Genomic DNA, 57,671 nt, shown 5'->3' on the forward strand with positions numbered 1-57,671 from the left:
GCGTTCGTGTAAAATAAAGCGGAGTCATGCTCCACATAATGCTGACCGAGGCCGGCTTCCTTTAATTGCTCTGGCGTCGCATCCTTTGTTAGCTTATAAATCATCGTAGCAATCATTTCTAAATGAGACAGCTCTTCTGTTGCAATATCTGTTAATAGGCCGACTACCTTATCCGGAATAGTATATCGTTGATTCATATATCTAAGAGCAGCAGCTAATTCGCCATCCGCTCCCCCGTACTGTTCGACTAAATATCTTGCTAACATTGGATTGCATTCGCTTACCTTTACTGGGTACTGAAGCTTTTTTTCGTAATACCACAAAGTCGACATTCCTCCTTAAAGTTGATCATCACACTTGCCATGGCCAAGGTGTATCATTCCAATTCCAAGGATAATTAGAGAAGCTACGTCCAAAATTCATTAGTGGTCCGAATTGCTGCTCGAAGGCATTTTTTAGTTCCATGCTTTTTTGGGCGGTTTCATTGAATTGCTTAATTGTTTCAAAATCATTTGGGTGTGTATCTAAATAAAGGTTTAACTCTACTAAAACAAAATCAATGGCCTGGATTTCTTCAAGAAGGGTGTAAAATTCAGGTGGCAATGTATTAGTCAGTGGTGTCCCCTCCTTTTTGTGGATTCGGATAAGGGCTATACAATTGAGGCCAAAGTGTACCGTGCTTTAGGGCTTCCTTTGGTGAGAATTGAGAGAGTCCAGTAGGCTGAAAAGGAATATAAAGCTGAGGGGGAGTTGAAAAACTTTTTACTCGGATAGGCTCACATGGATCAAATGGGCTAATGTAAGGCTTCCAATATTTATATTGAGTAAACAAAAAATCCTCCTTTCCTTTTGTGCATCAACAGCATTATATGAAGGGGATTTTATTTTATGCAAATATAATTGGAGTCTAGCTAGCATTAACTCCAAATAGGATGAATACTATTCTACTAATAAATCTTTTCTAAAGATCATCTACAAGGTGGTGTGAAAGTGCAAAGCTATTTTTTAATTCTATTAAGCGCTGTCTATTTCGTGTTAGCGTATGCAGCCGGAGCATCTGCTGGGAGAACAATTTATTTGCTTTTTGCAATTGGTATTTTTATTTGGGGGTTCCAAGGGTATTCACGCCAAAAGTTAAAATCCCAAAAAGCTATTCAGGAAAAAAAACGTAACAGTGAGGCCGCGTATAAAGCCATTCCACACACGCACTACATATTAACGGATGACTATTTATCAGCCTTACTAATTAACGAGGAAACGAATCTGCTGTATATTGCCAGTAAAGAAGAATTGGACGAAGAAATGAAGCTGAAACAATATAGTTTTAACCAAATTATCGAGGTGGCTATAGTTGAGGACAAAAGGGTTTTATCTCATATTACTAAAAATGGTGGTCTTAGTGGCTCATTGCTAAAAGGGAAAGAGGATAAAGCAAAAGATGGTGATGAACAGGACACCGTTACACAGCTCAGTATAAAGATGGTTGTTGATGATTTTTCAAAGCCAGTTGTTGAATTTGTATTTATGGAAAACAGTAAACCTATGTCCAAGGAGAATGAAGATTATAAGGATGTATTAAAGCTATGCGAGCAATGGCATCAAATGATCAGTGTGATTATAAAGCGTCATGAAAAGGAAAGAGTGCTTGTGAGAAATTGGGACTAGAAGATTTTAGGGCGTTTGCATTAATAAAATCTTTTGTAGGAATTGTCGTCTTATGTAGTCGGATTACGTATCATAATCCTTTTCCCTTCATACTATGTTATAAACCACGCCCTGAATGGAGGGAAAACAATCGACATTTTAAATAAGGTGAAAAGTTACCGAGAAGAAGAGAACAGACTGAAGTGGGTAGGTACGTTTGCGGATTATTTAAGAATTGTGAAGGAAAGACCAGAAGTTGCTCAAACAGCCCATTCTCGCGTGTATAGCATGATTAAAAGCTCAGGTGTGGAAGAGCGAAATGGGCAGAAAATGTATCAATTTTTTGGTCACGAAATTTTTGGACTTGAAGCAGCGCTTGAAAGGTTAGTGGAGGAATATTTCCATCCAGCTGCAAGAAGATTGGATGTACGAAAACGAATTTTATTATTAATGGGGCCTGTAAGTGGTGGTAAATCTACAATTGTAACGTTGTTAAAAAGAGGACTCGAAAAGTATTCTCGGACCGATGAGGGTGCGGTTTACGCGATTAAAGGCTGTCCAATGCATGAGGATCCACTTCATCTCATACCACATCATTTACGTGAAGATTTTTATGATGAATATGGGGTACGAATTGAAGGGAGCTTATCTCCATTAAATACGATGCGGCTTGAACAGGAATATGGTGGGCGCATAGAGGATGTACTTGTCGAGCGTATTTTCTTCTCCGAGGATAAACGTGTTGGAATTGGTACGTTTACACCTTCCGATCCAAAATCACAGGATATTGCAGATTTAACAGGTAGTATTGATTTTTCAACGATTGCAGAGTATGGTTCTGAATCGGATCCACGAGCATACCGATTTGATGGCGAATTAAATAAGGCAAATCGAGGGATGATGGAATTCCAAGAAATGCTCAAGCTTGATGAAAAGTTCCTATGGCATTTACTATCATTAACCCAAGAAGGAAATTTCAAGGCTGGACGCTTTGCATTAATTAGCGCGGATGAGCTGATCGTGGCTCACACGAACGAAACTGAATATCGGTCGTTTATTTCGAATAAAAAGAACGAGGCACTACACTCAAGGATTATTGTTATGCCGATTCCTTACAACTTAAAGGTTAGTGAGGAGGAGCATATTTACGAGAAAATGATACGAGAAAGCGATATGTCACACGTGCATATTGCCCCACATGCATTAAAGGTAGCGGCAATATTTTCTGTGCTAACAAGGCTTGAAATACCGAAAAAGCAGGGTGTCGATCTTGTCAAAAAAATGCGCCTATACGACGGTGAAAGTGTGGAGGGCTATAACTTAGTTGATGTGGCGGATTTAAAGAAGGAATACCCAAATGAAGGTATGAACGGAATTGACCCGCGTTATATCATTAATCGCATCTCTTCAGCCATTATTCGCAAGGAAGTTCCATCAATTAACGCCTTAGATGTATTACGTGCTCTAAAGGATGGACTTGACCAGCATGCCTCAATTTCACAGGAAGACCGCGAAAAGTATATGAATTATATTGCTGTTGCACGAAGAGAATATGATGAAATTGCGAAAAATGAAGTTCAAAAGGCATTCGTCTATTCTTATGAGGAATCAGCAAAAACATTAATGAATAACTATCTCGATAATGTTGAGGCATTTTGTAATAAAAATAAGCTGCGTGATCCGTTAACAGGCGAAGAAATGAACCCGGATGAAAAATTAATGCGCTCCATCGAAGAGCAAATTGGTATTTCTGAAAATGCGAAAAAGGCATTTCGTGAGGAAATTTTAATTCGTCTATCTGCTTTTGCACGAAAAGGTAAGCGATTTGAATACAATTCGCATGAACGATTAAAAGAAGCGATTCAAAAGAAACTTTTCGCCGATTTGAAGGATATTGTCAAAATCACAACATCCTCAAAAACACCGGATGAATCGCAGCTGAAAAAGATAAATGAAGTCATTGCAACACTTGTCGATGAGCATGGCTATAATACGACATCGGCCAATGAATTATTGCAATATGTAGGTAGTTTATTAAATCGATAGGGCAATTTAAGGGAGTGTCGCGAGGGATACTCCCTTTTTAATTTCCAAAAATCAGTGCAATATGTAAGGCTTAACCGCATATAGTACATAAATTAATAACTTTTTACTGAATTCGACTAATGACGAATGATATATCGAATCCTGTAAAAAGAAGGATGGGAGAGGAAGAAAATGAGTCAAAATCATAAAAGTCGTTTTGTTGTCTCTCAGGAAAACTGGTCTCTCCATCGTAAAGGTTATCAAGATCAGCAACGTCATATGGAGAAGGTTAAAGAGGCCATTCAAAATAATTTACCGGATTTAGTAAGTGAAGAAAGCATCATTCTTTCAAATGGTCGTGAAGTGATTAAAATACCAATCCGCTCATTAGATGAATATAAAATCCGCTATAACTATGATAAATCAAAGCATGTTGGGCAGGGTAAAGGCGATAGTAAAGTCGGAGATGTGGTGGCAAAAGGGCCTGGTGAAAAAGCGAAGGGGCAAGGGCAGGGTAAGGAAGCTGGAGATTCCCCTGGAGAGGATTATTACGAAGCAGAGGTCAGTATAGATGAGCTGCAAGCCGTTCTTTTCAATGAGTTAGAGCTACCGAACTTACAGGAAAAAGAACAGGAAAATATTATAATAGATAACATTGAATTCAATGATGTTCGGAAAAAAGGACTAATGGGTAATATCGATAAAAAACGCACGATATTAACAGCGATAAAACGTAATGCGATGGAAGGTAGAGCTGGTATTTCACCAATTCACAATGATGATCTACGATTTAAAACATGGAATGAAGTTGTGAAGCCAGAATCGAAGGCAGTAGTGCTTGCCATGATGGATACAAGTGGGTCGATGGGGAAATTTGAAAAGTATTGTGCGAGAACGTTCTTCTTCTGGATGACACGGTTCCTACGTTCAAAATATGAAACAGTAGAAATCGAATTTATTGCTCATCATACGGAAGCGAAAGTGGTTACTGAGGAGGAATTTTTTACGAGGGGAGAAAGTGGAGGGACGATATGCTCATCTGCTTATGTAAAGGCGCTAGATTTAATTAAGGAGAAGTATAGTCCATCTCGCTATAATATTTATCCTGTTCATTTTTCCGATGGCGAAAATATGTCAACAGACAATGAAAAATGCTTGAAATTAGTGCGGGAGCTAATGGAAGTATCGAGCATGTTTGGATATGGAGAGGTGAATGTGTATAACCGGTATTCGCCATTAATGAACACGTACAAAAATATTAAAAATCCAAAATTCCGTCATTATATTTTAAAGCAAAAAAAGGATGTCTATGAAGCATTAAAAAGTTTCTTCCAAAAGCAAGTGACGACAGTTTAGCATGAAGTCCACAAAATTTGGGGGGGTCAACGTGGAAAAAGAGCTTCATAAAGCGATTGAGGAAATTACAGAGGTTGCCTTAAGCTTTGGTCTTGATTTTTATCCGATGCGTTATGAAATTTGCCCGGCACATATTATTTATACGATTGGTGCATATGGGATGCCTACTCGTTTTACACATTGGAGCTTTGGTAAGCAGTTTCATAAAATGAAGCTGCAGTATGATTTAGGTTTGAGCCAAATCTACGAGCTAGTAATCAACTCCAATCCTTGCTATGCATTTTTACTGGATACGAATACGTTAACGCAAAATAAGCTTATTATCGCGCATGTTTTAGCCCATTGTGATTTCTTTAAAAACAATATTCGATTCTCCAACACTCGCCGAGATATGGTGGAGAGTATGACCGCAACGGCAGAACGGATTGCGGAGTATGAAAAACGTTACGGAAAAGATGAGGTAGAACAGTTTTTAGATGCCGTATTATCCATCCAAGAGCATATCGACCCCTCTATCTTACGCCCCAACTTGCTGAATTATGATTCTGAGGAGGATGACGAAGAGCAAATTGTATCGAAATCACCTTATGATGACCTCTGGGGCTTAGATAAGGGAGAGGAAGACGAAAAACCATTAAAAAGAGCAAGAAAGCCATTTCCCGCAAAGCCAGAAAAGGATTTACTGTTATTTATCGAGCAGCATAGTCGTGAGCTAGAGGAATGGCAGCGTGATGTGTTGACGATGATGCGTGAGGAGATGCAATATTTTTGGCCACAGCTAGAAACAAAAATTATGAATGAAGGCTGGGCCTCCTACTGGCATCAACGGATTATGCGAGAGCTCAATTTAACGACGGCCGAAACAATCGAATATGCCAAGCTAAACGCGGGGGTTGTGCAACCTTCAAAAACGACGATTAATCCTTATTATCTTGGATTGAAAATATTTGAGGATATTGAAAAACGGTATAATGAACCAACAGAAGAAATGAAAAAACTAGGTGTTCAGCCGAATTCGGGTCGCGAAAAAATTTATGAAGTGCGAGAAATTGAGTCTGATATTTCATTTATTCGCAACTATTTAACAAAGGATTTAGTAAAGCAGGAGGATTTATATTTATTTGAGAAGCAAGGAAATGATTATCGAGTTTCCGATAAGGACTATGAGCGTGTACGTGATCAGCTCGTGTCGATGCGGGTAAATGGAGGCTTCCCGTATATCGTGGTTGAAAATGGGGACTATTTAAGAAATGGTGAGTTATTTTTAAAGCATGGCTATGAAGGTATGGAGCTAGATCCACATTATTTAGAGCATGTTCTACCGAATATTTATAGGCTTTGGGGTAGACCCGTTCATATCCAAACAATAATTGAGGATAAACCAGCTGTTTATACGTATGATGGAAAAAAGAATTATCGTCGAATGATATAAAAACGAACCCGTGAATCGTAATATTCACGGGCGTTTTTTTGCAGAGAGGTATTTTGATTATCGAACAAAATACCTAGTTAACAGAAGATTCTTTGTCGATAATAGAAAGTTTAGGGAAGTTAATAGAAACTTTAAGCAAGATAATAGAAAGTTTCCCGTAATTAATCGAAAAGCTTAAATTTCTATAATGATCGGCAGGAGCATGGGCTTTCTTTTTGTTTGTAGGAATAAAAACTGCCCGATATTTTTCTTGATAGCCTGCTTCATCCCATATACATTGGCCTCATTAAAATTACTAATTGTAACAGCTACAAGATCATTTATATCTTTAATAAGTTTTTCGGCGTCCTTTGCATATACAAAGCCACGGGATATCGTATCAGGACTAGAAACTAGAGTGCCATCCGATTTATTGATCGTGACAACTATTACGAGCATACCATCCTCGGACAGCTGTTTTCGATCACGTAAAACAATAGCACCAACCTCTCCAATGCCGATACCATCCACGAATGTATCTCCGGCAGGCACACTTCTCGTTTGCCTTGCATCACCCTTTCCGAAATCCACAACATCCCCATTGTTTAAGATGAAAGTATGTCCCTTTTCGACACCTACTGCTTCAGCTAATTGTCGATGGATGTGAAGCATTCGATATTCACCATGAATCGGAATAAAATATTCTGGCTGCATTAATGTTAGCATCAGCTTTAAATCCTCTTGATAGCCATGTCCCGATACATGCATACCAGTAATTGAAGAGGAGCCGTAAATTACATGTGCACCTAATCTAAATAAATTGTCTACAACCCGAGATACATCCTTTTCATTGCCGGGTATCGGGGAAGCAGCGAGAATGACTGTATCTTCAGGGTGAATTTTTACATCTCGATTATTGCCGCTGGACAGACGAGACAATGCAGCTAGATGCTCTCCTTGACTGCCTGTACATAAAATAACAACCTTTTCAGGAGGGAATTGATTCACATCGCGCGCTTCAATAAGCATCCAGTTAGGAATTCTTAAATAGCCACGCTGGATAGCGACGGAAACAACATTAATCATGCTTCGACCGAGTAGGGCTAGTCGCCGATTCGTTCTTTGGGCAGCATCGACAATTTGTTGAACCCGATTAACATTAGAGGCAAATGTCGAGATAAAAATTTTTCGTTTTGCATTTTTAAACGCCTCATCTAAATGTCTGCCCACTAGCCCCTCTGATGGTGTAGAGCCAGAACGTTCTGCATTTGTACTTTCAGAAATAAGCAGTAAAACTCCTTCAGAACCGAGCTCTGCCATTTTATGAATATCTGAGGATTGGTCATTGACCGGTGTTAAATCGAATTTAAAATCCCCTGTATGAACAACCTTCCCTTCTGGTGTATGGAAGACGATGCCAAGACAATCCGGTATACTATGGCTCACTTTGAAAAAGCTAACATCGATTTTGCCAAGTTGTAGCTCTGATTCAGAATGGATCTCCACTAATGTGCTTTCTCTAAACAGCTTATGCTCCTTAAGCTTTAACTCAATCAATCCGAGCGTAAAACGAGAGGCGTAAATCGGGATATTAATTTTTTTTAGCAAATAAGGAATGCCACCAATATGATCCTCATGCCCATGTGTGACGATTAACGCACGGATTTTATCTTGGTTTTCCTGTAAATAAGCAATATCCGGAATAATTAAATCCACACCTAGTATATTTCCATCAGCAAATTTAGCGCCACAATCGATCACAACAATATCGTCTTCATATTGAATAACATACATATTTTTGCCGATTTCATTAATCCCACCTAAGGCAAAAACTGATAATTGATTGTCCAACCTCGTTCCTCCTATCCTATACGAATGTCTTTTATAAATACTTTTATTTATAACAAGATTTAGTATAGCTCTAAGCCGTTCAACCTATACGACTGAGTGAAGGATAAGTAAAAAAGAGATTCTTTAGGAGAGTCGCCTTCGTTACGCTTGATAGAATGTGACAGACATTTTCTCACTGTCATATAGACACCAGTCACGTGATTCGACGACGGCGCCAACGTTGATTGCATATGACCGGTCGCCAACGTAAATTTCTTCATTATAACGGATCGCAGTTCGGACACCGTCGATATAAATTGCTGCGCGATGACTATGCCCAAAAAATAATAGTGGCGTATGTACCTCAGGGAATGTAGGCTCGAAATGTTCATCCCATAGAAATTGATGTCCGTGCATAATTGTAGCTCCATCAATGACAATTTGACCTTCATAGTTTAAAAATTGCTGGAGTCCTGTCACCATTGCAATTCTCTCTTCTTGATTTCCGATAACAGAAGAGAATGTAAGTAGCTGTAGGAATTTGTCTGAAAGTTTTGCAGCCTCATGCAATTTAGCTCCTCGTATACTTTCTGCCTTTCGTTTCCCGATTATACATTCAAATAAATCGCCTAGCCCAATAATTTCTGCATTCGGATGGATCTCCTTAATATGCTGTAAAACGGCCTTCGTATTTTTATAGTGAGAATGTAAATCTCCTAGCAATGCATATTGCAAAATAATCACCTCTAAAAAATGTCATATAGTCATTTTAATATAAAAATATTCATATGAAATAAGTAGTTTGATTGTTATTCTTCATCATTTCGTAAAGGGGGATTTTCAATATGTTTATGACAAATATATTAGCTCAGCATGCACAAAATCAGCCAGATGATACTGCAATCGTTTTTGAAAATGGACAATGGACGTATCGTGAGCTATATGAGAATGCACTTAAAATAGCTAGCTATATTAGGAGTCGAGGCTACGAGAAAGGGGATATTATTGCACAATACATGTTAAATTCAGATGTATTTATGGCTGTATATTATGGCGTTCAATTAGCTGGTTGTACAGTGATGCCAATTAATACAAAGCTAGCAACACCCGAACTCGAATATTTATTTTCACACTCAGAAGCAAGGGCATTACTTTTCGATGATAGATTAGCCCCTAACCTTGAACAATCTAAATACTCTTTTGAGGAAGAGCTGAACATGCAAGATATACGGAAGATTTTAGCAGGGGATTCCTTTGAAGCACAGAGTTCCGTATCGTTACAGGAGGAGGATACAGCAGTTGTTATGTACACGTCAGGAACAACTGGTAAGCCTAAAGGAGTCATGCTATCGCATCGCAATATTTTTGAGACGGCAAGAATTTGGTCGGAATCAATGAATATGACTAATGAGGATAGGATGTATATTTGTACACCGTTGTTCCACTGTGCAGGCAGCCATGTATTTGCTGTACCGACCATGTATAAGGGGGGGACGGTTATTATCGAGGAAGCTTTTTCTCCTCATCGGACATTACGAAATTTAGTAGAAACCGAGGCAACGATTTTCTTTGGTGTACCTGCGATGTATACGATTCTTCTAACGAAGCCAGAGCTAAAAGAGTATAGCTTTGAGCACTTACGGCTACTTTGCTATGGGGCCGCACCAATGCCGTACGAGCTCGTAAAGCGCTTAAAGGATACATTCCCGAAAGTAAAGGTGCAAAATTTATACGGTCAAACAGAAAATACGCCAGCAGCGACAACTCTTTTAGATAGCGATGCCTTAACAAAAGTAGGCTCAGTCGGCAAACCATTACCCTGTACAGACGTGAGGCTAATTAATGCGGATGGTGAGGTTGTGCAGGAGGGTGAAGTTGGGGAGATTGTTGTTCGTGGTCCGCAAGTAATGAAGGGTTATCTACGCAATCCAGAGGAAACAGCGAGGGCTATAAGAGATGGCTGGCTACATTCTGGCGACTTAGGCCGCTTTGACGAAGAGGGGTTCCTTTATATCGTCGACCGAAAAAAGGATATGATTATTCGAGGCGGGGAAAATATTTATCCAATCGAGGTAGAGGAGGTATTGTACCAAATTCCGCAAGTGCTTGAGGCGGCAGTAGTCGGTATTCCTCACGAGGTTTATGGAGAAGTGCCAAAAGCCTTTGTTGTATTAAAGGAAGGCGAAACGGTAAGTGAAAGAGAAATTTTAAATTATGTAGCAGCAAGGCTAGCAAAATATAAAGTACCGTATGAGGTGGATTTAATTGATAGCCTGCCACGAAATGCATCTGGCAAAGTATTGAAGCATACACTGAGACCGAAACAAAATGTGTAGTGGGCATCGTTAGTAATCATTGCATCGTAAGTTTATAAGTAGATCCAAGCATTTAAAGGATGAACGAGCATCCTTTAAGTGCTTTTTCATTTTTCTTAAGAAATTCTTCATAAACCTCCTTTCCAAGTCTTCATAATTGCCATTTACACTAGTAGTAACAGTTTAATAAGTCAGTTTTGAAAGGACGGATAGTGTGATAGAAGTAAATTCATTACAGCATACATTTAGTATTGGGAAAAAGGGAAAGGAAAAGAAGGTGGATGTACTTAAAGGCATTCATTTTCAAGTAAGGGAGGGAGAAATTGTTTCGATTGTAGGGAAAAGTGGTTCAGGTAAGTCAACTTTGCTACAAGTTATTGCTGGATTTTTAAAGCCAGATACAGGCTCGATTGTTGTGAATGGTGTTGAAACAGCAGGGTTTAATGAAAAGCAGAGCGCGGCATTTCGTTTAGATAACTTCGGCTTTATTTTTCAAAACTTTCAGCTGCTACCGGGACAAAATGTCGTAGAAAATATTGAGCTACCGTTAAAGCTAAAAGGGGTAAACCCAGCCATTCGTAAAAAGAAGGTGCAGGAGATATTAAAGAAAGTCGGTTTAACAGAAGTAGCCGATCATTATCCAAACGAATTATCGGGTGGGCAGCAGCAGCGTGTTTCGATTGCGCGTGCGATGATTACGAATCCTCCGATTATTTTAGCGGATGAGCCTACAGGTAGCTTAGATATGCAAACGGAGCAAGAAATCTTACTGCTTATGCAGCAGCTAAATATTGAAAACAATTTAACATTCGTCATTATTACACACGATGAGGAAGTAGCGTCCATAGCGGATCGAACACTTCGCATGTCTGATGGCGTATTAGTGGAGGAAATACAACATGTTATTTAAAGATCAATTATTATTTGTCCTACAGCATATGCGTAAAAATAAGCTACGAGTGACTATGACGGTACTAGCGGCAATGATCGGCTGTGCATTTTTAATCGTACTAGCTTCAGTCGGCTTCGGAATACAGGAAACAATGCGTGGTGAAATGTTAAATCAAGAAGAAGTAACAGAAATTCAGCTATGGGGTGAGGAAAGCTTAACGGCTGAAGATGAAAAGTGGATCAATGATTTAGAGCATGTCAATGTCGTGTTAAATAAGCTACAACTTAATTCTTCTATAACATCGACATTCGAGGATCGTACAGGCTACTCTCAAGCATCAATTGTTGATATGGATGGACAGGCAAAATTACCATCAAAGTTAAGCGAGGGACGTTTACCAAAGGCAACTAATGAAATCGTTGTAGGCTATCATTATGCACAAAACTTACTAAATGAAGCGGATAGGGCTGAAATCGAGCGCAAGAATAAAGAGGCAGAACAAAACGGCACGTGGTATAACGGTGAGGAAGAAGGCTTTAAAGGGGATATTATCGGAAAGACAGTAACGATTGAGTTTGAAACAGGTGAAGAAGCAGGCTTTAAGAAATCCCAAGAGTTTAAGGTTGTCGGTGTATTAGAAAAGCCTTCCTATGATTGGTATATTGATTCTTCCGTTATGTTTGAACAAGGCTTGCATGAGCTATTCCCGACATTAGCAACATATCCAGAAACAAAGATTTATGTAGATTCAATTGAAAATGTCATGCCCGTGCTAGATAACTTAAAAGAGGAAGGGTATCAAGTATATTCAGTAGTAGAGCAATTAGAGCAGATGGATTTATTCTTCCTAATCTTTAAAATTGGTCTTGTGTTTATTGGAACAATCGCCATTTTAATTGCTTCTATCGGAATTTTTAATACGATGACAATGGCAGTGACAGAGCGTACACGTGAGATTGGCGTGCTAAAAGCAATTGGTGCATCTCCTGCATTAATTCAGCGATTATTTTTAATGGAGAGCGCATTTATCGGACTGTTAGGAACGGGCTTAGCAATCGTTATATCCTATGGTATTAGCTATGGAGTGAATGCGATATTACCACATGTTGTATCGTATGCATTATCTGATGAGGACTTAGCAAGCTACGATATTACCTTCTCGCTAATTCCAGTTAGTTTAGTAATTATTGCAGGGGGCATTAGCTTACTTGTCGCCATTTTATCAGGCTGGCGACCAGCACGAAAGGCTACAAAAATTGAAGTAATCAATGCTTTAAGACAGGAATTATAAGAAGTAAAAGGGGTTCATTTCGGTAAAGAAATGAACCCCTTTTAAAATGATCCTATGCAGGATTTCTTTTTAGTTCAAGGGGAGTTTTTCCGTTTTGTGGATAAAGGGATTGCAACAATTTCCCCATCCCCTTCGTTTAAAGTATGATACACTTACAATTAAATTGAACAGAAGCGAGTTGAATGGGCAATGGAAAAAGAGCAAGCTTTTTTACCAGTATTATTAGGTTCTGGCATGAATGCTTACGGGATGGCTCGTGCTTTTTTTGAAGCATATGGATTAAAGCCACTCGTTCTAGGAAATTCACAACTACCAGCTACACAGGATAGTCGTATACTAACCTTTTATAGAATCGATAAGTTAAATAGCCAAGAGGTCTTTTTACCTGAACTTGAAAAAGTGGCAGCGCAAATCCCTAACAGAAAGCTTTTACTTTTGGCATGTGGAGATGACTATGCTCAACTGATTATTCGGAATAAAGAAAAGCTAGAGAAGCACTTCACCGTTCCTTATATTTCGAAAGCATTAATGGAAGAGCTACTCTCGGTAGAAGGCTTCCAGCGCCACTGGGACAAATACAATTTTTCTTATCCAACTTCAACAACTGTGTCGATACATAATTTTGAACATTTTACACCACCATTCGATTATCCAATTATTATGAAGCCAGCAAACTTACTAACCTTTTGGGATTATGCATTTCCGGCAAGAAAAAAAGTTTTTATAGCACAGGACCATGCTGAGCAAACAGCGATACTAAAGGCCATTTATAGTTCAACATATCAAGATGAAATGATTGTACAGCAGTATATTCCTGGGGATGACACGAATTTACGTGTGCTAGATGCGTATGTTGATAAGAATGGAAAGGCAAAGCTACTCGCTCTTGGCAATCCTATGCTGCAGGAGCATTTACCTGAAGGGATTGGGAGCTATGGAGCCATTATAACAACATATGACCAAGAGCTAATGGATGGGGTACGTTATTTCCTTGAGGGCATTGGCTATACAGGGTTAGCAAGCTTTACGTTTAAATACGATTCCCGTGATGGGCAATATAAACTACTAAAAATGAGTATAAGAAATAGTCGGTCCAGCTATTTTGTAACAGCAAGTGGTCATAATCTTATGCAATACATAGCGGATGATCATATGCTACATATTCATCATAGCTTAACGTATGTGCAGGACAAGCATTTATGGATGATCCTTCCTAAGAATATATTGTTCAAATATGCCTCAAATGAAAAATTAAAAATAGAAGCAAAAAGCTTAATTCGTCAAGGTAAGTTCACTAATTCATTATTTTACGAGCAGGATATGAATCCAAAGCGTTGGACTAAATTAACGCTGAACCGATTAGGCTATTACAGAAGCTATAAGAAACACATTAATAATAAGGATTTGTCAGAGTAAAGATGGGTCGAGCATAAAACAATGTGTCGTCTCTGGATTCGCTTAAATAACAAATGTATTGAACCTGTCATTCGGCAGGTTTTTTTCTATTTTTAGTGGAGGTACATTCGTTTATAGATGAAAGAATATGGTACACTAAACGCAAGTATATAAAGGTGGTTATAAATATGTCTGTTATCCAATTATTAAATGAAACAATTCAAAATAAATGGTCGTTTGAGACAACGATGAAAATTCAGGAAGAAATGATTCCTGCAATGTTAGATGGAAAGGATATTGTAGCAGAATCGCCAACAGGTTCTGGTAAAACGCTAGCGTATGTATTACCGATTTTAAATAAAGTGAACGGTTCGAAAAAGCAAACACAAGCTTTAATTGTGGCACCATCACAGGAGCTAGCAATGCAAATTGTAGAGGTTATTCGTGAATGGACAGCGGGTACTGATATTTCCGTACAGCAGTTAATCGGTGGAGCAAACTCTGCACGACAAATTGAAAAGCTAAAGAAAAAGCCTACGATTGTAGTTGGTACACCAGGTCGCTTAAACGAATTAGCTCGTGCTGGTAAGCTGAAGCTGAAAGAAATTGAAACGGTTGTGCTAGATGAATGTGATCAGCTACTGAGCCGGGAATACCGAGTAGTCGTGAAATCATTTATTGATGGAGCAGCTTTCGGACGTCAAGTTGTTGTTGTATCGGCAACAATTACTGAGGAAATTGAGCTAGTAGCAGAGCGACTAATGTTTGAGCCAATCAATATTAAAATTAAGCCTGAAGATATGGTGAAGGTTGGTAAAGTAGTACATTCATTTGTAAAGGTAGATGAGCGAGATAAAACGGATATGCTTCGTCGCCTTTCTAATCTTGAAGGAGTACGAGGGTTGGCATTTGTTAATAATATCGATCAAGTATTAATGAAGGAAACAAAGCTAAAGTACAAGGAAGCACCAATCGTTACACTTCATTCGGATATGAAAAAGGAAGAGCGTAAAAAAGCGTTAGATGAATTCCGCAAAGGAACGGCACGTATTTTGATTGCCACAGATATTGCTGCACGTGGTTTAGATATTGCAGGATTAACACATGTTATTCACGTGGATGTACCGAGAACAATCGAGCAATACCTACATCGTTCAGGACGTACTGGACGCGCTGGTGCCGATGGCGAAGTATTAACGCTTCTTTCCTATAAGGACGAAAAAACCTATAAAAAATGGACACGAGAAATTCCAGGAAAGCCTGTACAGAAAATTTGGCATATGGGTGAGTTGATCGAAGGTAATTCAAAAACGATAGAGGAGGCAAAGGGGAAGAAAACAGCCAATCAAAGTGCTAAGTCAGCAACGAATGGTAAAAGCTATCCGAAGAAAACATTTAAAAAGGGGAAATAAGGGATGACATTTGAGGAGAAATTAGCGGAATTTGCAGAGTTAGCTGTAAAGGTTGGGGTCAACATTCAAAAGGGGCAAACCTTACTTATTAACACGTCGACAGATACGCTGGAATTTACACGCCTTGTTGTTAAAAAGGCGTACGAGGCTGGTGCAGGCCGTGTACAGGTCAATTTAACAGATGCAGTATTTGAGCGTGCCTTTTACGAAAATACAACGGTTGAAGAAATTGAAAAGTTCCCTAAATGGATTGCCTCACAGCGAGATGAGCTCATTGAGCGTGGCGGGGCATTGCTGTGGATTGATGCGGCAGATCCAGATTTACTTGCTGGTATTGATATTGAAAAAATCGCTACTCAGCAAAAGGTAGCTGGTAAAGCACTAGAAAACTATCGGAAAGCTGTTATGAACGATGATATCGCTTGGTCCATTATTGCAGTCCCTTCATCAAAGTGGGCAGCAAAGGTATTCCCGAATCTACCTGAGGAGGAGCAAGTGGATGCACTGTGGGATGCGATTTTTAATACAGTTCGTATAGGCGAAGGCAGCGCAGTAGAGAATTGGCATGCACATGTTGAAAGCTTAGAGGCACGTGCAGCACAGTTAAACGCGAAAAAATATAAGAAGCTTTATTATAAGGCACCAGGTACAGATTTAACGATCGAGCTGCCTGAAAAGCATTTATGGCTAACTGGAGGCAGTAAAACACCTGCTGGCACTACTTTTATTGCTAATATGCCAACAGAGGAAGTTTATACAATGCCAGCAAAATATGGCGTGAACGGTGTCGTACAAAATACGAAGCCGCTTGTCTTTAAAGGAAATGTTATTGATAGGTTCTCGTTAACCTTTGAAAAAGGAAAAATAATAAAGGCACATGCTGAAGTAGGAAATGAGCTCCTTCAGCAATTAATTAATGCTGACGAAGGCTCTAGCTATTTAGGTGAGGTGGCACTTGTACCACACGAATCACCAATTTCCGCTTCGAATATTTTATATTACAATACTCTTTTTGATGAAAATGCTTCGAATCATTTAGCAATTGGTGAGGCATACCCAACTTGTTATGAGGGTGGGCGAGAGCTTCAGCAAGGGCAGCTTGAGTCACTAGGCATTAACACATCGATTACACATGAGGATTTCATGATAGGTAGTGGCGAAATGGATATCGATGGCGAGCTAGCGGACGGCACAATCCAACCGATTTTCCGCAACGGTAGCTGGGCTTTTTAAACGGAGAGAATTCACATGAAAAGGATTAGTCTGTTACTCTTTGCTTTCCTATTGTTTACTTCGAGCACTTCTGCCAAAGAGGTGTATGTTGCGCTCGGAGATTCTTTGGCAGCCGGACAAACACCCTATTCAGAAATTGATTCTGGGTATGCCGATTTGATAGCCTTACAGCTAACAAAATATGGTCAGTTAACGGCTTATACGAAAGAACTTGCCTTTCCCGGTTATGCTGTAGACGATGTTTTAGAGCGTGTAAAATCAGAGCCAGCCCAGGCGGTACTTGCAAATGCAACGCTTATAACCGTCTCTGCTGGAGCCAACGATTTATTGCCACTCGTTTCCTACAATCCGAAAGCCGGCTCGCTAAGCTATTCACAAATGACGGCTAACTTTGCTTTAAATAAAGCGCGGCAGGATTTTACAGAGCTATTAAAGGTACTAAAGGAAAAGGCACCGAATGCCCAAATTTATGTTATGGGATATTATTTTCCATATATCCATGTTCACGAAACACAAAAAGCAGGGGTAGCCGATCAATTACAACTGTTAAATACTATACTAAAGTCAGTTGCAGTAGAGGCTGGTGCTCAATTTGTAGAGGTAGCCCAGGATTTTGACAAGAATTCTGTTAATTACCTACCAAATGCAACTGATATTCATCCGAATATGGCCGGCTATTTAGTCATGGCGAATGCTTTTTTGAACGAGTATGCTGGCTCAGCTACCTATCAAATGACTCTTGCAGAGCTACCAAAGCCAAATCCGAAATCTTTTGAAGAATTATTGGGTCTTCAATCTAGTAATGATTCTGGAGCGGAAGCTGAAGTCGTCGATGAAGTTGCGATAGCGAAGCCGCTCCAGGAGTATATTGGATTGTACGGCTATAAAAAATGGCATAATCTATTTGGAAAAAAGATTCTTTCTTAGTTTTAGGGAAGAATCTTTTTTTGATTTTGCGAAAATGATGATTTCATTTGCAGGATTTTTATTCGACCTAAAGGAGTGTCTATCAGATCTAAAATAGGTGTTATCCGCACAAAAGGGAGCCAACCGAACAATAGCCAGGTCTATCCGAACAAAAGAGTGGTCTATCCGCACAAAAGGGAGCCAACCGAACAATAGCCAGGTCCATCCGAACAAAAGCGGGTGCTATCCGCACAAAAGGAGTGTCCATCCGAACAAAAGCCGAGTCTATCCGCACAAAAGGGAGCCAACCGAACAAAAGGGGGTACTATCCGCACAAAAGGAGTGCCCATCCGAACAAAAGTCGAGCCTATCCGCACAAAAGGGAGCCAACCGAACAAAAGCGGGTGCTATCCGCACAAAAGCGGGTGCTATCCGCACAAAAGGAATGTCCAACCGAACAAAAGCAGAGTCTATCTGCACAAAAGCCGCCCCCCATCCTCACAACAACAATCCGCATCTCAAAACAGTATTTTTATCCCTACAAAATCATCATGTTTGATCCCTGACGTTCATAAAATATATGCATGTCCAGTTGCTGGGGGGATACGTATTTATTTTCTAAAGAAATCCATAGTTATCGTGATTGGTAGCATTTTTTTAGCGATCGGCATAAACCTCTTTCTAACGCCGTTCGAAATTTTGGACGGAGGAATCGTCGGACTAGCCTTAATTGCACATTATATTTTTAATATGAAAATTGGTCTCATGATCATTATTTTTAGCGCACCTATTTTTGTCCTCGCATGGTTTAAATACAGATTTTATTTTTATAACAGCTTACATGGCTTACTTATTTCTTCTGTCATGATCGACTTTTTCAAGCCTATACGTTCTCCCGTACATATTGATGGTGTTTTTAGCGCCATTTTAGGTGGGATTTTTATAGGAAATGGAATTGGTTTGATGCTTCGTTATAAAACAAGTACTGGTGGAACAGATTTATTGGCACAATTTATAAGTGATAAAACCGGAATTAATGTTGGTATTCTCATTTTTTTTATTGATTCAATCGTAATTGTTTTAGGTGGTCTTCTATTATCCTCGAGCACCCTTTTACTCTCAATTATTACAATACTAGTTGTAGGGATTACGACCAGCCTGATTACACGGAAAAGCTAATGCTTCATTTCTTGAACATAAAGCTACATTTTACGAATGTTTGTTCGTGAAATGTGGTCTTTTCTTTTTTTCTCGTGTTACAATAAAACAAAAACTAAGGAGGCGTTTCGGATGAAAATTTTTCATACAGGGGATTGGCATTTAGGAAAACTTGTTCAAGGTATATATATGACGCAGGATCAGCGGTATGTATTGCAACAGTTTATTAGAGCGATTGACGAGGAAAAACCGGATGCTATCATTATTGCGGGCGATTTATACGACCGCTCCATTCCTCCTGTTGAAGCAGTGGACCTTTTGGATGAAACATTAGCCCAAATTGTCTTGAAGCGAAATATTCCGGTTGTTGCTATCGCTGGTAACCATGATAGTCCGACACGTGTCGAGTTTGGTAGTAAGCTCATGAAGGAAACGGGGCTGCATATTGTTGGGGACATGAAGGAAAACTTACAGCCAGTCGTTTTACAGGACGAGCATGGAGAAGTTCATTTTCATTTAATTCCATTTGCAGAGCCTTCCATTGTCCGGAACGTACTTCAGGACGGGGAAATCGCTACTTACGATGATGCAATGAAAAAAATAATTGAGAGAATCCAACAAGGGATGAATTCAAATGCTCGACATATTGCAGTTGCCCATGCATTTGTTACACCATACGGAGAAAAAGGGGACAACACAAGTGACTCGGAACGGCCGCTTGCTATTGGCGGCTCGGAATGTGTACATGCACAGTATTTTGAGCCGTTTCACTATACGGCGCTTGGTCACCTCCATCGAGCCCATTTTGTTTTGCACGAAAACATTCGTTATGCAGGTTCACCGTTGAAGTATTCATCATCTGAAGCTACTCACGAGAAGGGGTTTCTTATTATTGATTTAGCCGCTGACGGTTCAGTACAGGTTGAAAAACGAAAGCTTACACCTTTACGTGATGTACGTATTATCGAGGGGACTCTACAGGAAATTTTACGTCATGAAGAAAGTGATGACTATGTTTTTGTGCGTTTAAATGATATTACGCCAATTGTCGGTGCAATGGAGCAAATTCGTACTGTTTATAAGAATGCAATGCACGTGGAGCGAAAAACGATGCATGTAGAGCGAGTGCATCAGGGAGAAATTGTAAAACGTAATGTGCTTGATGATGTCACGCTATTTAAAGGGTTTGTAACGGAAATGACAGGCAATCAGCCAAGTGATATAGCCCTAGAAATTTTTCAGGAGGCTCTAGATGAAATGCTAGCAGAAGAACGAGAAAGTCAGGAGGTCGGAATAAAATGAAGCCAATAAAACTTACGATGCGCGCTTTTGGTCCATATAAGGGTGTGGAAGTAATTGACTTTACCGAGCTGCAGGATAATCGCTTATTCGTAATTTCAGGAGCAACAGGCGCAGGAAAAACAACGATTTTTGATGGCATTACCTTTGCATTATATGGTGCTGGCAGTGGACAAGATCGAAAAGAAAACAAATCAATGCGCAGTGATTTTGCAGAGGATAGTATGCATACTGCTGTAGAGCTGATTTTTGAGGTGCAGGGTAAAACATACCGAGTATTGCGACAGCTTTCCCATGTGAAAAAAGGTCGTAAAACACCAACAGGAGAGGATTATGCCCTTGTAGAAATCGGTCCAGATGGTGAAGAAATAAAGGTAGTGGAACGACAGAGGGTAACGGACATTAATCAAAAGCTTGAGGAGATAATTGGCCTATCGTATGACCAGTTTAATCAAATCATCATGCTGCCGCAGGGGGAGTTCCGGAAGCTTCTCACTTCTCAATCTGAAAATAAAGAAGTGATCTTACGAAAAATTTTCAAAACGGAGCGCTATGGCAATATTTCGAAAAAGCTTGAGGAAAAAAAGCGCTTAGCCGAGCAGCAAGCAAGTACTGCTAGAGCAATGCGAGATAGCTATATAGACCAACTATCTGGTGCTTTACCCCTACGGCAATCTCTATTGTTCGAACGATTAGAGGGACAAGCAAATATTTATCAAATCCAAGAGGCACTAGACGAGGAAAGAAAATATTACGAGGATAAAGTGATGGTGGATGAAAAGCTATATAAGGAAAGCTTTAATGCTCATCACGAAAAGCAACAGCAATACATTGTAAGCGAAAAGTTAAATGAACGGATTACTAGCTTAATGCAGAAAAAAGAGCAGCTTTCGAATAAGGAGCAGGAGCTACCATTATTTGAAGCGAAAAAGGCGGAGATTGAGGCTGCAAATAAAGCCGCTAAGCTCCATCCAATATTCGAAGTATGTAAATTAACTGCGGCTGAACTACAGGAGAAAACAGAAGCTTGCTCCAATTTAGCCGAAACCCTGCACAGAGCACAGGAGAGGTTAAGTATCGTAGAAGCAACACTGTTAGCCGAAAGTAATCGGGAGGTAGAGCGAGATCATTTGACTCAGAAAATAACGGAGCTTGAAAAGATCAAACCCCTTTACGAAGAAATTGATAACCTTACAGGAGCTGTTACGACGTTGCAGGAACATACTGAGGTGTTGCATCGTGCAATCGTAACAAAGTCTGATGAATTGAAGCAAAAAAAGGATCAATTAGGAAAGAGAGCAACCCTTATCGAGGAAATGGAGCATAAAACAGCAAAGCTCCCAGAAGCGATGCAAAAGCAGCAGCGATTAAAAGAAATCATAGCTCTATTTGCCAAGCTTCAAAAAGCGGAAAATTCTGCACAACTTTTACAGAAAGAATATTCGGAGGCAGATTCGAAATACCAAACAATAAGGGTAGCCTACGACGCCGAAGAAAAAGAATGGTTAAATAATCAGGCCTATCATTTAGCCACTACGTTAGTACCGGGAGCTCCCTGTCCAGTTTGTGGTAGCAAGGAGCATGCATCCATCCATCAAGTTGTTCTTCAGGCAGTCGATGAAGTGGCGCTAAAGGGGCTTAAGAATACATTAGAGAAGGCTGAGCAACAAAAATATTCTCTACAAGGAAATGTTTCTGCCGCTTTAAATATAGTGGAAGAACTTCAGTCGGAGTTAGCAGGCTATAATGTACATCCAATCGACCGAGAAGAGCAGGAAGTAAATTATAAAGAAGTAACCCGCTATGTTGAGGAGCTACAAGAAGTAACTCGTAAATTAATAGTAATTAAAAAACAATACAAGGATTTACAGCAGCAGGTGGAGCAGCTTGAGGTAGAAAAGGTAAATGATGAGTCACATTATTATGAGCAACAACAGAGCTTAGTACAGCAGCAGGCGGTACTAGAGCAAAAAAGCAAGGCAATTCCAACTGAGTTGCCAAACTTAAAAACATTAAATGAGGCACTATATGCAGCTCAGCAAAACCTTAGTAAATTACAGCAGGCGCTTCAACAGGCACAGCAACAGTACGATTCAGTACGTATGACGATTACAAAAACAGAGGAAGCGTTAAAGCTAACGGAGGAAGCTAAACAAGGACTTCAAGAAAAGTTATCGAAGGCTAAAGCACAATTTACTACGGAGCTTTCAGCAGCAGGCTTTTCCTCCTTTGAACAGTTTTCTTTAGCGAAGCGCAGTGAGGAACAAATCGCCCTTTTGCAGCAACAATACATCAATTTTACAAATGAGCTTCATGCATTAAAGGAATTTGTTAGAGAAGAGAATGGTTCGCTACAAGGGAAGGAAATAGTCGATTTAACAGCTCTATCTAATGAGCTCCAGGGATTAAAGCTAGCATACGAGCAGGCATATCATGTGCTTAACGTCTCTAAGGATTGTGCCCGCAACTGTGTGGATTATACTGACAAGCTCGAGGAAGTGGCTGAAAAAATTGATACACTCGAAAGGGTTTCTAACGAAATAGTCGATTTATATAACATGCTACGCGGTCAAAATTCAAAAAAGGTTTCTTTTGAGCGATACGTACAGATGGGGTATTTAGAGCAGATTACAGAGGCAGCAAATATTCGTCTACATCATTTATCAAACGGTCAATATCGATTAGTTTGCTCTGATCGTCAAGAATCACATGGTCGTCAAAGTGGTCTAAGTCTGGATGTGTATGATAGCTATACTGGTCAAACACGTGATGTAAAAACGTTATCCGGTGGAGAGAAATTTAACGCGTCTCTTTGTTTGGCGCTTGGAATGGCAGATGTGATTCAAAGCTTCCAGGGGAATGTCCGTATTGATACGATGTTTATTGATGAAGGATTTGGCTCGCTAGATGAAGAGTCATTAATGCGTGCTATTGACACCTTAATCGATCTTCAAAAATCAGGACGTATAATCGGTGTGATATCACACGTTGCTGAGCTAAAGGCAGCCATCCCTGCCATTTTAGAAGTTGAGAAGCTAAAAGAAGGCTATAGTCGAACAAAGATACTATTAAAATAAAGACAAGGGTACATTTCGTCGATATGTTTGACGAAATGTACCCTTAAAAATTATTTTTTTCTAGTTGTTGCTGACTTTATTGGACTTGCCTTTTTACTATCAATTGCTTTTTTTACAACTGGATATACGACAGGTGCCCATCTCATAGCTGTTTTGACGATTTTTCCTAATTTCATTTTCTGCACTCCTTGCCTATACATATTTATTGTAATTTGTGTGATTAATATACCCAATTGCATTTACTTTATAAACGTTAACGAAGTACCTTTACACCTTCAATAACGTTCCAAATAATAACGGCGAAATTAATAAGCATATATACACCGAAGGCTATAATCCAGGAAAAAAATGCTGAATCGCCGAGATTGACCGCCTCATTAGAAAAAATACCTAACGCGAAAATACCGATAAATAAAAATATAGCAAGAATAATTGGGATGATATGTGAAAGTAAAGCGCGAATTGAATGTCGTTTTACTTCAGAATCATGTGAAACAAAATACACAACAATCGGTACAATAAACGGAGCAAAAAAGATACTAAAATAATTCAATGCACTTAAACCTTTTGAATTATTCATAAAAACCCCTCCCAAGTAGTATTATTAACTAGTTTACGGATGAATAGGCATAAAAGTTTCGATTAATTCATACTTGATTATAGTAGAATGTTCACTTAAAATGGAGCTGTTCAACAATTACATGATGTATTACCACAAGGGGGGCCGAGCAAGTCGGCTGAGATTGTGCACAGCTGCACTGACCCTTCGAACCTGTAAGTTAAAGCTTGCGTAGGGATGTGGATAGAAACCGACTTCATAACGATGTTAGGCTCTGTCCTAATGTCGTTTTTTCTATTTCATATCCTCCTTGTGTTCTAGTTCTACATCGGAACAAAAAAAGGAGATTGAAAAATGGACAAAAAACGTTTATTAATGATGGTGGAAATTGCGATTTTTGCAGGGATTGGGCTTATTCTAGATAAGCTAACATTTACAATTTGGGCACAGGGAGGCTCAGTAAGCTTAGTAATGGTTCCGATCGTACTAATGGCCATTCGTTGGGGGCTAGCAGCGGGGCTCACGACGGGGGTATTAATTGGCGTACTACAAATAGCATTTGGAGCACATGTCTATCATTGGGTCCAAGGCTTACTTGATTACGGGATTGCTTTTACTGCAGTTGGCTTAGCTGCTGTTATTCGCAGACCACTACTTCACGCTACTAGTAATGGGCAAATGAGAGAAATGGTCTTTTATATTGTACTAGGAACAGTACTTGGCGGCTCTATTCGCTTTGCCGCCCACCTTATTGCAGGTGTTGTGTTCTTTGCAGAATATGCTGGAGATCAAAATGTGTGGGTTTATTCTATTATTTACAATAGCTCTTATATGATTCCTGCCATTATTTTAACTGCAATTGCAGCTTCCATGTTATTTACGTCCTCACCAAAACTGTTACAAAAAGCATAAGTAGGCTACTCTCTTTTGAATATGATATAGTATTAAGGAAACTTTTCGATAGAGAGGGATATGAGTATGATCGTAAAAACACAAGAAGAAATAGATGCATTTAAAAAAATCGGACGTATAGTAGCTGAAATTCGTGAAGAAATGAAGGCAGCTACAAAACCAGGTGTAACAACAAAGGATCTAGACGAAATTGCTGGTCGTATGTTTGAAGAGGTTGGTGCAATATCTGGTCCAAAAGGTGAATATGACTTCCCCGGCTTTACATGTATTAGTGTAAATCATGAAGTAGCCCACGGAATTCCAGGTGCAAAAGTAATTCAAGAAGGCGACCTAGTAAATATCGATGTATCAGGCTCCTTGAATGGCTATTTTGCGGATACAGGAATTTCTTTCGTTGTTGGGGATGGTTACGAAGATAAGGAAAAGCTTTGTCAGGTTGCAAAATCAGCATTTGATCGTGCGATGCTAAAGGTAAAAGCAGGCTCCAAATTAAACCAAATTGGGAAAGCGGTTGAGCGTGAGGCCCGTGATCATGGTTTAACAGTTATTATGAACTTAACAGGTCATGGATTAGGTAAATCACTTCATGAGGCGCCAGAACATATTTTAAATTACTATGATGCTTGGGATTCTACAATTATGAAAGAGGGAATGGTACTTGCAGTAGAGCCATTCATCTCAGCAAAAGCAGAGCATATTGTAGAAGCAGGCGACGGCTGGACTTTTATCACTCCTGATAAATCGTTAGTAGCACAAATCGAGCATTCCATTATCGTAACGAAAGATAAGCCGATTATTTTAACAACACTAGAAGATTAAAAAAAAGCTGCGGGGATATAACCTGCAGCTTTTCCTATATAAAAAACTGTCTAAAAGAGAAGCTTCTTTTAGACAGTACTTTTCTTCCTTATGAAAATAATTCCCGTAGCGAGCACACCACATAAAAATAAAGCTGCCGTCGTAACGAATAGCTCATCAAAGCCATTTGTAATAGCAATACCAACATAACACCAAATAAATATGCCTGGTGTCACGCGGTCAAAATGATGATAACGCAAATGTAGGGCGATTGCAGTACCAAGCGATAGCATAATGACAGCCCATAAGCCGTTGCTTAAGCCAAAGCCCTTCCATTCGTAGTACATAATCATATAGCTAACAATCACAAGAGTAAAAAATAAACTCCAGCCTAGCCATAGTGATATTGGAATACGGAACTGGATACTTTCCTTGTTAAGTGGGTACGTAATATAAAGTCCGAACAAAGAAATGAGACTAACGACAAATGAAATAGTGGCAATTATTAAGTGTTCATTATGCCATTCATAAAAGAATAAGCTTTGTAAAAAACATGTTCCAATAAATAACGTTGTTTGCTTACTGCTCAATGCAAAAATGGATTGTCTATTTTTATGAGTCTGCCAAATAAAAATAAATAGGCTAGCAAACAAGAAGAATGAAAAACAATATACAAAGCGAGCAGGCGAAAATAATAGCGGTAAGCATTCAATAATGGTGATCGTTGTAGCATTATTTATACCAAGCCAAATAGCTGTTAATGTGTAAGCGGTCATCGTTAATAAAGAAATTAAAAGTAAAATGCGACGCCCCATAAATCGTCTCCTTTCTTTAAAAATATATATTTAATTAGTTCCCAACAATAAATACCATTTAAACCCATGATAGATTAGAATATAAGGTAATAATCAAAAGGAGTGAGAATAATGAAAAAGTTAAAAGATCTAGATTTATCGTCAGAGCTAGATAAAAAAATGTATAAAAAAAAGTTAAAAGTACTCCAATATGAAATGTTAAACGCACAGCAATTTTTATTCAACAAGAAAATCGGATTAATTTTAGTATTTGAAGGAATGGATGCTGCGGGTAAGGGGGGCGCTATTAAACGCCTAACAGAAAGAATCGACCCGCGAGGTTATGTAGTACACCCTATATCGGCGCCTCAGCCTCATGAACTACGTTATAATTACATGCATCGCTTTTGGCGCAAGTTACCGCAGCATGGACAAATCGCAATTTTTGATCGTTCTTGGTATGGGCGTGTTCTAGTAGAACGTTTAGAAGGCTTCGCAAAAGAAGAGGAATGGAAGCGTGCATACGAAGAAATAAATGATTTTGAACGCTTATTAACAGATGGCGATTATATCATCTTAAAATTCTGGATTCACATTGATAAGGAAGAGCAATTGAAACGTTTTAATGATCGAGCTACGAACCCATATAAAGCGTGGAAGCTAACAGATGAGGATTGGCGTAATCGTGATAAATTTGATGATTATGTATTGGCGGCAGATGATACTTTTAAGCATACAGATACAGAAAATGCACCATGGGCTTTAATTCCTGGTAATAATAAACTTCATGCACGTATTGCAGTGCTACAGGAAACGATTAATCATATTGAAAAAGAGGCAACAAAACGTGGCTTACATATTTCAAATGTATTCGAAAAGAAAGGTGCTAAGGCGCTAGCTGAACTAGAAGAAATTGTTCAAGAATCAAAAGATTAGAACGCCTTACATTACTTATATACTGAAAGTGAAAAAGAAGTAAAATAACCTACAATAATAAATTGAAATGGATTATCTGAAATGGGGGCATAACATATGACTACAAGGAAATACTCAGAGGTTTGGGATTTAGATGTATTTTTTGAGGGTGGAAGTGAATCAGCTGAATTTGAAGCATTTATAGACGCATTACCAGAAAAAGTAGAGAGCTTTTTCTCATATTTAAAGTCTTTACAGCAGCCGGTGTCAGTAACACAAATTACAAAAGCATTGAATATAATGAAAGATGTACTAGTAGAAATATCACATGCAGGCGGTATGCTTTCATGCTTGACAGCGCAAAATACAAAGGATACAAAGGCTCTATTATTACAAAATAAATTAAGCTCGATTGGTGCAAGCTTTGCACCAGCCACTTTACGTTTCCAGCAAATTTTAGCTGAAATAAAAGAGGCTGAGTTTATTCAATTACTTGAAGAGGCGGAGCTAAAGAAATTTTCATTTATCTTAACAGAATGGCGCGAGCAGGCGAAGCAAAAGCTTTCCGAGGATGAGGAAGCATTAATTTCTGCGTTAAGTGTTGACGGTTATTCAGCATGGGGACAAATGTATAATTTATTGATTGGTGACATTAAGGTTGAAGTAGATGTTGATGGGGATTTGCAAATTTTATCGATCGGTCAAGCAAATAATTTAAGTGCCCATCAGAATGCAACAGTACGAAAAAATGCCTTTGAAGCGATTGAAAAAGTGTTTACAGAGAAGGAAGAATTCTTCGCGAAAACATTGAATCATTTAGCGGGCTTCCGTTTAACAACATACAAAAAGCGCGGCTGGAATGAAGTACTACAGGAGCCTCTACAAGTAAATCGTATGAAAAAAGAGACGCTTGATGCTATGTGGGGCGCAATCGCGAATAATAAAGAACCTTTTGTACGTTTTCTGAAGATTAAAGCAGGTATGTTAGGTAAAGAAAAAATGGATTGGTACGATTTAAATGCTCCAATAGTAGGTAAGGCACCTAAAATGTCGTATCAAGAAGGAGCAGAATTTATACTAAAGCATTTTGGAACATTTGGACCGAAGCTAGAAGCCTTTGCCCGTACAGCATTTGAGAATGAATGGATTGAAGCGGAGGACCGTCCAAATAAACGACCAGGAGGCTTTTGTACAGGACTGCCGGTCGCAAATCAGTCGCGTATTTTTATGACTTATTCAGGTACACTGTCCAATGTATCGACGCTTGCACATGAACTCGGTCATGCCTTCCATTCATACGCGCTTCGTCCTGTAGATGTATTAAATCGCCGTTATGCAATGAACGTTGCAGAAACAGCATCAACATTTGCTGAAACAATTATTGCAGACGCAGCTATAGGAGAAGTTACAACGAAAGGCGAAAAGTTAAATTTACTAGAGAGTAAATTACAGCGTTCTGTGGCCTTCTTTATGGATATTCATGCTCGCTTCCTTTTTGAAACGAGATTTTATGAAGAACGTAAAAAAGGAGTTGTGTCCTCTCAACGACTCAATGAGCTGATGGAAGAAGCGCAGCATGAAGCATTTGCGGGCGCATTAGAAGAAACACACCCGCATTTTTGGGCTTCAAAGCTTCACTTTTATATTACAGGAGTGCCATTTTACAACTTCCCGTATACTTTTGGCTATCTTTTCTCATTAAGCATTTATGGGAAGGCTCAGGAAGAAGGGAATGCATTCGAAGAAAAGTATATTTCGTTACTTCAGGACACAGCTGTGATGTCGGTAGAGGATTTGGCGTTGAAGCATTTAGGTGAAGATATTACAAAACAAGAATTTTGGGAGAAGGGCATTGCGCTCTGTATAAAAGATGTGGAAGAGTTTATTAGGCTTACTGCGGAAGAAGGGTGATCGCTTCGTGAGACTCGATGGAAGGCAATGCTATTTGCGAACATTTGTTGAGTCGGATGCTAGAGAGTTAGCTGCTCTTTTAGCGAAAAATAAATATTTTTGGTCCACCTATGAGCCTTTACACCGGGATGAATTTTATACGGAGGAGGCGCAATATAAGAAAATTTTAGAAAGCTTACAGTTACTGTCGATGAACCGTGAGTTTTCCTTTGGAATATATGATATTTTCACTAATAAGCTGATTGGTCATATTTCATTGTATGGCATTAAGCGTATTCCTTATTCAAGTGCGTTTGTCGGTTATTCAATGGATCAGCATTATGTTGGTAGAGGGATAGCGACAGAGGCCGTACAGCTAGTTTTGAGGTTAGCCTTTACATCTGTGAAGCTACACCGCGTGGAAGCGTATATTGCGCCAACCAATGCACCATCAATACGCGTTATAGAAAAATGTGGTTTTGTTCAAGAAGGCCTGTTAAGAAAGTTGATTTTTATTAACGGAGAATGGGTAGATCATTATATGTATGCCATTTTACAAGAGGACTATAAGCAGCAATCTGGGCGAGGCTAGCTTGCTCATTCAATCAAAAAACGACGTAGATATTTCTACGTCGTTCATTATTTTATAGATGTTCGTTTCCGTCTCGTACTAAGTCTAGGCGACCTGTACCTGGATCAATGATTAGACCGTGAACAGGGACACCTTTAGGCATTAGTGGATGTGTGCGTACAAGCTCGACACTTTTTAACACGCTCGTTGTAACATCACCAAAGCCGCGTAACCAATCACGTAAATCAATCGCTGAATAAGAGACAGTATCTAATGTTTCCTGTTTAATTCCACGTTCTCTCATATGTGAAATCATTACATCAGGATCAACTGCACTCATACCGCAATCATAATGGCCGATAATGTATATTTCATCTGCCTTTAATTCGTACACTGCTACAAGTAAGCTACGCATAATTCCTCCGAAAGGATGATTTACGATAGCACCAGCACTTTTTACAATTTTAACATCACCATTACGTAAATTCATGGCCTTAGGTAATAGCTCGACTAAGCGAGTATCCATACAAGATAACACGACGATTTTCTTATCCGGATATTTTGTTGTAATATAAGGTTCATATTGTTTATCCTCTACAAACGCTTGGTTATAGTTAAGTATATCTTTTAATGACGACATAGTTTTTTTACCCCTTTCTTAACAAGATTATTTTAATCGAAATGTAAGAGAATTCAAACAATAATAACATATTTAAGTTTAAAAAATGAAAAAATAAAGGCATCTGGTTCTTAAAAAAGAATTAAAAAGGCAGCCGCATTTGCGACTGCCTCTGTTAATTATTTATGTTCGTTTGCTTTAGAATCGATACGTACTGAATCGTGTGAATCTAATCCCACACGTAAATAGTGAATGAAGAACCATAAGCAAATTAAGATTACTACAGAAAAACCTAATACAGTTGTATAGAATACAGAACCTGTTGGATAATGCATAATAAGATGTCTCCTTCCTAGTATAAGTGTTCCTAGAATCAATTATACTGAACTAATTATATAAATGGTAGACTAATTTCATGAAAAAAGATTAATCTCCTAAAAGTTTGTCGAGATTTTGAAAGAAAAGTCAACTAAAAAGCCCAATTACCGTTACGGAATACAGCTTCTACCTTGCCATCTTCTGTAATGCCGTCAATATTCATTTCACTCGATCCAATCATAAAATCAACATGTGTAATGCTTTGGTTTAAACCATGCTGTAAAAGCTCCTCACTCGACATTGTTTTTCCACCCTCTAAGCAGAAGGCGTAAGCACTACCAATCGCTAAATGATTTGATGCGTTTTCATCAAATAATGTGTTAAAGAATAATAAACCTGACTCTGAAATTGGCGATTGATGAGGTACTAATGCTACTTCACCTAAATAATGAGAGCCTTCATCCGTCTCGACAAGCGCCTTTAATACTTCCTCGCCTTGCGCTGCTTCAATATTTATAATTCGACCATTTTCAAATGTGATTTTGAAGTTGTCAATAATATTTCCGCCATAGCTTAAAGGCTTAGTACTGGAAACATAGCCATTAACGCCTGTTTTATTTGGTACTGTAAAAACTTCCTCCGTTGGCATATTAGCCATAAAAGAATCTCCTTGTTCATTTACACTGCTAGCGCCACACCATAAATGACCTTTTGGAAGCTCAATTGTTAAATCTGTTCCTGGAGCTGTGTAATGAAGCTTAGTATAGCTTTTTTCGTTTAAATAGTTTACTTTTTCATGCAACGTATCGTTATGCTGCATCCAAGCTTCGACAGGATTGTCTAAAGTAGATCGAGTTGCTTTAAAAATAGCAGACCATAATGCATCTACCTGTTCGTTCTCAGGTAATTCAGGGAATACTTTAGCTGCCCATTCTTTAGATGGAGCGGCGATGACAGTCCAGCTAATTTTATCCGACTGCACATATTGTCGATACTTGTTAAGAGCTAATCCTGTAGCTTTTTGTACCGAAGCAATGCGTTTTGAATGGATTCCTTTTAATAAATCAGGGCTCTGTGACACGATACTCATAAATGCAGCCCCTTGCTCAGCAAGCGATTCACGCTCTTGTACCTTCCATGCAGGATAAAAGTCAAAAGAATCCTCAGGGGCAAGCTCGTAGCGTTGACGAGTAATCTGGTCGTCTGTGAAATCAACAAAGACCTGTCTAGCACCATGCTCGTAGGCTATTTTTGTCACAAGTCGAACAAAATCAACCGTATCCGTAGAGGCAGCTATATATAAAAATTGCCCCTTCTGAATATTTACTCCTACTTTTACGGCAAGTTCCGCATATTTTAATAGATAGTTATCAAAGTTTGATGCCAATACAATCATTCCTTCTTTTTAGAATTTTAAAAAATAGCTAATATTGATTCAATATAATCAAAAATAGCAAAATTGGGAAGAAAAAAACATTATTGCGTCGAAAAAAAATGCAATACCCTTTATACTATAAGAATACAACTGTTAATAAAAAGCAGATAAGGTCGAAATTATAAGAGAATGAGTTATTGGAGGTATAGACATGGATATTGCTTCATTAGTAGGGATAATATTAGCTTTTGTTTCGCTACTGTTAGGGATGTGGTTTAAGGGTGTTGGACCGGATGCGTTACTGAATCCAGCAGCAATTTTTATCATCATCTTCGGGACAGTCTCAGCTGTAGTTATTGCTTTCCCGATGAAAGAGTTAAAGCGTGTTCCAAAATTGTTTGGAAAGATTTTCAAAGAAACAAAACTAGCAAATGATATTGAGATTATTAAAATGTTTTCACAGTGGGCAGACTTAGCGCGTCGTGAAGGGTTATTAGCACTTGAAAGCAAAGCTGCAGAAATTGAAGACCCATTTTTAAAAAATGGCCTAACACTAGCGATTGATGGTCAAAATGCAGACTATATCCGTGATGTTCTAACAGAGGAAGTAGCGGCAATGGAAGATCGTCATGCGAGTGGAGCATTAATTTTCTCTCAAGCAGGTACATATGCCCCGACACTAGGGGTACTTGGTGCGGTAGTAGGTCTTATCGCTGCCTTAAAGGATATGTCAGATATCGATAAATTAGGTGTAGCAATTTCCGCGGCCTTTGTTGCAACACTTCTAGGGATTTTTACTGGTTACGTTTTATGGCATCCATTTGCCAATAAGTTAAAACGAAAATCAGCTGTAGAGGTTAAGCAAAAAATGATGATGATTGAGGGTATTCTTTCAGTGTTAGAAGGGGAAGCACCTCGTGTTATCGAGCAAAAGCTAGCATCATACTTAACAATGTCAGAACGTAAGCAAATTACGGAAAGCGGGGCGGGTGGCCTTGGCAAAGAAGAGTAGAAGACACAAAAAGCATGAAGAACATATGGATGAATCTTGGTTAATCCCTTATGCAGACTTATTAACATTATTATTAGCTCTATTTATTGTACTGTTCGCATCGAGTACAGTTGATCAGGAAAAGCTAGAAAAAATGTCCAATGTGTTTAATCAAGTTTTTTCAGGTGGTAATGGTGTAATGGATAATCCAGCTGTTGTTGCGGATCCGAATGCAACGGAATCAGAAATTACGAAAGCGACAGCAAAATATATGGAGGATCAAAGACAACTTGAAGAAACGCAAGAACGTGTCGAGCAGTTTATAGCTGTAAATGAGCTAGAAAGTCAGTTCGAAACAGTCATGACGGATGAGGGCTTACTTATTACTATACGTGATAGTGTATTATTTGATCAGGGGAAGGCTGACATTAAGCCAGAATACGCCTCTATCGCAAAGGAACTTTCTGAGTTATTGGCGTTCGATCCAGCGCGTAATATAATCATTACAGGTCATACGGATAATGTACCTATGAATACTGCAGAATTCCAATCGAACTGGGAGCTCTCGGTAATTCGAGCAGTGAATTTCTTAAAAATTGTTATTTCTACAAATCCACAATTAGATTCTAAAGCTTTTAGTGTTAAGGGGTTTGGTGAATATAATCCAATAGCTACTAATGATACGGCTGAAGGACGTGCTAAAAACCGTCGTGTTGAGGTGTTAATTCAACCGCGTTATGCTGAAGATGGTACAGAAATAGAAGCTGCAAAATAATAGGAGTGGGCAAACTTTTCGAAGTTTGTCTTTTCTTTTGCTTTTTCATAAACATTTGTTTATAATACAAACAAATGTTTAAAAAGTGAGGTGAGTCCGTTGAATGAAAAAGAGAGGTTAGTTTTGCAAGCAATCATGGAGAATCCGTATTTATCACAACAGGAAATGGCAACTAATTTAAGTATGTCCCGTCCCTCATTAGCTAATACAATATCCACCTTAATAAAAAAAGGGGAGGTTATTGGCAGAGCGTATGTGCTACCTGAAAAAAATACAATCATCGCCATTGGTGGAGCAAATGTTGACCGAAAATTTCATGTAGAAGGCAATGTTCAATTAGCAACATCGAATCCTGCGACTGTAACAGAGAGTGTTGGTGGCGTTGCAAGAAATATTGCTGAAAATCTTGGTCGTCTTGGAAATGAAGTAAAGCTGCTTACTGTGCTAGGGCAGGATCAGGACGCAGTTAAAATTGAACAGCATTCAACAGCATTTATCCAATTTGATTTAGTGGAAAAGCTAACAAATGAATCAACAGGGTCCTATTCAGCTGTGCTAGGAGAAGATGGAGAGCTTGTCATTGCTTTAGCGAATATGGCTATTTATGATAGCTTATTACCAGCAATTATTTCTAAGCATGAGGCAAGTCTAAGTAATGCCAAATGTATTATCGTTGACTTAAATTGTCCAAAAGAAACGGTAGTTTATTTACAACAGCTTGCATTTGAACGTGATATTTCTTTTGTGATAGTACCTGTTTCATCACCAAAAATGAATCGTATGCCGGAAAACCTGTCGGGTGTTTCTTACTTTATATGCAACCGTGATGAGGCTGAAACTTATTTAAAGCTCAGTCTAGAAGAGGAAGCCCATTATGAGGAGGCAGTTAAGCAATTACTTCAAAAAGGTGCAGAGCATGTTATTTTAACTCGTGGCGAGTATGGGGTTATTGCAGGATCTAAGGATGGAATAACGAGGTTTAATGCAGTTAATGTCGAACAGATTGTGGACGTTACCGGTGCAGGAGATGCATTTGTTAGTGCGTTTTTACATGGCGTACTTCATCAAGAGAGTTTTACAGAGGCAATCAAATTTGGATTATATAATTCAGCCCAAACTTTAAAAATGGATAGTACTGTTCGTACAGATTTATCACACAATGAAATAACAAAATGGAGGGAACAATAATGGAAAAATATTTATCATTTTCACAAGAAGTACTAGAGGCAAAGGAAAAGGGTTTACCCATTGTTGCGCTAGAATCAACAATTATTTCACATGGAATGCCGTATCCACAAAACGTGCAAACAGCTCGAGAAGTAGAGCAAATTATTCGTGATAACGGTGCGGTACCAGCAACGATTGCAATAATTGACGGGAAAATAAAAATCGGATTATCCGATGAAGAATTAGAAATGTTCGGTAATGCTGAAGGTGTGGCAAAAGCTTCTCGCCGTGATCTTGGTTACTTAGTAGCTACAAAAAAATTAGGAGCAACAACAGTAGCGGCTACAATGATTTGTGCTGAGCTTGCCGGTATTGAGCTATTTGTTACTGGTGGAATCGGCGGTGTTCACCGTGGTGCTGAAACAACAATGGACGTTTCAGCAGATTTGGAAGAACTTGCGATGACGAATGTAGCTGTTGTTTGTGCGGGCGCCAAGTCAATACTAGATATTGGTCTTACACTTGAGTACTTAGAAACAAAGGGCGTACCAGTGATTGGCTACGGAACAGATATGCTACCGGCCTTTTACACACGTGAAAGCGAATTTAATGTAAACTTCCGTGGAGATTCAGCGGAAGAAGTAGCAGGCATGATGCGAGCGAAATGGGATTTAGGACTTCGTGGTGGTGCAGTTATTGCTAATCCAATTCCTGAAGAAGATGCATTAGAGTCGAGCTTCATTAATGGAATTATTCAACGAGCTCTTACTGAAGCAAAGGAACTAGGGATTGCAGGTAAGGAAGTAACGCCGTTTTTATTAGGCAAAGTAAAAGAATTAACTGAAGGTAAATCTCTTGAAGCAAATATTGCCCTTGTGAAAAATAACGCGAAAATTGGTGCTGCTATTGCAGTAGCCCTAAACCACTAATTTCGACAATATTTCCTAGGAAATGCTAAAAAAAGAATCGTCTGAAAAGACATTTTGAGACGTAACCTTTGCGACCACTGCAGGAGCATTATTTCTTAGTGGATTATGAGTAAAGGTTGAAGGGGGTGTTCAGAAAGTTTTTACTTTCTGGACACCCCCAATTATTTATTTGCGCAATGAACCAAGTTCTGCCACAATTGCCTGCATTTCGCTTGGGCTAAAAGATTCTCGTTTCATAACCATTTCATAAAGATACAATAAGTCTTCGTAATTTCCATCGCTAAAGTTTTCTGACTTCATTGCATCGACATTTACCATACGAAGCTTATCCTTCATTTGATCGATCATATAAATAACATTTTCTTGAGATGGTACAGATAAATTCATTTTTTAACCTACCTTTCTTTCTATACGAAAATATCATTTCATTTTAATGCACTAAAGTCAACCCAATTCGGTATCCTAGTTTCTGTGAAAGGATATGTAAAAAAGCATGAAATATGTGAAAAGAAAAAATCATATACCTCGTTGCTTTAAAAAAGGTGGAATTGTGTATAAAATGAAATGAGTAACTATTTTTGAGAAGAATTTAATCTGTAATAACTAAGCATATTATTAGGAGGAGAGACAGAAATGAAAAGTAAATTAGTACCAGCTGTTGTATTAGGGGCTTTAGTTGGCGCTGCAATAAGTTTGTTTGATAAGCAAACGCGCGAGCATACAATAGCATCGACAAAAAAGGTGAAGGATACTGTAACATACTATGCCCAAAATCGTGATGAGCTCCAAAACCTAATCGAAACAAAGGTAGAGCAGGCTCAAACATTTTACAGTACTGCGGAGCAAAATATAACATCCATCATGGAAAAGGTGGAAGATGCAAAAACGCTGCCTACTACTGTTTCTAGCCTACTATCTGAAACAAAAGAGGCATTTTCAAAACAAGATAGCGGTGTTTAATGATACTAGTAAAAAGGGGTGACAAAAAGCTGATGAAGGACGATAAAAAAACGACATACAATGAAGCATTTGTTTTTGTTAAGTCGTTTATAACGCCTGAGGAATCAGAAATCGACCGAACGACAGCAAAGGGCTTTATACAAGACTTAGTGATTAGTGTTCAACGAGTTGATATTTCTGGTTTAGGTGCACAGCTCGCTTACTTCTTTTTATTATCTTTTTTCCCATTGCTCATTTTTCTAGTCACATTATTACCATACTTAAATTTGAGACAGGAGCAAGTTTTTTTATTTTTGGAAGATGTAATGCCGACAGAAGTTTATTTTTTTATTGAAGGAACACTTATTGATGTGTTATCGAATCAAAATGGTGGATTACTGTCGATAGGTATTTTAGGTACGATTTGGTCTGCCTCCAAAGGGGTTAATGCATTAATCAGGGCTCTTAATCAAGCGTACGATGTGAATGAACGTTCGGGCTTAATGACCCGTGCATGGTCACTCATTTTCACGATTTCACTTGTGTTAATTATTTTAATAGCTCTTTTATTTCCTGTTTTCGGCAAACAAATTAGTGATTTAATATTTTCCTACATCGGTATTGAAAAGTCCTTTGAATCGGTGTGGACAATGATAAGGTGGTTAATTCCGCCAGCGTTAATTTTTATTGTACTAATGGCAATGTATTGGGTTGTTCCAAATACGGATCCGAGGCTACCATTCTTTAGTGTTATACCTGGAGCAATTTTTACGACAGCTAGCTGGATTTTTTTAACGTACATCTTCTCCTACTATATTAGTAATTTTGGGAATTTTAGCTCAACATACGGCAGTATAGGTGGAGTTATTATATTAATGCTTTGGCTGTACTTTACAGGTATTCTAATTATTTTCGGTGGACTGTTAAATGCATCATTTCAAAAACTACAAATTGCACGAATGAACAAAAGTGCGCCTAATAAATAAGCTTATTAAAGAAAATAGAAAAGCCCCGAATAGGTTCACTATTCGGGGTGTAGTTCAAAGAACAGTCTCTTACATGTTTTTTAGCATTCGTAAGCCGTTTAATATAACTAAGATTGTACTTCCTTCATGACCAATTACACCTAAGGGTAAATTGATTATTTGGAAAAAGTTAGACACTATTAATAACGAAATTACTCCAATTGAAAATACAATATTCTGTTTTACGATTTTTTGCATTTTTCGTGATAATCGTATCGCATATTCGATTTTCGATAAGTCGTTTTTCATTAGTACGACATCAGCGGTTTCTAATGCTACATCAGTACCGCCACCCATTGCTATACCAACTGATGCTGTGGCTAGTGCAGGGGCATCGTTTATCCCATCCCCAACCATTCCAACATGCTTATACTTTTCATTGAATGTTTTAATATAGTCAACCTTTGTTTCTGGTAAGCACTCTGATACGTATTCATTCACGCCAGACTCTTTTGCAATGGCCTTGGCGGTTTGCTCATTATCCCCTGTTAGCATCACTACATGGATGCCTAAATCTTTTAGTGCAGCAATTGCAGATTTAGCTTCATCACGAACTGTATCCTTAAGTGCTACGAGAGCAAGAATGCCTTTGTCGTCCTTTAAAAAGACTACCGTTTTACCTTCCGAGGCTAGCTCATATAGCACATTGTTTTGAAAGGCATTCGCCTCATCACGACCTACAAAATCAGGCTTACCGACTTTAAAGGATTTTTGATTAATGCTAGCTTCAATACCATAGCCAGGCACATCTGTAATGTTTACATCGGTAAATAGCTGAGCGTGATGCTCTTCAGCATATTGAGATATAGCCATTGCAAGTGGATGAGTGGATTGCCCTTCAATCGTGGCAATGACTGCTAATGCCTCCTCTTTATTTTCCCCTGGACGAACGATAAAGTCTGTTACAACAGGTGTACCGGCAGTTAAAGTCCCCGTTTTATCTACAGCAAGCATTTTTAAGTTACCAAAATGCTCTAAATGAAGACCACCTTTAAAAAGTATTCCTTTTCGAGCTCCGTTTGATATTGCAGCTAATGTAGCAGGCATAACAGATGCTACTAATGCACAAGGGGATGCAACAACTAACAGTACCATTGCGCGGTAAAATGTTGTTGTCCAGTCCCAATCAAGTAAATAATGAGGTAAAAACATCATAAGAGCAACGACAACTAACACACCTTTTACATAAACTCCTTCAAAGCGCTCAATAAACTGCTGGGAGGGAGATTTTTCGCTTTGTGCGGATTGAACAAGGGTAATAATTTTTTGGAACATTGTTTCACTATTGGGCTTTGTCATTTTAATCGTAATAGCCCCATTTAAGTTCACTGTCCCGGCATACACAGCAGCCCCTTTGTCTTTCGCTACTGGCATGGACTCCCCTGTAATGGCGGCCTCATCGATCGTTGAAATCCCTTTGAAAACTATACCATCAACTGGAATACGTTCTCCTGGCTTAACTAAAACATGATCTCCAATGTTTAATGTATTAACAGCCACTTTTATGGGCTCAAAATTGCCACGTACAAGCCAAGCTTCCTCAGGCTGCAGCTTCATTAGGGCAGAAATTTCACGGTGACTTTTATTCATGGCATATGTTTCAAGCGCACCACTAATTGCAAAAATTAAGATTAAAATGGCCCCTTCAGCCCAGTAACCGATAATAGCAGAACCTATTGCCGCGAGTATCATTAAAATTTCTACATTTAATTTTTTGTGTTCTAACGTATCTAATAGCCCTTCTTTAGCCTTTGCGTAGCCACCAATAATAAAGGCGGTGATATATGCTATGACGGCAGAAGTATGCAAACCGTTTGAATCCATTTTCCAAGCTAGTAAAATAATGAAACCGGAAGTGATAGCCGAAATTAATTCGCGATGCTCTTTTGTTTTCTCAATTAAAGATATACTTTCTCGATTAGATTCCATATTACTTATCCTCCTTGATAATGAATATCACTATCAAAAGCTTATTTTCAATGTAATTGATAGTGTTTTTCATTTATATAATAAAATTATTTAATTAGAATTATTATAATTAAAGCATAACGTAAGATGGAAAATAAAGCAATAAAAAACTTGCAACCAATTATGGTTGCAAGTTAGAGAAATGTATTAAAATACGCGTTCAGCGTGGGATGCTAATTTTTCTAATGAAGATTTTTCTACATCAGCATGTAATGAGTTTCCGTGAGAATCCATTGTTACAACTGCTGTAAAGCCTTCAACTGATAAGTGCCACATTGCTTCAGGAATACCGAACTCCATTAAGTCAACGCCATCTACTGACTTGATGCAATCAGCATAGTACTGAGCAGCACCACCGATCGCATTTAAGTAGACGCCACCGTGCTCTTTAAGCGCGGCAAGTGTTTTTGGACCCATTCCGCCTTTACCCATTACTGCACGGATACCGAATTTTTTCATAATATCGCCTTGGTATGGCTCCTCACGAATTGAAGTTGTTGGACCAGCAGCCTTCACTGTCCAGTTGCCAGCCTCGTCTTTTGCCATAACAGGACCACAGTGATAAATAATTTGACCGTTTAAGTCAACAGGAGCTTCTACGCCTTCACCGATTAAGTGGTGGTGAATTGCATCACGGCCAGTGTACATACGACCAGAGATTTTTACAACATCCCCAACTTTAAGCTCGCGGATTTGTTCTTCTGTAATTGGTGCAACTAGTTCCACAACTTTATTGTCTGTTGTAGCAGCTGTTTGCTCTTCATCACGGAAAGTGATTTTTTCACCTTCTTGGTAATGCCAGTTAATAATTTCACCTGTTTCAGGATTAATATCAATTGCCATACGACGGTATGCCCAACAGTTGTAAGCTACTGATACGAAGAATGATGCTGGTAAGCGGTCCATTACGCCGATTTTACAGCCAAGTAGAGTTGCCTCGCCACCGAAGCCCATTGTACCAACGCCAAATGTATTTGATTTTTCAACGATATATTGCTCAAGTTTTGCTAAGTCTTCAATTGGATTCACATCATCAACATGACGGAATAATTGCTCTTTTGCAAGATCGTAACCAGCAGAGCGATCCCCACCGATCCCTACACCGATGAAACCAGCAGAACAGCCTTGTCCTTGTGCTTGCCATACAGAGTGAAGGATACATTTACGGATACCATCTAAGTCACGACCTGCGCGGCCAAGACCTTCTAATTCACATGGAAGAGAGTATTGGATGTTTTTATTTTCACAGCCGCCACCTTTAAGGATTAGCTTTATTGTGATATAGTCATTTTCCCATTGCTCGAATTTTACAACTGGCAGTCCAGCGCCGATATTGTTACCAGAGTTTTTACCAGTTAATGAATCTACTGAGTTTGGACGTAATTTCGCATCACCAGTTGCGCTAGCGATTGCATTTTGAATTGCTTTTTTAATTTCAATTTGGTTTACGCCCACAGGAGTGTATACCTTAAATGTTGGAAGACCTGTATCCTGACAAATTGGTGATACGTTATCTTCGGCCATTACAATGTTTGTTGTAATTGTGTCTAATGACATCGCTGCACGAGTGCCTGCGTTTTCTGCTTCTTTTGCCGTTTTGATTGCACGACGAACATCTTTTGGTAGGTTAGTAGACGTTTCTGTCACTAAATCATAAAGGCTTTTTTCTAATGTTTCTAAATATGCCATAATATTTTTCCCCCCAGAAAAATAATATTATTTTCAAACCATAAACATTATAACTGTTTAAATGAATAAAAAAAAGAGTTCTAAACTATTAGAATCCTTAGACAAAGAAAAAGCTGACAAATCCAAATTAAGAATGGCCAGCTTAGTAATTATTATTTTATTTCGTTGCGATTTTGAAATTGATCCATTTTTTCCTCTAAATCGTCCATCATTTTAATTAAACGGTCAATATCTTCAAGTTCAGTCTTTTCAGGATCGATTGCATCGAGTACTTCAAGGAAAATTTCTAAACGTTCCTTCAGATAAACTACTTGCTGTTCTTTGTTAGTAATAGGATTAGACATCGGAGAGCCACCTTTCATAATAAGCATATCGTAGCTGATTTTTATTAGAATTTCAATAATCGGAGTGTGTGGAAGCTGACAAAATTTATTTCGCAAATTATTTATTCAGAATATTTACACAATAGAGGGGATGTGATAAACTAAAGGTATCAAAATGTAAAGGAGATGGTCGGAACATAAAAGCTCAGTCCCAATTTGGAAGGAGGGAGTTTAAACAGTTTTCGGCTATTACTGCTGAGGTACGCGTTTATACACATTTTAATGGATAAGAGTGAAATTTAAAGCCCTAGTAAACTTTGGATAATAAAGTTTGCTAGGGCTATTTATGTCTTCTAAAAGTGAAGCTATTCGAGGTCCTATATGTTAAGATAATACGGATATTGAAGTATTCGGAGGCAACAATGAGTATCATAAATAATTATGAACAGCGTAGATTTTGGATATTAGTAATCATTGTTTCAATTTCAGGATTTTCTCAGGGGATGCTATTGCCGCTAATTTCTGTCATTTTTGAAAAGGACGGTGTGTCTTCAACATTGAATGGCTTCAATGCTACTGGATTATACATAGGGACATTGTTAATATCGCCATTTATTGAGCAACCATTACGGAAATATGGTTATAAGCCGATTATTTTAGTAGGTGGGGCACTTGTTTTTACGTCTCTATTGATGTTCCCGTTCTGGAAAAGTGTCGTTTTTTGGTTCATGCTAAGGCTATTAATAGGTATTGGAGATCATGCCCTCCATTTTGCAACGCAAACATGGATTACGACAACAACACCTCAAGGGAACTTAGGTAAAAGTATGTCAATTTATGGGTTGTCCTTTGGTATAGGGTTTGCAGTAGGTCCATTATTTGTACCGTTAATAAAAATTTCCGAAACCCTTCCGTTTATCGTTTCATCCTTCCTATGCTTAATCGCTTGGTCACTTGTGTTTTTTGTTCGCAACGAAAAACCTGAAGCTTTAAAGGGAGATGCTAGTCATAGCAAAAGTGGTTTTGCTCGCTATAAGCTAGCATTTAAATATAGTTGGATTGCTTTTTTACCCCCATTTGTGTACGGCTTTTTAGAGTCTTCATTAAATGCTTTGTACCCGGTGTATGCATTACGAATGGATTTTGATGTGTCAATGCTATCCATTATTTTAGCCTCATTTTCTATAGGTGCTATATTAACGCAACTTCCACTTGGTATACTTGGTGATAAAATTGGGCGTGATCGAGTGATTATAGCAGCATTAATTAGTGGGACCATCATTTTCACTGTATGTAGCTTGTTGGAAGAGTCGGCAATTGTAGTCGCATGTTTGTTTGCCATTGCGGGAATGTGTGTAGGTTCCATGTACTCATTAGGTATTACGTATATGACAGATTTAACCCCAAAGGAGCTCCTTCCGACTGGAAATCTTCTATGTGGAATTTTCTTTAGTTTAGGCAGCTTAAGTGGACCGTTTCTCGGGGGTTACTATCTACAAGTCGTTGAAGGTGTAAGTTTTTTATTGCTAATGGCTGCAATGCTATTCGTTGTACTATTAGCTAATATTGCTTATCAATTTAATCGAACAGTAAGTTAATTAATAAGGATGTAAACTCCATTATAGAACGGAGATTACATCCTTTTTTTGAATAATAATACCTTTAGACGAGTCATCTTTAGTTTGAGAAAGACTATTGAGGAGTAGGATATTATCTTTAAATATTATAAAATCAAATCATTAATGCTGAGGGGTTAGGTAAAAGTATCTAATATAATTTGAAATTTATAAAGAGAACATAGATTGTTATGTCGAAAAAACTCTTTTTATATTTTTGCATTTCAATTCTTTAAAAATATATTATTATGAATTATAGTATAAAATAAAAATTTTCAAGGGATGGGAAAAAAAGAAATGCAGAAGATACTTCGGTTTAAGTCGCTTAGAACACTAATTTTAAGTGCATTTATCATTTTAATAGTCATTACAAATATTTATTCAATGTATGTTTATTTCTCTAATGAAAAGATGGAAGAGAAGGCAACAGAATTAGTCGAGAAGCATTTACTATTATTAAATGCAAATCAAAATTTAGCCATGTCTAGTAGTGTTCGTTTATCAGCAGCACTTAGTTACGTAGCTTCAGGTGATGAAAATTACATAGATACATTTAATGAATACCGTGAAATTGCAGAGTCCAATAATCGTATTATTGAAAAGCATAATAAGAGTGAAGACCGACAAAAAATAGTAGATATGGCTCGTGAGTGGAGTGAACGAGTAAATAAAGAAGTATTTGAAGTTTATAAAAGCGGAAATAAGGAAGAGGCATTTAACAATCTAATTGCCATTAACCATTTAGTTACAGAAGTTCGTACAGGGTACGAAATCTTTGCAAAGGAAAGTGCAGACAATATTAGTAAAGCAGGGGAAAACGTTGTTAAATTAAGTGCTAACAATAGAATCGCTGGAATCATTGTAAGTCTTTCGCTAACAATTATTAGTATTATTATTGCGATTGTAACGGCAAATCAAATTTCAAAACCAATTAGAGTTGTATCTTCTCGTATGCAACAATTAGCAGATGGTAATTTGAGTCATGAGCCTTTACACGTTAACCGTCGTGATGAAGTAGGTATTTTAATGGCTTCAGCAAATGAAATGAATGACAAATTAAATGCAACGATTAGCTCTATACATAATGTTTCACAGCTCGTTGCAGCAAGTAGTGAGGAGCTTGCACAAGCATCGAATGAAGTAAAAGAAGGTGGAGAACAAATGGCTTCAACGATGCAGGAGTTAGCTACAGGTTCGGAAATGCAGGCCTCTTCTTCGGGTGATTTAGCAGAAACAATGTCTGGATTTACACGCCGTATTCAGGAAACTACGCAAGAAGGCAGCGAATTAAAGCAGCATTCTGCGAACGTTCAGAGCCTTACAGCAACAGGAAAAGAATTAATGGTAAATTCTACAGAGCAAATGGCAACAATCAATGAAATTGTTTTAAACTCAGTTCGTAAGGTAGAGGGATTAAATGAGCAATCTGCTGAAATCTCGAAGTTAGTATCTGTTATTGATGATATTTCAAATCAAACCAACCTACTTGCATTAAACGCAGCGATTGAGGCGGCCCGAGCAGGGGAGCATGGAAAGGGCTTCGCGGTAGTAGCGGATGAGGTGCGAAAGCTGGCAGAGCAAGTACAGTTCTCTGTAACAGATATTTCAGCAATTGTTAATCGTATTCAAGGTGAAACAGGAAATGTAACCCAATCTCTACAAGAAGGGTATGAGGAAGTCAAAAAGGGTACGGTCCAACTTAATGAGACAAATTTAACATTTGATCAAATTTCGAATGCTGTAGAGGATATGATTGAAAATATTGATGCCATTTCAAATAACTTGGATCGAGTCCTCCAAAATACAGAAGAGATTAATACATCAATTGATGGAATCGCCGCTGTATCTCAAGAAGCAGCTGCAGGTGTAGAACAAACAACTGCTACAGTAGAGGAAACTGTTAGTACTATGGAAGAAATTACTCGTAGTGCAGAGCAGTTAGCTGGAATGGCTGAACAACTAAATTCAGAATTACAACAGTTTAAGCTGTAATTATATTTAAAAGAACCTGTTTCCTTTTTGGAGACAGGTTTATTTTATTCAAATGAACCTAATGTCAATAACGGAACAGATTACAGAACAGATGAATATATTATATGAGCCTAAATGTTAAGAAACTTTATGATTGTAGGAAAGGGGATAAAATGAACGAAAAATCTCATCATAATAATGAGGAACTGGATAAGAAGGAACAACAATTAGAAAGCTTTAAGGTAGATAATTACGGCAAAAAAATGACGACGAATCAAGGGGTAAAAATATCCAATGATGAGGATTCCTTAAAAGCGGGCTTGAGAGGACCTACCTTAATGGAGGATTTTCATTTTCGTGAAAAAATAACCCATTTTGATCATGAACGGATTCCAGAGCGCGTTGTACATGCGCGCGGATATGCTGCACATGGAGAATTTGTCGTATATGAATCGATGAAGGAATATACGAAGGCAGGCTTTTTGCAAGACCCGGGGAAAAAAACGCCTGTATTTGTCCGCTTTTCAACTGTTGTAGGTAGTGTAGGCTCGCAGGATACACCGAGGGACGTTCGTGGATTTGCGACGAAGTTTTATACAGAGGAAGGAAACTTCGATTTAGTAGGTAATAATATCCCTGTATTTTTTATTCAGGATGCATTGAAATTTCCAGATGTTATCCATGCTGTTAAGCCAGAGCCACATAATGAGATGCCTCAAGCCGCTTCTGCTCATGATACATTTTGGGATTTTGTTGCAAACAACCAAGAAACAGCCCATATGATTATGTGGGTAATGTCTGACCGAGCCATTCCTAAGAACTTCCGCATGATGGAGGGCTTTGGTGTTAATACGTTCCGGTTTGTAAACGAGGATGGGAAATCAAAATTTATTAAATTTCACTGGAAACCTGCCCTCGGTGTTCATTCCCTTGTTTGGGATGAATCTCAAAAAATCTCTGGGAAGGATTCAGATTTTCAGCGACGAGATTTATGGGAATCTATTGAAAAAGGGCATTTTGCAGAATATGAATTAGGTGTTCAAATACTAGACCCAAAGGATGAATTTAAATTTGATTTTGACATACTCGATGCTACAAAGCTTTGGCCAGAAGAGCTTATACCGGTAAAGATAGTAGGGAAACTAACGTTAAATCGAAATGTGGATAATGTTTTTGCAGAAACTGAGCAAGTGGCTTTCCATCCGGGAAATGTCGTACCCGGTATTGATTTTTCAAATGATCCTTTGCTGCAAGGGAGATTATTTTCTTATTTAGATACACAGCTCATCCGATTAGGTGGACCGAACTTTACAGAAATCCCGATTAACCGTCCTATTTGCCCGTTCCATAATAATCAGCGGAATGGCTATAGTCGACAAACAATTAACGTCGGAAAAGTAAGCTACCATAAAAATTCACTAGCTAATAATACACCTTCAACTAGTACCGAGAAGGAAGGTGGATTTGTTCATTATGAAGAAAAGGTAGAGGGACGCGTCATTAGAGGGCGCAGTCCATCCTTTGATGATCATTTCTCACAAGCAAGGCTATTTTGGAATAGTATGTCTCCGCCGGAAAAACAGCATATTCTCGATGCGTTCACATTTGAGCTCGGAAAGGTACACAGTAAGAGTATCCGTCAGCAGGTGGTTGATATGTTCGTAAACGTAGATAAAACACTGGCTACTACACTTGCCGACCGCATAGATGTTAATCCACCAAAGGGAAATCATGTGAATATCAACGCAAGTTCCCCAGCATTAAGTCAAAGTAATACGATAAAATCTCCGCAAACATTAAAAGTTGGTATTCTGATTGGTGACGGGTTTAATGGTACAGAGCTAGAAAATACGATTAATAATTTTACTCGCCATGGCATTCAATATGTCATTATTTCGGAAAAATTAGGCACAGTAGAAAGTGCACAAGGTCAACAATTGAAGGTTAATGAAACATTTTTAACGACGTATCCAGTACTGTTTGATGCCTTGTTTGTAGTAGGTGGTACAGCAAAGGATCAGGCGAGGTTTAATAGCGATATGAAAAATTATATTAGAGAAGCCTTCCAGCATTATAAGCCAATACTTGTAGCGACAACTGGTGAGCCATTTATGGAGGCAGCAAACGCTCCAGAAGCTCCAGGTGTAATTTTGGAAAAGGATAACCCAAACTTTGCGCAGGACGCTGTCAGAGCGATTGCTGAGCAACGGTTCTGGGATAGAGACATCAATATTTAAAAATAAAAGTTACCTGAATTAGAATCACCTTAAACAGTGATTTTATTCAGGTTTTTTATTGTGAATTATACGATCAAGACTTATGGAAAACAAAAAATCGGTTATTCTATGGTTGAAAGAAAGGAGGTTTGTTTTTTGGGTCGCTATCGTATTCCTATATTCACCTTAGTCATTTTATGTAATACTTTTTTTTTAAAGGATGCATGGGCAAATGAAGAACCATCTAGGGAAGAGATATTCGAGCAGCGTATGGCTTATTATGTCCATTTTGGTGATTTGCGTGTGCCTTGGCATTACTTAGCCGCAATTGATCAATATGAACGGAACATACAATCCGTTCGTAAGGACATACCAAAAAGGGATAGTACTATTGCTATCCAGTTTTCTGATGAATACTGGGCTGGTCCATTAAATCCTTCACCTAAAGATACATCACCCTCTACAATTGATTATTTTGGTGGAATGGGGCTAGATGGTAATAGTGATGGTGTTGCAAGTCCTGATGACGATGAGGATATTTTGTATACTATGGCGAGCTATTTAAATCAGTATGGACTAAAGGAAGAGCAATTTAAAATAGCTCTATGGGATTATTATCAAAGTGAAGCAGTCGTCAATCAAATTTTAACCATTGCTAAACTGTATAAACATTTTAATTCTATAGACCTTGATACTCATGTGTTTCCTATTCCAGTACGCAACCATTATAGCTTTAGGGGAACTTGGGGAGCAAACAGAGGTTTCGGCGGTAGAAGGATTCATGAAGGAACGGATCTTTTCGCCAGCTATGGAACACCTGTTGTTTCCACCTCGTATGGTGTTATCGAAATAATGGGCTGGAATCAATTTGGTGGATGGCGTATCGGGATACGAGACAACCATAACTCCTATCATTATTATGCCCATTTAGCTTATTATAATAAAGGCATTAAAGTCGGGGATATTGTAGAGCCTGGCACCATCCTTGGCTATGTCGGTAGCTCGGGCTACGGTAAGGAAGGTACATCAGGAAAATTCCCACCACATTTGCATTATGGTATTTACAAATTTAATGGGCGAACAGAATGGGCTTTTGATCCGTACCCATCACTTCTGCAATGGGAAAAACAAACGAAAGCTTCAAAAAAATAAAGAATGAGGTTGGCTGAATGAAAATTAGTCAGCCTCATGTTCTTAAGTAATGTATTCACATTTCTCTCCTACCGCATACTATAGATGAATAGCTAAGGTAGGGAGAGAGGGTTTTGGGGAATACCTTTTTAATAGATAAGAATAAAGCAATCTTTTTAGCTCAATGCTGTAAGCTTGCCTATAATCAATTTAAACAGGATGGTGTATTTTTAGTACCTGAAGGGTATGAGCTCGTAAAGTCGTTTAAAGCGAAAGTATTTAGTAAAAATGAATGGTTTGGCTATATAATGCAATCCAGTGATGACAGCATTCTAGTATTTAGAGGAACAGATTCTGATATTGATTGGGTGGCAGATGCGATATTTTATCAAGTTCCATATCCATATGTTTTTGGACAGGGAAAGGTGCATGGTGGTTTTTTATCCATTTATGATTCCTGCAGAGAAGAGATAATAGAGACGTTAAAAACCATAGATCCTGCAAAAAAACTGTATATAACCGGTCACAGTCTTGGTGGGGCTCTTTCAACACTCTGTACACTTGATCTGACTCAAGCTTTCCCTCAAAAGGACATTATTTTATACAATTATGCTAGCCCTCGGGTTGGAGATTCGGATTTTATGAATTTGTTTTATCAAAATAATCCTAATGCTATCCGCTTTGTTAATCATTTTGATCTTGTTCCGCACTTACCACCAGCGACAATTTATAACATTATCAATAAAAAGACATATAATTATCGGCATATTTTTAGTCCTTATTATTTTGCAGCTCCCGCGCTTTCAGTTGAGGGGAATCATAGTATAGATACTTATATAGCTGCTATGGAAAAATTATAGCTGACTAATTGTCTTTCGCTACAGAGTAATGCTTTTCTGCACCGGAAGTGAAGCGGCAGGTGCAAAGCTTCCGGCGGGGAAATCAAGCAACCGAGATCCAGAATTGAACGTAGCGAAAGTACGTTTTGTTGCGAAAGCGAAGCGTCAGCAACAAAGGAAGGAGCTCGCAGCTTGCCCGCGGAAATGAGTTCGCATGTCGCAAAACAATGGAAATGTAATGTTCATAATCGTTGATGAAAATATATTATGAAATGGATTCATTTAAGACATCATTATAAATTTGTCCTTCATCTTCTAAATCAATAATCTTAAGACGATTTGTCCTTTTAATAAATATTGATTTGAATTGAGGTTTACCGTCCTCATTCTGAAGGGTAAGAATGCGTTTACTTTCGTTATCCGTCACGATCTTAAAAGAATAGTCCTCTACATCAACGTGCTGAATAATCGTGTTATATTCAGGTAATGAAGCCCATTGATTAGAGCTTTCTTTTGCCTGTTCGTTATTGTGTTGAACAATTTGGTTCTGTTCTATTGGCTGTTGTTTTTCAGTATCAATGTCAGTATTTGATTGATTACTAGTACAAGCAGTTAGTATGGCTGCCAATGCAATTATTGTTATCATCTTTTTATTCATTATAAGTCATCTCCTATTGAGTCAATCCTCTTCATTCTATAATAATTGCTCGTAGCTTGCTCGAAAACGGCACATAAAAAAGAGAGGCGTAAATGCCTCTCGAATTCTATTTGCCTTGTAGAATTAAAAGCGCTACACACTCCACATGTGCCGTTTGAGGGAACATATCGACAGGCTGGATATATTTCACATCATATAGCTTTGATAGCTCCGCTAAATCCTTTGCCAATGTTGAAGGGTTACAGGAAGTGTAAACGATACGCTTTGGTTGAATCTTTAAGACGGATTTAATAAAGCTTTGAGCTAAGCCTGTTCTTGGTGGATCGACTGTTATTACATCAGGTGTGAAGCCTTCACGTCGCCAGCGAGCAAGCCAGTCCTCAGCTGTACCTGTAGAATAACGTACATGCTTAAAGCCATGATTACGAGCATTCATTTTTGCATCCTGTATGCTTTCAGGTACGACGTCCATGCCACGTACTTCTTTGGCATCCTTTGCTAGCCAAAGTCCAATTGTGCCAACGCCGCAGTATGCATCAACAACTGTTTCTTTCCCAGTTAGCGCGGCTGCTTTTTTTATTTCATTATATAAATGAACGGTTTGCTCCGGGTTTAGTTGGAAAAAGGCACGAGAAGAAAGGTCAAATGCTAGCTCACCTAGTTTTTCGTGAATAGTTTCCTTCCCATCCAAGACAATCGTTTCATCTCCAAAAATTAATGATGTTTTTTCACGATTAATATTTTGTGTAATCGAAACAATAGATGGATCTAACTTTTTGATTCGCTGGATTAGTTCTTCCTTATGTGGTAATTCATTTCGTGTTGTCACTAAGCACACTTGCGTTTCGCCAGTTTTAACACCTGTACGAACAACGATTGTACGGACTAAACCATTTAATGTTTTGCCATCATAAATTGGTATATTCAGCTTTTGCAAAATTTTACGTGTACCTACCGTAATTTTTGAAGTGACTGGGTGCTGTACAGAACAATCATTAATATTTAGCAGCTGATTCGAGCCCTCTGCAAAAAGTCCTGCATAAACACGCTTTCCTTCCTTGCGTACCTGGAATTGACTTTTATTACGATAGTGCCACGGATTGTCCATACCAATAGTTTGCTTAATATCAGTATTTTCAGCAATATTTCGTGCATACTTTTCTAAAGCCTGGATGACAATATCACGCTTGTTGATTAACTGAGCCTCATATGTCATATGCTGTAGCTGGCAACCGCCACACTCCTCATAAACAGCACAAGGCGCTTCTTGACGAAATTCGCTAGGCTTTCGAATCGTTAAGATTTCAGCTTCAGCAAAATTGCGCTGAAGCTTTGTTACCTTAACTGTTATTTCTTCACCAGGTATAGCTCCTTTAACGAAAACAACATTCCGTTTGTAGAAGCCGACACCTTCTCCATTAATGCCGAGTCGTTTGATTGTTAATGGAAACTTTTGACCAATTCTCATCGTCGATTGATTCATTTCTTTCACGTCCTTTAAGTTCATCCCATCATTATAACGGACAGAACATTGAAAGGGAAGAGAGCCTGTTATTGCTTCGCGCTATCCATTTCCTTCACCAAATCATCTAGTGAGGAGAAAGTATAGCCCTTTGCTTTTGCATCCTTTATAAATTTAGGTAGTGCCTCGGCGTTATCCTCTGCAACGGTATGCATTAAAATAATGGCTCCCGGGTGAATTTGCTTCATTAGCTCATTGTAGGCGTAATCTCCACCACGACGTACATCCTTTTCCCAGTCCTTGAAGGCGATGGACCAAAACATATGGCGATATTTATATTTTTGACCTGCAGCAATTAGCGCCTCATTATATATTCCTTCAGGTGGTCGGGCATAATAAGTACGCTTAATTCCTGTGAGATCATGAAGCTTTTTATCAAAGCTTTCCCATTCCTTTAACATTTCTTGTTCTGACAGTTTTGCCATATTTGGGTGCTTATCGGAATGGTTACCGATAATATGACCATCCTTAACCATTCGCTCCACTAAATCTGGAGCACTTGTCACATAATGACCTGTTAAGAAGAAGGTAGCAGGGGCCTTTTCCTTTTTGAGTGTATCTAATATGCTTTCTGTAAAGCCGTTTTCGTAACCATTATCAAATGTTAAATACAGTACTTTTTTGTCACTATTCCCTTTATAAGCAGCACCATATTTTTCAAGCATTGCATCAGTTTGAGCACCCATTTCGACCGGCTGTTCGTTCGAGGTCTTTTTAAAGCCCCAATGTAGCTCCTCGGCTAATGCGAAGGACACAACTGAAAAAATCATCAGTAAAGCGGCTACAAAAATTCCGATAATTTGTTTCCACATGAAAAGCACAACCTCCTTTTTATAGGTAGATTGTGCAGTTCGTTATCCTTTATACAAGTCAATAATTGCATCCTCAAGCGATGAAAACTTAAATTGAAAGCCGGATGAAAGTAACTTTTCTGGTACTACATATTGTCCTTCTAATACGAGCTGACTTTTTTCGCCAAGTGCGAGCTTTAAGGCAAGGCTAGGAACCGGCAACCAATGTGGGCGATGAAGTGCATTCCCTACAATTTTCCCAAATTGCTTCATTCGTTTGGCATTTGGTGAAGTAAAGTTAATCGGTCCATATAATTCAGGGGTATTTACTAAGTGTAATATGGCTTCACAAACATCATCTACATGAATCCAAGATAGCCACTGTTCACCAGAGCCAACTGTACCACCAACGAAAAGCTTATAGGGTAATGCAATTAGTGGTAACGCACCAGAATCCCTTCCTAAAATTACACCAAAGCGAGCAAGGCATGTACGTATGCCCAATTGCTCAGCCTGAAGAGCTTTTTGTTCCCAGTCGGAAACGGTCCTTCCTAAAAAGTCATTTGCTACTTCAACAGACTGTTCTGTATAGATTGCTGTTGTGGATGTAGGATAAATTCCGATCGCACTAGCATTAATATAAACCTTTGGACGAGCTGATAAAGAATCAAAGATACGCAGTACTTCATTCGTTGTATCCATTCTACTCTTAAAAATATCGTTTTTTCGAGCAACTGTCCATCGACCTTCATTTAAAGACACACCGGCCAAATTAATAAATGCATCGATTCCTTCTAGCTCGGGTATTGTATGTTTACCGTTCATCCATGTTATATACTGAACTCCATCTACAGTCTTTTCAGTGCCACGAGTCAAGACAAAAACGGTTGCTCCAAGTCTTTTTAATTTTTCCACTAATCTTTTTCCAACAAATCCAGTACCACCAGAGATCGCGATTTTCAAAAAAACACCTCCACTAATATCCATTCTTATTCGTATTATATCATTCGTGAAACGTCTGACAAAAACATGTATACTAGGAGGAAGGAGCGTGAGATAATGCAGGTCATTACGAAAATCGGTCGTCAAAAAAATAATGCAGAGCGTTATAATATTTACTTAAATGATGAGTATGCATTTGCAGTTGATGAAGGCACGCTTATTAAGTTTGGTTTAACGAAAGGTAAAGCACTCGAGAGATTCGATATTGATGAAATTACATATGAAGACGAGATTGCAAAAGCATTTAATAAGGCGCTTTCTTTTTTAAGCTTCCAAATGCGTAGTGAGCATGAGGTAAAGAAGAAGCTACTTCTTGCTGGGCACGGCGAAGCAGTAGTGCTAGAAGCGGTACGCAAATTAGAATCACTTGGCTTTTTAAATGACGCGACGTATTCAAAGGCACTCCTCGAAACGAAAAAGAAAACGGCAAAGAAGGGTCCACGTGCCATTCGCCAGGATTTAATAAAAAAGGGTATTGATAAAGGCTTACAGGATGAAGTATTAGGTTCCTTTTCCCATGAGGAGCAAATTGAAATCGCAATGGGACTTGCTGAAAAAGAAGTAAGAGCGGGCTCGAAAAAAACGCCTACCCAGGTGAAGCAAAAAATTCAAGATGTGCTAATGCGAAAAGGCTATTCATTTACTGTTGTAGGTGAGGTATTAGAAAAGATAAGCCTTGAGCGTGAGGATGATGAGTGGGAAGGGATGATTGAGCAGCAGGGCGAGAAGATTTGGCGTAAATTTGCAGCGAAGTTATCCGGTAGTGAGCGCAACATGAAAGTGAAACAAGCTCTATATCAAAAGGGCTTTCCTATAGAGGTTATTAATCGTTTTATTGAAAGGAAGGAAATTGAAGATTATGATGGATAAAAATTATGGGGCAATGACAGAGCAGGAATTACGTGATGAAATTGCTATGTTAAAGGAAAAGGCACGGAAAGCGGAGCAACTAGGAATTGTAAATGAATATGCAGTTTACGAGCGACGGGCGTTAATGGCAGCAGCATATTTAGTGGACTTAGATACGATTATTCCTGGAGAGATGTACCGAATTGATGGTGCGCCAGGTGAGTTTTTTAAGGTGGATCGCTTAAAGGGGCGATTTGCATGGGGCTACCGCTTAGGCAGTGAGCGCTTTGAGGAGGCACTTCCTGTATCAATCTTAGCACCAATGAAGGCAGGGAAATAATATGGAAGCCAATATTGCAAAATTAACTCAAGAGCTGTTAGATAAGAATCCAGCAATGTCAGCTTCACGTGCCCGTGTTTGGATAGAGCTCCTATGGAGTGATTATGAAGCAACCTCTGCAAAGGCTGGTTATGCTATCCGTGGTGCTGAATTTACCGAAAACCTAGTTCGTCAGCTAATTACGAGCTATGGTGACAAGCTGCATTTATTTGCAGCTAAAAATCCGAAATATGCTCATCTTTTAAATGATAGTGACGATACGTTGCAATAAACAAAGGCTAATGTTGTAGGGAGTTCCTCGACATTAGCCTTTGCTTTATAAATCACTTGAACCAATTTGTAATTTTTTTTGTAATTTATCCTCTGTGAAAATCCATCCAGTATAAGACGTAACAATGTTTAAATCATCATCCACATGTGCAACTGCAACAAATGGATAACGATCATTGCTACGATAGCGTAAATCGATTAATCGAACTTCGGTTAATCCATTTTCTAACTCCGAGATTTCCCAACGATAAATAGGCGAGAAGGAAATAAAGGATTGTAAATTTTTATCCTGCATTGCAGCGTCAATTAAAGGTGTTCTAGGCAATGGAATAATCTCGAACTTGTCGTAAATATTAACTGATCGACGATAAACTCTTCCAACATAGTAATGTGTTTTGGATGCTGCTGCAACACGCCAGTAAAAAAAGCGCATCGTCGGAGCAACAATGACAAATTCCTCGTCTTGAATAGTGTTATGCACTGCAGTTTTAACCGCCTTTTGAACAGCAAAACGCAGTATATAATAGCATGTAATAATAAAATACATGATACCGAATGTCCATACTGGATTTGCACCGAATGCCCATAGTAAAATACCGATGCAGTGTAAACCGAAAATGTATGGATCAAAAGTGTTAATAACACCAAGGGCTACCCATTTTTTAGAAAAGGGTCTGACCGCTTGAGTTCCGTATGCATTGAAAATATCAACTAAAACATGCAGGAATACTGCTAGCTGTGTCCAAAGCCATAAGTGTAATAGATTGGCGTCTGTAAAAATTAGCGATAAAATAGCGGTAATTGCTATTGGCCATAATAATACAGCAGGAATCGAGTGTGTAATCCCCCGGTGATGTCGTATATATACTGCATTGTTGCGCAGCTTTAAAACTGTATCGATATCGGGTGCTTGTTGACCAAGAATCGTACCTGCCAAAACAGCAGTAAACATAGCTGAATTTTCTGCTACAACGGGATCTGCTAAAGCTAAACCGCCTATAGCAATTCCCATAACTAAATGTGTACCTGAATCCAAAATAATCAACTCCTTGTACATTGAAACCCAATATACGAATAGCTAGTCCTGCGGGAAAAATTAACATTTACCCTCATTAATATAATATACCCTATTTAAACAAAATAAAATCGAAATTAGAGGAGAATATTGTGGAATACGAATTTAAAGAACAATTTCGCCATGCTTTAGTCCAATGGTTCCAAAGAGAAAAAAGGGATTTGCCATGGCGTCATACAAAAGATCCTTATCAAATCTGGGTTTCTGAAGTAATGCTACAGCAAACAAGGGTTGATACAGTGATTCCATATTACGTTCGATTTATGGACAAATTTCCAACTGCCGAAAGCTTAGCTTACGCACCAGAAGAAGAATTATTAAAAATGTGGGAAGGCCTTGGGTACTATTCGCGTGTACGTAATTTACAAGCGGGTGTTCGTGAAGTAGTGGAAACATATAATGGAACTGTGCCTAATAATCGTGTAGATATTTCTAAATTAAAGGGAGTAGGACCGTATACAGCTGGAGCAATTTTAAGCATTGCATATGGCAAACCAGAGCATGCTGTGGATGGAAACGTCATGCGTGTTCTTAGTCGAGTACTGCTTATTAAGGAAGATATTGCTTTACCAAAAACGAAAAAGGTTTTTGAGGAGGCGGTGACCGAACTTATTGACCCTAACAATGCATCCTCATTTAATCAAGGTTTAATGGAGCTAGGGGCTTTAATTTGTACACCAACATCACCAAAATGCCTGCTTTGTCCTGTAAGGGATTATTGCCGTGCATTTGAAGAGGGAGATGCAGCCCAGCTACCTATTAAAACGAAAAAGGTGAAAATGAAGAACCTTGTTTATAAAGTGTTTATTGCCCGAAATAAAAACGGACACTACCTATTAGAAAAGCGTTCAGCCCAAGGTTTATTAGCTGGTATGTGGCAGTTTCCAATGATTGAACTAAAAAAAGATGCTAAGCCGCTGGAGCAATTTTCGAATCAGTATAACGTAACAATTACAAAAGAATATGGTCCTATTATTTCCTTTAAGCATGTGTTTTCTCATTTAACGTGGCATATTGAGGCAGAGTTAATGGAAGTTCAAACTATTGATGATGATGGCTTTTTTTCGAAGGAGCAGATTGCCCGTTTACCGATGCCTGTACCAATGCTGAAAATATGGGATGAAATAAAATAGATGAATAATTGAATCATTCTCTGCGCACAATAATGAGCGTGGAGGTGAATTCATTATGAAGCGAAATCGCAACGAACAGAAAGATCAGTCCCAAAACAAACAAGAGGCTCAAAAGCGCAAAAACCAAAACAACGAGCAGCAGTTCGAGGAGTTTGGTGCTGAGCAGGATTTCCAAGAAATGCAAAAGCAAAGTCAAAAAGCGAATCAACAGCAAAATCAAACTAATATGCAATTAGCTAAACGTAACAAGCAAAATAATAAGTTTTAAGCTAGGGCGTTGCTCTACGCAAATGAATTTCCTACAACGGTCGGCTTAGCAATTGCTAAGCCGGCTACTATAAAAATAGCAATAGTTTGTAATTTGAGGAAATAATCTCTTACTTTTACCCCGTATTATGAAATTTATGTTTTTCGACCTACACCTTTCTATCATCCATTGCTATAATAAGTAGGAGAC

Annotated in this window: 57 protein-coding genes and 1 riboswitch (1 of these 58 cut by a window edge); of the genes, 37 read left to right on the top strand and 20 right to left on the bottom strand. The window is 38.6% G+C overall.

Annotated elements, in window-relative coordinates; genetic code table 11:
• The 3 genes in view from V4T18_RS02350 to V4T18_RS02360 are tightly spaced (at most 28 nt apart) and all read right to left on the bottom strand, a layout consistent with a single transcriptional unit that may run on beyond the window.
• Positions 1-323, bottom strand: the 5' portion of a protein-coding gene (locus V4T18_RS02350; RefSeq protein WP_332646128.1) for a manganese catalase family protein. Its footprint begins 247 nt before the window's first position; 323 of the gene's 570 nt are visible here — the first part of the coding sequence; it begins with the start codon at positions 321-323; the stop codon falls past the left edge of the window.
• A 28-nt stretch (positions 324-351) separates the two neighbouring features.
• On the bottom strand, positions 352-615 hold the full coding sequence (locus V4T18_RS02355) for a spore coat protein CotJB (protein ID WP_332646292.1): 264 nt from the start codon (positions 613-615) through the stop codon (positions 352-354).
• Positions 608-832, bottom strand: a complete 225-nt coding sequence (locus V4T18_RS02360) for a spore coat associated protein CotJA (RefSeq protein WP_332646130.1) — start codon at positions 830-832, stop codon at positions 608-610. Before V4T18_RS02360 ends, V4T18_RS02355 begins: the two co-directional genes overlap by 8 nt.
• Positions 833-990: 158 nt before the next feature.
• On the opposite strand from V4T18_RS02360, the gene V4T18_RS02365 reads away from it, so the two are divergent.
• From V4T18_RS02365 to V4T18_RS02380, 4 genes are all read left to right on the top strand, one after another.
• On the top strand, positions 991-1,665 hold the full coding sequence (locus V4T18_RS02365) for a hypothetical protein (RefSeq protein WP_332646132.1): 675 nt from the start codon (positions 991-993) through the stop codon (positions 1,663-1,665).
• Between the two features lie 129 nt (positions 1,666-1,794).
• Positions 1,795-3,690, top strand: coding sequence for a PrkA family serine protein kinase (locus tag V4T18_RS02370; RefSeq protein WP_332646295.1), 1,896 nt, complete (start codon positions 1,795-1,797; stop codon positions 3,688-3,690).
• Between the two features lie 171 nt (positions 3,691-3,861).
• Positions 3,862-5,025: a sporulation protein YhbH gene (gene yhbH / locus V4T18_RS02375; RefSeq protein ID WP_332646134.1), complete on the top strand. Its 1,164-nt coding sequence runs from the start codon at positions 3,862-3,864 to the stop codon at positions 5,023-5,025.
• Between the two features lies 1 nt (position 5,026).
• Positions 5,027-6,457 carry a SpoVR family protein gene (locus V4T18_RS02380; protein ID WP_332646136.1) on the top strand — a complete coding sequence of 477 codons (1,431 nt, stop codon included), beginning with the start codon at positions 5,027-5,029 and terminating at the stop codon, positions 6,455-6,457.
• Between the two features lie 174 nt (positions 6,458-6,631).
• Here V4T18_RS02380 and V4T18_RS02385 read toward each other — a convergent pair whose 3' ends face one another.
• Positions 6,632-8,287, bottom strand: a complete 1,656-nt coding sequence (locus V4T18_RS02385; protein WP_332646139.1) for a ribonuclease J — start codon at positions 8,285-8,287, stop codon at positions 6,632-6,634.
• 141 nt (positions 8,288-8,428) lie between these two features.
• Positions 8,429-9,010, bottom strand: coding sequence for a metallophosphoesterase family protein (locus V4T18_RS02390; protein WP_332646142.1), 582 nt, complete (start codon positions 9,008-9,010; stop codon positions 8,429-8,431).
• A 101-nt stretch (positions 9,011-9,111) separates the two neighbouring features.
• Here V4T18_RS02390 and V4T18_RS02395 point away from each other — a divergent pair, with 101 nt between their 5' ends.
• The 11 genes from V4T18_RS02395 (at position 9,112) to V4T18_RS02445 (ending at position 23,244) form a co-directional block, all read left to right on the top strand.
• Entirely contained in the window at positions 9,112-10,602 is a 1,491-nt protein-coding gene (locus V4T18_RS02395) for a class I adenylate-forming enzyme family protein (protein ID WP_332646144.1), read from the top strand.
• Between the two features lie 193 nt (positions 10,603-10,795).
• Complete coding sequence (locus V4T18_RS02400; protein WP_332646147.1) at positions 10,796-11,491, top strand: ABC transporter ATP-binding protein; 696 nt, start codon at positions 10,796-10,798, stop codon at positions 11,489-11,491.
• Positions 11,481-12,764 carry an ABC transporter permease gene (locus tag V4T18_RS02405; RefSeq protein ID WP_332646149.1) on the top strand — a complete coding sequence of 428 codons (1,284 nt, stop codon included), beginning with the start codon at positions 11,481-11,483 and terminating at the stop codon, positions 12,762-12,764. The genes V4T18_RS02400 and V4T18_RS02405 overlap by 11 nt, the downstream gene beginning before the upstream one ends.
• A 189-nt stretch (positions 12,765-12,953) precedes the next feature.
• On the top strand, positions 12,954-14,180 hold the full coding sequence (locus tag V4T18_RS02410) for a carboxylate--amine ligase (protein WP_332646151.1): 1,227 nt from the start codon (positions 12,954-12,956) through the stop codon (positions 14,178-14,180).
• 167 nt (positions 14,181-14,347) lie between these two features.
• On the top strand, positions 14,348-15,571 hold the full coding sequence (locus V4T18_RS02415; RefSeq protein WP_332646155.1) for a DEAD/DEAH box helicase: 1,224 nt from the start codon (positions 14,348-14,350) through the stop codon (positions 15,569-15,571).
• Positions 15,572-15,574: 3 nt separating this feature from the next.
• Complete coding sequence (locus tag V4T18_RS02420; protein ID WP_332646157.1) at positions 15,575-16,804, top strand: aminopeptidase; 1,230 nt, start codon at positions 15,575-15,577, stop codon at positions 16,802-16,804.
• 15 nt (positions 16,805-16,819) lie between these two features.
• Positions 16,820-17,731 (top strand): SGNH/GDSL hydrolase family protein, encoded by a 912-nt coding sequence (locus V4T18_RS02425; protein ID WP_332646160.1) that lies wholly within the window; start codon positions 16,820-16,822, stop codon positions 17,729-17,731.
• 97 nt (positions 17,732-17,828) lie between these two features.
• A complete protein-coding gene (locus V4T18_RS02430) occupies positions 17,829-18,269 on the top strand; it encodes a hypothetical protein (protein ID WP_332646164.1) in 441 nt (146 codons plus the stop codon).
• Between the two features lie 50 nt (positions 18,270-18,319).
• Positions 18,320-18,889: a YitT family protein gene (locus tag V4T18_RS02435; protein WP_332646297.1), complete on the top strand. Its 570-nt coding sequence runs from the start codon at positions 18,320-18,322 to the stop codon at positions 18,887-18,889.
• 111 nt (positions 18,890-19,000) lie between these two features.
• The gene (locus tag V4T18_RS02440; protein WP_332646167.1) at positions 19,001-20,170 is read left to right on the top strand and encodes an exonuclease SbcCD subunit D; all 1,170 of its coding nucleotides are present in this window, start codon (positions 19,001-19,003) and stop codon (positions 20,168-20,170) included.
• A complete protein-coding gene (locus V4T18_RS02445) occupies positions 20,167-23,244 on the top strand; it encodes an SMC family ATPase (RefSeq protein ID WP_332646170.1) in 3,078 nt (1,025 codons plus the stop codon). The genes V4T18_RS02440 and V4T18_RS02445 overlap by 4 nt, the downstream gene beginning before the upstream one ends.
• 50 nt (positions 23,245-23,294) lie before the next feature.
• On the opposite strand, the gene V4T18_RS02450 is transcribed toward V4T18_RS02445, so the two are convergent.
• Positions 23,295-23,420: a hypothetical protein gene (locus V4T18_RS02450; RefSeq protein WP_332646173.1), complete on the bottom strand. Its 126-nt coding sequence runs from the start codon at positions 23,418-23,420 to the stop codon at positions 23,295-23,297.
• Between the two features lie 77 nt (positions 23,421-23,497).
• Positions 23,498-23,824 carry a DUF4870 domain-containing protein gene (locus V4T18_RS02455; protein ID WP_332646175.1) on the bottom strand — a complete coding sequence of 109 codons (327 nt, stop codon included), beginning with the start codon at positions 23,822-23,824 and terminating at the stop codon, positions 23,498-23,500.
• Between the two features lie 127 nt (positions 23,825-23,951).
• Positions 23,952-24,058: riboswitch (TPP riboswitch) on the top strand.
• A gap of 99 nt (positions 24,059-24,157) precedes the next feature.
• On the opposite strand from V4T18_RS02455, the gene thiT reads away from it, so the two are divergent.
• The gene (thiT, locus tag V4T18_RS02460; protein WP_332646178.1) at positions 24,158-24,715 is read left to right on the top strand and encodes an energy-coupled thiamine transporter ThiT; all 558 of its coding nucleotides are present in this window, start codon (positions 24,158-24,160) and stop codon (positions 24,713-24,715) included.
• A 66-nt stretch (positions 24,716-24,781) separates the two neighbouring features.
• Positions 24,782-25,534 carry a type I methionyl aminopeptidase gene (gene map / locus V4T18_RS02465; protein WP_332646180.1) on the top strand — a complete coding sequence of 251 codons (753 nt, stop codon included), beginning with the start codon at positions 24,782-24,784 and terminating at the stop codon, positions 25,532-25,534.
• A 68-nt stretch (positions 25,535-25,602) separates the two neighbouring features.
• Here the strand turns inward: map and V4T18_RS02470 are convergent, their stop codons facing one another.
• Positions 25,603-26,328 carry a tryptophan-rich sensory protein gene (locus V4T18_RS02470; RefSeq protein ID WP_332646182.1) on the bottom strand — a complete coding sequence of 242 codons (726 nt, stop codon included), beginning with the start codon at positions 26,326-26,328 and terminating at the stop codon, positions 25,603-25,605.
• Positions 26,329-26,439: 111 nt separating this feature from the next.
• Here V4T18_RS02470 and V4T18_RS02475 point away from each other — a divergent pair, with 111 nt between their 5' ends.
• The 3 genes from V4T18_RS02475 to V4T18_RS02485 all read left to right on the top strand — a co-directional run bounded on the left by V4T18_RS02475 (position 26,440) and on the right by V4T18_RS02485 (position 29,704).
• Positions 26,440-27,243 carry a polyphosphate kinase 2 family protein gene (locus V4T18_RS02475; protein ID WP_332646184.1) on the top strand — a complete coding sequence of 268 codons (804 nt, stop codon included), beginning with the start codon at positions 26,440-26,442 and terminating at the stop codon, positions 27,241-27,243.
• 96 nt (positions 27,244-27,339) lie between these two features.
• Positions 27,340-29,133 carry a M3 family oligoendopeptidase gene (locus V4T18_RS02480; protein ID WP_332646186.1) on the top strand — a complete coding sequence of 598 codons (1,794 nt, stop codon included), beginning with the start codon at positions 27,340-27,342 and terminating at the stop codon, positions 29,131-29,133.
• Positions 29,093-29,704, top strand: coding sequence for a GNAT family N-acetyltransferase (locus V4T18_RS02485; RefSeq protein WP_332646188.1), 612 nt, complete (start codon positions 29,093-29,095; stop codon positions 29,702-29,704). Before V4T18_RS02480 ends, V4T18_RS02485 begins: the two co-directional genes overlap by 41 nt.
• A gap of 52 nt (positions 29,705-29,756) precedes the next feature.
• Here the strand turns inward: V4T18_RS02485 and V4T18_RS02490 are convergent, their stop codons facing one another.
• The 3 genes from V4T18_RS02490 to V4T18_RS02500 form a co-directional block, all read right to left on the bottom strand.
• Positions 29,757-30,323 carry a beta-class carbonic anhydrase gene (locus tag V4T18_RS02490; RefSeq protein WP_332646190.1) on the bottom strand — a complete coding sequence of 189 codons (567 nt, stop codon included), beginning with the start codon at positions 30,321-30,323 and terminating at the stop codon, positions 29,757-29,759.
• 158 nt (positions 30,324-30,481) lie between these two features.
• Positions 30,482-30,637: a hypothetical protein gene (locus V4T18_RS02495; RefSeq protein ID WP_332646192.1), complete on the bottom strand. Its 156-nt coding sequence runs from the start codon at positions 30,635-30,637 to the stop codon at positions 30,482-30,484.
• Positions 30,638-30,771: 134 nt separating this feature from the next.
• Positions 30,772-32,007: an aminopeptidase gene (locus V4T18_RS02500; RefSeq protein WP_442916889.1), complete on the bottom strand. Its 1,236-nt coding sequence runs from the start codon at positions 32,005-32,007 to the stop codon at positions 30,772-30,774.
• Between the two features lie 199 nt (positions 32,008-32,206).
• Here V4T18_RS02500 and motA point away from each other — a divergent pair, with 199 nt between their 5' ends.
• The 4 genes from motA to V4T18_RS02520 all read left to right on the top strand — a co-directional run bounded on the left by motA (position 32,207) and on the right by V4T18_RS02520 (position 35,857).
• Entirely contained in the window at positions 32,207-33,007 is an 801-nt protein-coding gene (gene motA / locus V4T18_RS02505; protein WP_332646196.1) for a flagellar motor stator protein MotA, read from the top strand.
• Positions 32,991-33,761, top strand: a complete 771-nt coding sequence (gene motB, locus V4T18_RS02510) for a flagellar motor protein MotB (protein ID WP_332646198.1) — start codon at positions 32,991-32,993, stop codon at positions 33,759-33,761. Before motA ends, motB begins: the two co-directional genes overlap by 17 nt.
• A 99-nt stretch (positions 33,762-33,860) precedes the next feature.
• Positions 33,861-34,949: a carbohydrate kinase gene (locus V4T18_RS02515; protein ID WP_332646201.1), complete on the top strand. Its 1,089-nt coding sequence runs from the start codon at positions 33,861-33,863 to the stop codon at positions 34,947-34,949.
• Positions 34,949-35,857, top strand: coding sequence for a pseudouridine-5'-phosphate glycosidase (locus V4T18_RS02520; protein WP_332646203.1), 909 nt, complete (start codon positions 34,949-34,951; stop codon positions 35,855-35,857). The genes V4T18_RS02515 and V4T18_RS02520 overlap by 1 nt, the downstream gene beginning before the upstream one ends.
• 165 nt (positions 35,858-36,022) lie before the next feature.
• On the opposite strand, the gene V4T18_RS02525 is transcribed toward V4T18_RS02520, so the two are convergent.
• Positions 36,023-36,244 carry a DUF1128 domain-containing protein gene (locus V4T18_RS02525; protein WP_332646205.1) on the bottom strand — a complete coding sequence of 74 codons (222 nt, stop codon included), beginning with the start codon at positions 36,242-36,244 and terminating at the stop codon, positions 36,023-36,025.
• Positions 36,245-36,490: 246 nt separating this feature from the next.
• On the opposite strand from V4T18_RS02525, the gene V4T18_RS02530 reads away from it, so the two are divergent.
• Complete coding sequence (locus tag V4T18_RS02530; protein ID WP_332646207.1) at positions 36,491-36,817, top strand: YtxH domain-containing protein; 327 nt, start codon at positions 36,491-36,493, stop codon at positions 36,815-36,817.
• The gene (locus tag V4T18_RS02535) at positions 36,817-37,782 is read left to right on the top strand and encodes a YihY/virulence factor BrkB family protein (protein ID WP_442916890.1); all 966 of its coding nucleotides are present in this window, start codon (positions 36,817-36,819) and stop codon (positions 37,780-37,782) included. Before V4T18_RS02530 ends, V4T18_RS02535 begins: the two co-directional genes overlap by 1 nt.
• A gap of 69 nt (positions 37,783-37,851) precedes the next feature.
• Here the strand turns inward: V4T18_RS02535 and V4T18_RS02540 are convergent, their stop codons facing one another.
• The 3 genes from V4T18_RS02540 to V4T18_RS02550 all read right to left on the bottom strand — a co-directional run bounded on the left by V4T18_RS02540 (position 37,852) and on the right by V4T18_RS02550 (position 41,822).
• Positions 37,852-39,750 (bottom strand): heavy metal translocating P-type ATPase, encoded by a 1,899-nt coding sequence (locus tag V4T18_RS02540; protein ID WP_332646209.1) that lies wholly within the window; start codon positions 39,748-39,750, stop codon positions 37,852-37,854.
• Positions 39,751-39,936: 186 nt separating this feature from the next.
• Positions 39,937-41,478 (bottom strand): fumarate hydratase, encoded by a 1,542-nt coding sequence (locus V4T18_RS02545; RefSeq protein WP_332646211.1) that lies wholly within the window; start codon positions 41,476-41,478, stop codon positions 39,937-39,939.
• Between the two features lie 152 nt (positions 41,479-41,630).
• Positions 41,631-41,822, bottom strand: a complete 192-nt coding sequence (locus V4T18_RS02550; protein WP_332646213.1) for an SE1561 family protein — start codon at positions 41,820-41,822, stop codon at positions 41,631-41,633.
• A 401-nt stretch (positions 41,823-42,223) separates the two neighbouring features.
• On the opposite strand from V4T18_RS02550, the gene V4T18_RS02555 reads away from it, so the two are divergent.
• From V4T18_RS02555 to V4T18_RS02580, 6 genes are all read left to right on the top strand, one after another.
• A complete protein-coding gene (locus V4T18_RS02555) occupies positions 42,224-43,399 on the top strand; it encodes an MFS transporter (RefSeq protein WP_332646214.1) in 1,176 nt (391 codons plus the stop codon).
• Between the two features lie 315 nt (positions 43,400-43,714).
• Complete coding sequence (locus tag V4T18_RS02560; protein WP_332646217.1) at positions 43,715-45,409, top strand: methyl-accepting chemotaxis protein; 1,695 nt, start codon at positions 43,715-43,717, stop codon at positions 45,407-45,409.
• Positions 45,410-45,561: 152 nt separating this feature from the next.
• Complete coding sequence (locus tag V4T18_RS02565; RefSeq protein ID WP_332646219.1) at positions 45,562-47,625, top strand: catalase; 2,064 nt, start codon at positions 45,562-45,564, stop codon at positions 47,623-47,625.
• A gap of 135 nt (positions 47,626-47,760) precedes the next feature.
• Entirely contained in the window at positions 47,761-48,756 is a 996-nt protein-coding gene (locus V4T18_RS02570) for a M23 family metallopeptidase (protein WP_332646222.1), read from the top strand.
• A 113-nt stretch (positions 48,757-48,869) separates the two neighbouring features.
• The gene (locus V4T18_RS02575; protein ID WP_332646224.1) at positions 48,870-49,595 is read left to right on the top strand and encodes a lipase family protein; all 726 of its coding nucleotides are present in this window, start codon (positions 48,870-48,872) and stop codon (positions 49,593-49,595) included.
• Between the two features lie 28 nt (positions 49,596-49,623).
• On the top strand, positions 49,624-49,782 hold the full coding sequence (locus V4T18_RS02580; RefSeq protein WP_332646225.1) for a hypothetical protein: 159 nt from the start codon (positions 49,624-49,626) through the stop codon (positions 49,780-49,782).
• A gap of 57 nt (positions 49,783-49,839) precedes the next feature.
• On the opposite strand, the gene V4T18_RS02585 is transcribed toward V4T18_RS02580, so the two are convergent.
• The 4 genes from V4T18_RS02585 to V4T18_RS02600 all read right to left on the bottom strand — a co-directional run bounded on the left by V4T18_RS02585 (position 49,840) and on the right by V4T18_RS02600 (position 53,508).
• A complete protein-coding gene (locus tag V4T18_RS02585; RefSeq protein WP_332646228.1) occupies positions 49,840-50,232 on the bottom strand; it encodes a hypothetical protein in 393 nt (130 codons plus the stop codon).
• Positions 50,233-50,338: 106 nt separating this feature from the next.
• Positions 50,339-51,715: a 23S rRNA (uracil(1939)-C(5))-methyltransferase RlmD gene (rlmD, locus tag V4T18_RS02590; RefSeq protein WP_332646229.1), complete on the bottom strand. Its 1,377-nt coding sequence runs from the start codon at positions 51,713-51,715 to the stop codon at positions 50,339-50,341.
• A 68-nt stretch (positions 51,716-51,783) separates the two neighbouring features.
• On the bottom strand, positions 51,784-52,566 hold the full coding sequence (locus tag V4T18_RS02595; RefSeq protein WP_332646232.1) for a polysaccharide deacetylase family protein: 783 nt from the start codon (positions 52,564-52,566) through the stop codon (positions 51,784-51,786).
• Between the two features lie 42 nt (positions 52,567-52,608).
• Entirely contained in the window at positions 52,609-53,508 is a 900-nt protein-coding gene (locus V4T18_RS02600) for a TIGR01777 family oxidoreductase (RefSeq protein ID WP_332646235.1), read from the bottom strand.
• A 96-nt stretch (positions 53,509-53,604) separates the two neighbouring features.
• Between V4T18_RS02600 and recX the strand changes: the two genes are divergently transcribed.
• The 3 genes from recX to V4T18_RS02615 are packed head-to-tail and all read left to right on the top strand — an operon-like array spanning position 53,605 to position 55,007.
• Positions 53,605-54,417, top strand: a complete 813-nt coding sequence (gene recX, locus V4T18_RS02605; protein ID WP_332646237.1) for a recombination regulator RecX — start codon at positions 53,605-53,607, stop codon at positions 54,415-54,417.
• On the top strand, positions 54,407-54,736 hold the full coding sequence (locus V4T18_RS02610) for a YfhH family protein (protein WP_332646239.1): 330 nt from the start codon (positions 54,407-54,409) through the stop codon (positions 54,734-54,736). The genes recX and V4T18_RS02610 overlap by 11 nt, the downstream gene beginning before the upstream one ends.
• Position 54,737: 1 nt before the next feature.
• Positions 54,738-55,007 carry a YfhJ family protein gene (locus V4T18_RS02615; protein WP_332646242.1) on the top strand — a complete coding sequence of 90 codons (270 nt, stop codon included), beginning with the start codon at positions 54,738-54,740 and terminating at the stop codon, positions 55,005-55,007.
• Between the two features lie 45 nt (positions 55,008-55,052).
• Here V4T18_RS02615 and V4T18_RS02620 read toward each other — a convergent pair whose 3' ends face one another.
• Complete coding sequence (locus V4T18_RS02620; protein WP_332646244.1) at positions 55,053-56,042, bottom strand: metal-dependent hydrolase; 990 nt, start codon at positions 56,040-56,042, stop codon at positions 55,053-55,055.
• A 131-nt stretch (positions 56,043-56,173) separates the two neighbouring features.
• Here V4T18_RS02620 and mutY point away from each other — a divergent pair, with 131 nt between their 5' ends.
• Together mutY and V4T18_RS02630 are read left to right on the top strand one after the other, a co-directional pair.
• Complete coding sequence (gene mutY / locus V4T18_RS02625) at positions 56,174-57,214, top strand: A/G-specific adenine glycosylase (protein WP_332646246.1); 1,041 nt, start codon at positions 56,174-56,176, stop codon at positions 57,212-57,214.
• Between the two features lie 55 nt (positions 57,215-57,269).
• Positions 57,270-57,482: a hypothetical protein gene (locus V4T18_RS02630; RefSeq protein ID WP_332646249.1), complete on the top strand. Its 213-nt coding sequence runs from the start codon at positions 57,270-57,272 to the stop codon at positions 57,480-57,482.
• Positions 57,483-57,671 lie beyond the last annotated feature (189 nt).

The sequence above is a fragment of the Lysinibacillus sp. 54212 genome, assembly GCF_036662795.1.
Classification (GTDB): domain Bacteria; phylum Bacillota; class Bacilli; order Bacillales_A; family Planococcaceae; genus Lysinibacillus_B.

What these genes read in the sequence shown, in the direction of transcription:
- V4T18_RS02580 (WP_332646225.1), top strand. Translation starts at nt 49,624, where the DNA reads ATGCTTTTCTGCACCGGAAGTGAAGCGGCAGGTGCAAAGCTTCCGGCG.
- V4T18_RS02410 (WP_332646151.1), top strand. Translation starts at nt 12,954, where the DNA reads ATGGAAAAAGAGCAAGCTTTTTTACCAGTATTATTAGGTTCTGGCATG.
- rlmD (WP_332646229.1), bottom strand. Translation starts at nt 51,715, where the DNA reads ATGAATCAATCGACGATGAGAATTGGTCAAAAGTTTCCATTAACAATC.
- V4T18_RS02415 (WP_332646155.1), top strand. Translation starts at nt 14,348, where the DNA reads ATGTCTGTTATCCAATTATTAAATGAAACAATTCAAAATAAATGGTCG.
- thiT (WP_332646178.1), top strand. Translation starts at nt 24,158, where the DNA reads ATGGACAAAAAACGTTTATTAATGATGGTGGAAATTGCGATTTTTGCA.
- V4T18_RS02495 (WP_332646192.1), bottom strand. Translation starts at nt 30,637, where the DNA reads ATGCATTATCCAACAGGTTCTGTATTCTATACAACTGTATTAGGTTTT.
- V4T18_RS02480 (WP_332646186.1), top strand. Translation starts at nt 27,340, where the DNA reads ATGACTACAAGGAAATACTCAGAGGTTTGGGATTTAGATGTATTTTTT.
- V4T18_RS02450 (WP_332646173.1), bottom strand. Translation starts at nt 23,420, where the DNA reads ATGAAATTAGGAAAAATCGTCAAAACAGCTATGAGATGGGCACCTGTC.
- V4T18_RS02380 (WP_332646136.1), top strand. Translation starts at nt 5,027, where the DNA reads ATGAAGTCCACAAAATTTGGGGGGGTCAACGTGGAAAAAGAGCTTCAT.
- V4T18_RS02535 (WP_442916890.1), top strand. Translation starts at nt 36,817, where the DNA reads ATGATACTAGTAAAAAGGGGTGACAAAAAGCTGATGAAGGACGATAAA.
- V4T18_RS02475 (WP_332646184.1), top strand. Translation starts at nt 26,440, where the DNA reads ATGAAAAAGTTAAAAGATCTAGATTTATCGTCAGAGCTAGATAAAAAA.
- V4T18_RS02540 (WP_332646209.1), bottom strand. Translation starts at nt 39,750, where the DNA reads ATGGAATCTAATCGAGAAAGTATATCTTTAATTGAGAAAACAAAAGAG.
- V4T18_RS02395 (WP_332646144.1), top strand. Translation starts at nt 9,112, where the DNA reads ATGTTTATGACAAATATATTAGCTCAGCATGCACAAAATCAGCCAGAT.
- map (WP_332646180.1), top strand. Translation starts at nt 24,782, where the DNA reads ATGATCGTAAAAACACAAGAAGAAATAGATGCATTTAAAAAAATCGGA.
- recX (WP_332646237.1), top strand. Translation starts at nt 53,605, where the DNA reads ATGCAGGTCATTACGAAAATCGGTCGTCAAAAAAATAATGCAGAGCGT.
- V4T18_RS02525 (WP_332646205.1), bottom strand. Translation starts at nt 36,244, where the DNA reads ATGAATTTATCTGTACCATCTCAAGAAAATGTTATTTATATGATCGAT.
- V4T18_RS02545 (WP_332646211.1), bottom strand. Translation starts at nt 41,478, where the DNA reads ATGGCATATTTAGAAACATTAGAAAAAAGCCTTTATGATTTAGTGACA.
- V4T18_RS02490 (WP_332646190.1), bottom strand. Translation starts at nt 30,323, where the DNA reads ATGTCGTCATTAAAAGATATACTTAACTATAACCAAGCGTTTGTAGAG.
- V4T18_RS02445 (WP_332646170.1), top strand. Translation starts at nt 20,167, where the DNA reads ATGAAGCCAATAAAACTTACGATGCGCGCTTTTGGTCCATATAAGGGT.
- V4T18_RS02595 (WP_332646232.1), bottom strand. Translation starts at nt 52,566, where the DNA reads ATGTGGAAACAAATTATCGGAATTTTTGTAGCCGCTTTACTGATGATT.
- V4T18_RS02560 (WP_332646217.1), top strand. Translation starts at nt 43,715, where the DNA reads ATGCAGAAGATACTTCGGTTTAAGTCGCTTAGAACACTAATTTTAAGT.
- V4T18_RS02455 (WP_332646175.1), bottom strand. Translation starts at nt 23,824, where the DNA reads ATGAATAATTCAAAAGGTTTAAGTGCATTGAATTATTTTAGTATCTTT.
- V4T18_RS02530 (WP_332646207.1), top strand. Translation starts at nt 36,491, where the DNA reads ATGAAAAGTAAATTAGTACCAGCTGTTGTATTAGGGGCTTTAGTTGGC.
- V4T18_RS02610 (WP_332646239.1), top strand. Translation starts at nt 54,407, where the DNA reads ATGATGGATAAAAATTATGGGGCAATGACAGAGCAGGAATTACGTGAT.
- V4T18_RS02425 (WP_332646160.1), top strand. Translation starts at nt 16,820, where the DNA reads ATGAAAAGGATTAGTCTGTTACTCTTTGCTTTCCTATTGTTTACTTCG.
- V4T18_RS02615 (WP_332646242.1), top strand. Translation starts at nt 54,738, where the DNA reads ATGGAAGCCAATATTGCAAAATTAACTCAAGAGCTGTTAGATAAGAAT.
- V4T18_RS02550 (WP_332646213.1), bottom strand. Translation starts at nt 41,822, where the DNA reads ATGTCTAATCCTATTACTAACAAAGAACAGCAAGTAGTTTATCTGAAG.
- V4T18_RS02565 (WP_332646219.1), top strand. Translation starts at nt 45,562, where the DNA reads ATGAACGAAAAATCTCATCATAATAATGAGGAACTGGATAAGAAGGAA.
- V4T18_RS02630 (WP_332646249.1), top strand. Translation starts at nt 57,270, where the DNA reads ATGAAGCGAAATCGCAACGAACAGAAAGATCAGTCCCAAAACAAACAA.
- motA (WP_332646196.1), top strand. Translation starts at nt 32,207, where the DNA reads ATGGATATTGCTTCATTAGTAGGGATAATATTAGCTTTTGTTTCGCTA.
- V4T18_RS02405 (WP_332646149.1), top strand. Translation starts at nt 11,481, where the DNA reads ATGTTATTTAAAGATCAATTATTATTTGTCCTACAGCATATGCGTAAA.
- V4T18_RS02470 (WP_332646182.1), bottom strand. Translation starts at nt 26,328, where the DNA reads ATGGGGCGTCGCATTTTACTTTTAATTTCTTTATTAACGATGACCGCT.
- V4T18_RS02555 (WP_332646214.1), top strand. Translation starts at nt 42,224, where the DNA reads ATGAGTATCATAAATAATTATGAACAGCGTAGATTTTGGATATTAGTA.
- V4T18_RS02520 (WP_332646203.1), top strand. Translation starts at nt 34,949, where the DNA reads ATGGAAAAATATTTATCATTTTCACAAGAAGTACTAGAGGCAAAGGAA.
- V4T18_RS02420 (WP_332646157.1), top strand. Translation starts at nt 15,575, where the DNA reads ATGACATTTGAGGAGAAATTAGCGGAATTTGCAGAGTTAGCTGTAAAG.
- V4T18_RS02585 (WP_332646228.1), bottom strand. Translation starts at nt 50,232, where the DNA reads ATGAATAAAAAGATGATAACAATAATTGCATTGGCAGCCATACTAACT.
- V4T18_RS02485 (WP_332646188.1), top strand. Translation starts at nt 29,093, where the DNA reads ATGTGGAAGAGTTTATTAGGCTTACTGCGGAAGAAGGGTGATCGCTTC.
- V4T18_RS02440 (WP_332646167.1), top strand. Translation starts at nt 19,001, where the DNA reads ATGAAAATTTTTCATACAGGGGATTGGCATTTAGGAAAACTTGTTCAA.
- yhbH (WP_332646134.1), top strand. Translation starts at nt 3,862, where the DNA reads ATGAGTCAAAATCATAAAAGTCGTTTTGTTGTCTCTCAGGAAAACTGG.